54 protein-coding genes are annotated in these 48,638 nt (G+C 61.9%); 29 read left to right on the forward strand and 25 right to left on the reverse strand.

Annotated elements, in window-relative coordinates:
• On the forward strand, positions 1-1,149 hold a 1,149-nt coding region (locus tag ACP16H_RS23370), incomplete at its 5' end, for an IS256 family transposase (protein ID WP_425074639.1).
• A 301-nt stretch (positions 1,150-1,450) separates the two neighbouring features.
• Positions 1,451-2,113 carry a L,D-transpeptidase gene (locus tag ACP16H_RS23375; RefSeq protein ID WP_071167357.1) on the forward strand — a complete coding sequence of 221 codons (663 nt, stop codon included), beginning with the start codon at positions 1,451-1,453 and terminating at the stop codon, positions 2,111-2,113.
• Positions 2,114-2,160: 47 nt separating this feature from the next.
• Here ACP16H_RS23375 and ACP16H_RS23380 read toward each other — a convergent pair whose 3' ends face one another.
• Positions 2,161-2,445, reverse strand: a complete 285-nt coding sequence (locus ACP16H_RS23380) for a hypothetical protein (RefSeq protein WP_010138178.1) — start codon at positions 2,443-2,445, stop codon at positions 2,161-2,163.
• Between the two features lie 182 nt (positions 2,446-2,627).
• Between ACP16H_RS23380 and ACP16H_RS23385 the strand changes: the two genes are divergently transcribed.
• On the forward strand, positions 2,628-4,982 hold the full coding sequence (locus ACP16H_RS23385) for a heavy metal translocating P-type ATPase (RefSeq protein WP_425074640.1): 2,355 nt from the start codon (positions 2,628-2,630) through the stop codon (positions 4,980-4,982).
• A 63-nt stretch (positions 4,983-5,045) separates the two neighbouring features.
• Positions 5,046-5,558, forward strand: coding sequence for a L,D-transpeptidase family protein (locus ACP16H_RS23390; protein ID WP_425074641.1), 513 nt, complete (start codon positions 5,046-5,048; stop codon positions 5,556-5,558).
• Between the two features lie 9 nt (positions 5,559-5,567).
• On the opposite strand, the gene lnt is transcribed toward ACP16H_RS23390, so the two are convergent.
• Genes lnt through ACP16H_RS23440 form a run of 10 tightly spaced genes read right to left on the reverse strand, consistent with a single transcriptional unit; the run spans position 5,568 to position 12,990 of the window.
• The gene (gene lnt / locus ACP16H_RS23395; RefSeq protein WP_076367378.1) at positions 5,568-7,145 is read right to left on the reverse strand and encodes an apolipoprotein N-acyltransferase; all 1,578 of its coding nucleotides are present in this window, start codon (positions 7,143-7,145) and stop codon (positions 5,568-5,570) included.
• Positions 7,112-7,570, reverse strand: a complete 459-nt coding sequence (lspA, locus tag ACP16H_RS23400) for a signal peptidase II (protein WP_076367376.1) — start codon at positions 7,568-7,570, stop codon at positions 7,112-7,114. The genes lnt and lspA overlap by 34 nt, the downstream gene beginning before the upstream one ends.
• A gap of 28 nt (positions 7,571-7,598) precedes the next feature.
• Complete coding sequence (locus ACP16H_RS23405; protein WP_009573592.1) at positions 7,599-8,381, reverse strand: ZIP family metal transporter; 783 nt, start codon at positions 8,379-8,381, stop codon at positions 7,599-7,601.
• Positions 8,382-8,393: 12 nt separating this feature from the next.
• Positions 8,394-8,849 carry a DUF411 domain-containing protein gene (locus ACP16H_RS23410; protein ID WP_425074642.1) on the reverse strand — a complete coding sequence of 152 codons (456 nt, stop codon included), beginning with the start codon at positions 8,847-8,849 and terminating at the stop codon, positions 8,394-8,396.
• 3 nt (positions 8,850-8,852) lie between these two features.
• Complete coding sequence (locus ACP16H_RS23415) at positions 8,853-10,226, reverse strand: M23 family metallopeptidase (protein WP_076367372.1); 1,374 nt, start codon at positions 10,224-10,226, stop codon at positions 8,853-8,855.
• Positions 10,223-10,849, reverse strand: coding sequence for an SCO family protein (locus ACP16H_RS23420; RefSeq protein WP_076367370.1), 627 nt, complete (start codon positions 10,847-10,849; stop codon positions 10,223-10,225). Before ACP16H_RS23420 ends, ACP16H_RS23415 begins: the two co-directional genes overlap by 4 nt.
• Positions 10,849-11,316, reverse strand: a complete 468-nt coding sequence (locus ACP16H_RS23425) for a copper chaperone PCu(A)C (RefSeq protein WP_076367368.1) — start codon at positions 11,314-11,316, stop codon at positions 10,849-10,851. The genes ACP16H_RS23420 and ACP16H_RS23425 overlap by 1 nt, the downstream gene beginning before the upstream one ends.
• Positions 11,317-11,339: 23 nt before the next feature.
• Entirely contained in the window at positions 11,340-11,999 is a 660-nt protein-coding gene (locus tag ACP16H_RS23430) for a DsbA family protein (protein WP_018001721.1), read from the reverse strand.
• Positions 11,996-12,418 (reverse strand): disulfide bond formation protein B, encoded by a 423-nt coding sequence (locus ACP16H_RS23435; RefSeq protein ID WP_043772523.1) that lies wholly within the window; start codon positions 12,416-12,418, stop codon positions 11,996-11,998. The genes ACP16H_RS23430 and ACP16H_RS23435 overlap by 4 nt, the downstream gene beginning before the upstream one ends.
• Before the next feature lie 5 nt (positions 12,419-12,423).
• The gene (locus tag ACP16H_RS23440; RefSeq protein WP_095587676.1) at positions 12,424-12,990 is read right to left on the reverse strand and encodes an SCO family protein; all 567 of its coding nucleotides are present in this window, start codon (positions 12,988-12,990) and stop codon (positions 12,424-12,426) included.
• A gap of 207 nt (positions 12,991-13,197) precedes the next feature.
• Between ACP16H_RS23440 and ACP16H_RS23445 the strand changes: the two genes are divergently transcribed.
• The 5 genes from ACP16H_RS23445 (at position 13,198) to ACP16H_RS23465 (ending at position 16,448) form a co-directional block, all read left to right on the forward strand.
• The gene (locus ACP16H_RS23445) at positions 13,198-13,626 is read left to right on the forward strand and encodes a MerR family transcriptional regulator (RefSeq protein ID WP_013959865.1); all 429 of its coding nucleotides are present in this window, start codon (positions 13,198-13,200) and stop codon (positions 13,624-13,626) included.
• A 103-nt stretch (positions 13,627-13,729) separates the two neighbouring features.
• Entirely contained in the window at positions 13,730-14,308 is a 579-nt protein-coding gene (locus ACP16H_RS23450; RefSeq protein ID WP_043772518.1) for a cation transporter, read from the forward strand.
• A gap of 95 nt (positions 14,309-14,403) precedes the next feature.
• Positions 14,404-15,159, forward strand: a complete 756-nt coding sequence (locus ACP16H_RS23455; protein ID WP_425074651.1) for a transglutaminase-like domain-containing protein — start codon at positions 14,404-14,406, stop codon at positions 15,157-15,159.
• Positions 15,149-16,114, forward strand: a complete 966-nt coding sequence (locus ACP16H_RS23460) for a cation diffusion facilitator family transporter (protein WP_010138164.1) — start codon at positions 15,149-15,151, stop codon at positions 16,112-16,114. Before ACP16H_RS23455 ends, ACP16H_RS23460 begins: the two co-directional genes overlap by 11 nt.
• The gene (locus ACP16H_RS23465; RefSeq protein ID WP_119400696.1) at positions 16,086-16,448 is read left to right on the forward strand and encodes an STAS/SEC14 domain-containing protein; all 363 of its coding nucleotides are present in this window, start codon (positions 16,086-16,088) and stop codon (positions 16,446-16,448) included. Before ACP16H_RS23460 ends, ACP16H_RS23465 begins: the two co-directional genes overlap by 29 nt.
• Before the next feature lie 264 nt (positions 16,449-16,712).
• Here the strand turns inward: ACP16H_RS23465 and ACP16H_RS23470 are convergent, their stop codons facing one another.
• Positions 16,713-17,555 (reverse strand): hypothetical protein, encoded by an 843-nt coding sequence (locus ACP16H_RS23470; RefSeq protein ID WP_149884505.1) that lies wholly within the window; start codon positions 17,553-17,555, stop codon positions 16,713-16,715.
• A gap of 236 nt (positions 17,556-17,791) precedes the next feature.
• Positions 17,792-18,445 carry a hypothetical protein gene (locus ACP16H_RS23475; protein ID WP_321186097.1) on the reverse strand — a complete coding sequence of 218 codons (654 nt, stop codon included), beginning with the start codon at positions 18,443-18,445 and terminating at the stop codon, positions 17,792-17,794.
• Positions 18,446-18,918: 473 nt separating this feature from the next.
• On the opposite strand from ACP16H_RS23475, the gene ACP16H_RS23480 reads away from it, so the two are divergent.
• A complete protein-coding gene (locus ACP16H_RS23480; protein ID WP_149884506.1) occupies positions 18,919-19,161 on the forward strand; it encodes a type II toxin-antitoxin system ParD family antitoxin in 243 nt (80 codons plus the stop codon).
• A gap of 5 nt (positions 19,162-19,166) precedes the next feature.
• Positions 19,167-19,487 carry a type II toxin-antitoxin system RelE/ParE family toxin gene (locus ACP16H_RS23485; RefSeq protein ID WP_149884507.1) on the forward strand — a complete coding sequence of 107 codons (321 nt, stop codon included), beginning with the start codon at positions 19,167-19,169 and terminating at the stop codon, positions 19,485-19,487.
• A gap of 14 nt (positions 19,488-19,501) precedes the next feature.
• Here the strand turns inward: ACP16H_RS23485 and ACP16H_RS23490 are convergent, their stop codons facing one another.
• Positions 19,502-19,729 carry a hypothetical protein gene (locus ACP16H_RS23490; protein ID WP_149884511.1) on the reverse strand — a complete coding sequence of 76 codons (228 nt, stop codon included), beginning with the start codon at positions 19,727-19,729 and terminating at the stop codon, positions 19,502-19,504.
• 245 nt (positions 19,730-19,974) lie between these two features.
• On the opposite strand from ACP16H_RS23490, the gene ACP16H_RS23495 reads away from it, so the two are divergent.
• From ACP16H_RS23495 to ACP16H_RS23560, 14 genes are all read left to right on the forward strand, one after another.
• A complete protein-coding gene (locus ACP16H_RS23495) occupies positions 19,975-20,334 on the forward strand; it encodes a hypothetical protein (protein WP_132952059.1) in 360 nt (119 codons plus the stop codon).
• A 109-nt stretch (positions 20,335-20,443) separates the two neighbouring features.
• A complete protein-coding gene (locus tag ACP16H_RS23500) occupies positions 20,444-21,043 on the forward strand; it encodes a lytic transglycosylase domain-containing protein (RefSeq protein WP_286174050.1) in 600 nt (199 codons plus the stop codon).
• Positions 21,040-21,330: a TrbC/VirB2 family protein gene (locus ACP16H_RS23505; protein WP_054540759.1), complete on the forward strand. Its 291-nt coding sequence runs from the start codon at positions 21,040-21,042 to the stop codon at positions 21,328-21,330. Before ACP16H_RS23500 ends, ACP16H_RS23505 begins: the two co-directional genes overlap by 4 nt.
• 9 nt (positions 21,331-21,339) lie before the next feature.
• A complete protein-coding gene (locus ACP16H_RS23510; protein ID WP_071676063.1) occupies positions 21,340-21,618 on the forward strand; it encodes a type IV secretion system protein VirB3 in 279 nt (92 codons plus the stop codon).
• Positions 21,608-24,004, forward strand: coding sequence for a type IV secretion system protein B4 (locus ACP16H_RS23515; protein ID WP_207013826.1), 2,397 nt, complete (start codon positions 21,608-21,610; stop codon positions 24,002-24,004). The genes ACP16H_RS23510 and ACP16H_RS23515 overlap by 11 nt, the downstream gene beginning before the upstream one ends.
• Positions 24,001-24,216, forward strand: a complete 216-nt coding sequence (locus tag ACP16H_RS23520) for a hypothetical protein (protein ID WP_149884464.1) — start codon at positions 24,001-24,003, stop codon at positions 24,214-24,216. The genes ACP16H_RS23515 and ACP16H_RS23520 overlap by 4 nt, the downstream gene beginning before the upstream one ends.
• Positions 24,217-24,220: 4 nt before the next feature.
• The gene (locus ACP16H_RS23525; RefSeq protein ID WP_425074643.1) at positions 24,221-25,387 is read left to right on the forward strand and encodes a lytic transglycosylase domain-containing protein; all 1,167 of its coding nucleotides are present in this window, start codon (positions 24,221-24,223) and stop codon (positions 25,385-25,387) included.
• On the forward strand, positions 25,384-26,181 hold the full coding sequence (locus ACP16H_RS23530; protein ID WP_425074644.1) for a type IV secretion system protein: 798 nt from the start codon (positions 25,384-25,386) through the stop codon (positions 26,179-26,181). The genes ACP16H_RS23525 and ACP16H_RS23530 overlap by 4 nt, the downstream gene beginning before the upstream one ends.
• Positions 26,182-26,207: 26 nt before the next feature.
• Positions 26,208-26,855 (forward strand): virB8 family protein, encoded by a 648-nt coding sequence (locus tag ACP16H_RS23535; RefSeq protein ID WP_425074652.1) that lies wholly within the window; start codon positions 26,208-26,210, stop codon positions 26,853-26,855.
• Positions 26,856-26,914: 59 nt separating this feature from the next.
• Entirely contained in the window at positions 26,915-27,565 is a 651-nt protein-coding gene (locus ACP16H_RS23540; protein WP_370206265.1) for a TrbG/VirB9 family P-type conjugative transfer protein, read from the forward strand.
• Entirely contained in the window at positions 27,562-28,884 is a 1,323-nt protein-coding gene (locus ACP16H_RS23545; protein ID WP_149884468.1) for a TrbI/VirB10 family protein, read from the forward strand. The genes ACP16H_RS23540 and ACP16H_RS23545 overlap by 4 nt, the downstream gene beginning before the upstream one ends.
• A 1-nt stretch (position 28,885) precedes the next feature.
• Positions 28,886-29,920, forward strand: a complete 1,035-nt coding sequence (locus ACP16H_RS23550; protein WP_425074645.1) for an ATPase, T2SS/T4P/T4SS family — start codon at positions 28,886-28,888, stop codon at positions 29,918-29,920.
• A 17-nt stretch (positions 29,921-29,937) separates the two neighbouring features.
• A complete protein-coding gene (locus ACP16H_RS23555) occupies positions 29,938-30,357 on the forward strand; it encodes a hypothetical protein (RefSeq protein WP_149884470.1) in 420 nt (139 codons plus the stop codon).
• Positions 30,357-31,382, forward strand: coding sequence for a type IV secretion system protein (locus ACP16H_RS23560; protein WP_149884471.1), 1,026 nt, complete (start codon positions 30,357-30,359; stop codon positions 31,380-31,382). The genes ACP16H_RS23555 and ACP16H_RS23560 overlap by 1 nt, the downstream gene beginning before the upstream one ends.
• 83 nt (positions 31,383-31,465) lie before the next feature.
• Here ACP16H_RS23560 and ACP16H_RS23565 read toward each other — a convergent pair whose 3' ends face one another.
• The 6 genes from ACP16H_RS23565 to ACP16H_RS23590 form a co-directional block, all read right to left on the reverse strand.
• Entirely contained in the window at positions 31,466-32,116 is a 651-nt protein-coding gene (locus ACP16H_RS23565) for a hypothetical protein (RefSeq protein WP_149884473.1), read from the reverse strand.
• The gene (locus tag ACP16H_RS23570; RefSeq protein ID WP_425074646.1) at positions 32,097-35,177 is read right to left on the reverse strand and encodes an HsdM family class I SAM-dependent methyltransferase; all 3,081 of its coding nucleotides are present in this window, start codon (positions 35,175-35,177) and stop codon (positions 32,097-32,099) included. The genes ACP16H_RS23565 and ACP16H_RS23570 overlap by 20 nt, the downstream gene beginning before the upstream one ends.
• A complete protein-coding gene (locus ACP16H_RS23575) occupies positions 35,174-35,704 on the reverse strand; it encodes a hypothetical protein (protein WP_321186089.1) in 531 nt (176 codons plus the stop codon). Before ACP16H_RS23575 ends, ACP16H_RS23570 begins: the two co-directional genes overlap by 4 nt.
• A gap of 108 nt (positions 35,705-35,812) precedes the next feature.
• Positions 35,813-37,801 carry a type IV secretory system conjugative DNA transfer family protein gene (locus ACP16H_RS23580; protein WP_425074647.1) on the reverse strand — a complete coding sequence of 663 codons (1,989 nt, stop codon included), beginning with the start codon at positions 37,799-37,801 and terminating at the stop codon, positions 35,813-35,815.
• On the reverse strand, positions 37,794-40,145 hold the full coding sequence (locus ACP16H_RS23585) for a relaxase/mobilization nuclease domain-containing protein (RefSeq protein WP_149884476.1): 2,352 nt from the start codon (positions 40,143-40,145) through the stop codon (positions 37,794-37,796). Before ACP16H_RS23585 ends, ACP16H_RS23580 begins: the two co-directional genes overlap by 8 nt.
• A complete protein-coding gene (locus ACP16H_RS23590; protein ID WP_149884477.1) occupies positions 40,132-40,734 on the reverse strand; it encodes a helix-turn-helix domain-containing protein in 603 nt (200 codons plus the stop codon). The genes ACP16H_RS23585 and ACP16H_RS23590 overlap by 14 nt, the downstream gene beginning before the upstream one ends.
• A 561-nt stretch (positions 40,735-41,295) precedes the next feature.
• On the opposite strand from ACP16H_RS23590, the gene ACP16H_RS23595 reads away from it, so the two are divergent.
• From ACP16H_RS23595 to ACP16H_RS23605, 3 genes are all read left to right on the forward strand, one after another.
• Positions 41,296-42,015 (forward strand): ParA family protein, encoded by a 720-nt coding sequence (locus tag ACP16H_RS23595; protein ID WP_149884478.1) that lies wholly within the window; start codon positions 41,296-41,298, stop codon positions 42,013-42,015.
• 10 nt (positions 42,016-42,025) lie between these two features.
• Positions 42,026-42,682 carry a hypothetical protein gene (locus ACP16H_RS23600; protein WP_149884479.1) on the forward strand — a complete coding sequence of 219 codons (657 nt, stop codon included), beginning with the start codon at positions 42,026-42,028 and terminating at the stop codon, positions 42,680-42,682.
• Positions 42,683-42,833: 151 nt separating this feature from the next.
• Positions 42,834-43,004, forward strand: coding sequence for a hypothetical protein (locus ACP16H_RS23605; protein ID WP_156178428.1), 171 nt, complete (start codon positions 42,834-42,836; stop codon positions 43,002-43,004).
• 559 nt (positions 43,005-43,563) lie between these two features.
• On the opposite strand, the gene ACP16H_RS23610 is transcribed toward ACP16H_RS23605, so the two are convergent.
• Complete coding sequence (locus ACP16H_RS23610; protein WP_149884480.1) at positions 43,564-44,592, reverse strand: hypothetical protein; 1,029 nt, start codon at positions 44,590-44,592, stop codon at positions 43,564-43,566.
• 305 nt (positions 44,593-44,897) lie between these two features.
• Here ACP16H_RS23610 and ACP16H_RS23615 point away from each other — a divergent pair, with 305 nt between their 5' ends.
• Positions 44,898-45,098, forward strand: a complete 201-nt coding sequence (locus ACP16H_RS23615; protein WP_410304696.1) for a hypothetical protein — start codon at positions 44,898-44,900, stop codon at positions 45,096-45,098.
• A 2-nt stretch (positions 45,099-45,100) separates the two neighbouring features.
• Here ACP16H_RS23615 and ACP16H_RS23620 read toward each other — a convergent pair whose 3' ends face one another.
• The 4 genes from ACP16H_RS23620 to tnpA all read right to left on the reverse strand — a co-directional run bounded on the left by ACP16H_RS23620 (position 45,101) and on the right by tnpA (position 48,553).
• On the reverse strand, positions 45,101-45,649 hold the full coding sequence (locus ACP16H_RS23620) for a hypothetical protein (protein ID WP_410304697.1): 549 nt from the start codon (positions 45,647-45,649) through the stop codon (positions 45,101-45,103).
• Between the two features lie 510 nt (positions 45,650-46,159).
• Positions 46,160-47,650, reverse strand: coding sequence for an IS66 family transposase (tnpC, locus tag ACP16H_RS23625; protein WP_425074648.1), 1,491 nt, complete (start codon positions 47,648-47,650; stop codon positions 46,160-46,162).
• A gap of 124 nt (positions 47,651-47,774) precedes the next feature.
• Positions 47,775-48,128: an IS66 family insertion sequence element accessory protein TnpB gene (tnpB, locus tag ACP16H_RS23630; protein WP_425074649.1), complete on the reverse strand. Its 354-nt coding sequence runs from the start codon at positions 48,126-48,128 to the stop codon at positions 47,775-47,777.
• Positions 48,125-48,553, reverse strand: a complete 429-nt coding sequence (gene tnpA, locus ACP16H_RS23635) for an IS66-like element accessory protein TnpA (protein ID WP_425074650.1) — start codon at positions 48,551-48,553, stop codon at positions 48,125-48,127. The genes tnpB and tnpA overlap by 4 nt, the downstream gene beginning before the upstream one ends.
• Positions 48,554-48,638 lie beyond the last annotated feature (85 nt).

The raw sequence follows: 48,638 nt of genomic DNA on the forward strand, positions 1-48,638 counted from the left end.
GCGGTTGAGGCCGAGCTGGCAACGCTCCTCGCCGCGTTCGCTGAGGAAAGGCTCGATGACGGCCGGGCCAGGCTGGTGCGGCACGGACATTTGCCGGAGCGCGAAATCCTGACCGGGATCGGTCCGGTCGCCGTGAAGGTGCCGCGGGTGCGGGATCGCAAGCCGGGAACGGAGAGGATCTCCTTCACGCCCAGCATCCTGCCGCGCTACCTGCGCAAGGCCAAATCGGTCGAGGAACTGCTGCCCTGGCTCTACCTCAAGGGGGTCTCCACCGGCGATTTCGGCGAGGCGCTGGCCGCCCTTCTGGGGCCGGACGCCAAGGGCCTGTCGGCCAAGACCGTCACCCGCCTGAAAGCCAACTGGTGGTCCGAATACGAGGCTTGGGAGAAGCGCGACCTCGGAACCCGGCGGTTCCTCTACATCTGGGCCGACGGTGTCTACTTCAAGCCGCGCATGGCCGAGGAAAAGCAATGCGTTCTGGTCATCGTCGGGGCGGATGAATACGGCCGGAAGGAACTGCTGGCCATGACCGACGGCTTCCGCGAGAGCACCCAGAGCTGGCGCGAGGTGCTGCTCGATCTCAAGCGGCGCGGCCTCACGCAGGATCCCAAGCTCGCGATCGGCGACGGTGCCCTCGGCTTCTGGACGGCCCTGCGCGAAGTCTTCCCCACGACGCAGGAGCAGCGGTGCTGGCTGCACAAGACCATGAACGTGCTGAACGCGCTGCCGAAATCGGCGCAGGCCAGGGCCAAAGGACACCTGCACGACATCTGGCAGGCCGGGACAAAGGCCGAAGCCAACGTCGCCTTCAACTTCTTCGTCGAAACCTACGGTGTGAAATGGGACAAGGCGGTGGCCAAGCTGGTCAAGGACCGGGACGCGCTGCTGACCCTCTACGACTATCCGGCCGAGCACTGGAAACATATCCGGACGTCAAATCCGATCGAGAGCACCTTCGCCACCGTCCGGCACCGCACCCGGCGAACCAAGGGCTGCCTGAGCCGAAAGACCGGGCTCGCCATGGCCTTCCGGCTGATGATGTCGGCGCAGAAGAAATGGCGGAGGCTCGACGGCCGGAACCGCCTGCCAGAGGTCATCAGCGGGGTTGAGTTCCGCGACGGCGTCCGCCACATTCAAGCTGCCGCCTGATCAAGCGTCACCAACTTTCGAGCATATCTCTAGTATCTTTCGACCAAAACCGATCCACCGGGGGACCAATTCGGCAAATCTGTCCTACTCCGCCCCCTGACTCCCGCTTTACCACGCTAATTCGGACCTGACCTAGTTGGCCGTTAACCCGCCCGCAAGGCAAGCATGTGCTACCAGGGTCGCGTGCAAGCGTTCACGAAAATTTACCCTTGAACCTCTAGCCACTAGAAGTCCTATCTAGTCGACGAGAATTTATATCGTTCTTGCCATTGATCGCCGGTGGGAACCGAAAGGGTACGACATGCTGACAAGACGACACTTTATTCAAACGACAACAGCGCTCTTTTCGGCGACTGTGGCCAACCCTGTGTTTGCCGATAGCTGGCCCACCGAGGCGCAGAAGGCTGAATGGGACGCGCAAGTCAGCCCGCCCGGCTTCGATCCGGCCACGTCAAACCCTTGGGGACTACACCCACGTTTCTTGCCTCAGCGTGTGGACGCGAAAAACGGCCTCGTGCCGGGAGACATCCATGTCGATGCGGTCGCGCGGTATCTCTACCACATTGAGGAGGGTGGAACCGCGATGCGCTACGGCGTGGCGATCGCGCGGGGCAACCTCTACGAGCCGGGTGTTTATAACATCAAGCGCAAGGTCAGGTGGCCGCACTGGACGCCAACACAAAACATGATCGAACGCGATCCCGTGAACGCACAATGGGCCGATGGGATGGAACCAGGGCCGGAAAACGCTCTCGGGTCACGGGCGCTCTATCTCTATGTCGGTGATCGCGACACCTATCTTCGGATACACGGCACACCCTATCCGAGAAGCATCGGCGGTCGTGCGAGTTCGGGTTGCGTGCGGATGGTTATGGCACACATCAACGAGCTTTATCCGAACGTCGAGATCGGATCGACAGCACATCTTTATTCGGCTGAGGACAGCGTTACCGCGAGAAGTTGAATGAGGTAATTAACTCTCAGCGCATTGATGTGACGTGCGGGTCGTCGTCACACTTCCCGCGCGACGCAGATAGGGTTGCCGTTCGCCGTGCGCAGCGGCAGCAAGGTCGTTTCAACGGGGCCGCTGTGTTCGTACCAGTAGCACCCGTCCTCGGGCACCAAGCGCGCGGTTGCAACATCCTGATCCGGGGCAGCCATTGCAATCACGGCTTCGGGAACGTTGCCCCGCCGGTCTGCCGAGTCGCCCGGTCCAGTCGGCTGGATTGCGCACCCGGCCGTAAGAGACAGCGCCACTGCAACAATTATTTTTTGCTTCAGCATCAAAACCCGCATCAAGCTTCCTTTCGTGTCTGTTTTTCTTTGCATCGGCTTTTCATGCCTCAAGGCGTGATGGAGCCGATCGCCGCATCCTCTAGCAATAAAACAAACTGAAATACCACCGTATTTTGCTCTTGAAGCTCTAGCTACTGTAGGGGTTATGCCATGGTAAAGCACCCGAATCCAGAGGTCCATTCATGCCGTCCGACACCCATCGTCACGACCACGATCACGCCGAAGATGCCCAGACAAGCGGCGGCAGCTGCTGCGGGGGCGCCGGAACGTGCGGCGACATCGTTCCGACGACGCCCGCGCCATCGGGCGGGCGCAGTTTTCAGGTGTCCGGCCTCGATTGCGCCGAGGAGGTAGCAATCCTGAACAAGGTGGTCGGCCCGAAGATCGGCGGGGCCGAGCATCTCGCGTTCGACGTGATCAATGGGCGGATGACTATTCTCGACAGCGCCAAGAGTTTATCGGACGGCGAAATTGCAGAACTGGTCGCAAGCACCGGCATGACCGCCAAGCCTTGGGATGCCGAGAACGCGTCGGTCGACCAGGCGGCCCATCTTGCAAGACAGCGGCTGTTTACGGCGCTCAGTGGAGGCTTCTGGGCCGCAGGATTTCTGTGGCACATCATCGAGACCGGCATGGGCGGGGCGCTCGGCCTCTTCGCGGGTCACGGCGAAGCGCCGATGCCACTGGTCGAGGCAGGGCTGTTCGCGGTTGCGATCCTGTTCGGTGTCTGGCTCGTGGCACCCAAGGCATGGTCGTCCGCTCGGCGGCTGTCGCCCGACATGAACCTGCTCATGGTGGTCGCCGTGGCCGGTGCCATCGGGCTTGGCGAATTTTTCGAGGCGGCGACAGTCGCGTTCTTCTTTTCGCTCTCGCTCTACCTCGAAAGCTGGAGCGTCGGGCGTGCGAGGAATGCGGTTTCAGCTCTGCTCGACCTCGCGCCGCCGACGGCAAGAGTTCTTCATGATGACGGCTCGGAAGCGGACGTTCCGGCTTCTGCGGTTGCTATCAACGCACGTTTCATCGTGCGCGGCGGAGACCGCATCCCATTGGATGGTGAGGTTGTCGATGGGGCAGGGGCCGTCGATCAGGCGCCGATCACCGGAGAGAGTGCGCTGGTCCCAAAGGAACGGGGCGACGAAGTCTATGCCGGTACGATCAACGGCGAAGGCACACTGACGGTGCGCGCCACGAAGGCCGCCTCGGACACCGTGTTGGCCAAGATTATCCGCATGGTCGGCGACGCCCATGCCCGCCGCGCGCCGGTGGAGCAGTGGGTGGCGAAATTCGCCCGCATCTATACGCCTATCGTCATGGCTCTCGCCATTGCAATTGCCCTGCTGCCGCCGCTCATTTTCGGGGGGGCCTGGGGTTATTGGTTCTACAATGCGCTCGTGCTGCTGGTGATCGCTTGCCCATGCGCTCTGGTCATCTCGACACCGGTCTCCATCGTCGCTGCACTCACCGCCTCAGCGCGGGCCGGGGTGCTGATCAAGGGCGGTGCATATGTTGAGGCACCCGGCAAGACCACTGCACTGGCCATGGACAAGACCGGCACGATCACCATGGGCGAGCCCGAGGTGGCGGCGGTGCATCCGCTGGGCAAAGCATCGGCGCAAGATCTGATGACCCTCGCCGCTGGGCTGGAGGCACGTTCCTCGCATCCCTTGGCGCGCGCCATTCTTGCGCGGGCAGAAGCCGACGGCATCAAGGTATCCGCCGCGGAAGATACCCGAACCGTTCCGGGCAGGGGACTTGAAGGACGCACAGACGGCCGGTCGATCTGGCTGGGGTCGGACCGGTTTGCCGAGGAGAAGGGTTTCGGCGACGCCATTCCGAAGGATTTGCGCGACCGCATCGAAGGGGCTGGCAGCACCCTTGTTGCCGTGGGCGACGACACCGGTGTCACCGGCATCTTGGAATTGCGCGACCGTATCCGCCCGGATGCCAAAGGCATCGTGGCGCAGCTTCACGCGCAGGGTGTGAAGACCATCGTCATGCTGACCGGTGATAACGAGCGGACAGCGCGCGCTGTTGCAGCCGAGGTCGGCATCGACGAGGTCCGTGCCGAGCTTCTGCCCGAAGACAAGGTGACTGCCATCGAAGAACTGGTCGAAACGCATGACATGGTGGCCATGATCGGCGACGGGGTCAACGACGCCCCGGCCATGGCGCGCGCGCATTACGCCATCGCAATGGGTGCCGTTGGTTCGGACGCGGCAATCGAGACGGCGGATATAGCCCTGATGACCGACGATCTCGGCAAGGTGCCTTGGCTGATCGGTCATTCGCGCCGGACAATGTCGATCATTCATCAGAACATCGGTATTTCCTTGGCGACCAAGGGCGTTTTCGTTGTCGCTACCGCGTTCGGACTGGCATCGATGTGGGGCGCGATTGCAGCCGACGTAGGAGTGTCATTGCTGGTGGTGGCCAATGCCCTGCGCCTGCTGAACAGCCAAGAGGCCAAGGCGCCGCCGTCCGGCGGTGAGCAGGTTGGCCCACAGATGGCAAAGGCCGCGCTTGCCCACGGACATTGATCACGCAGCATTTGCAAGGTAACGTAATGTCCATAACAGACCTCACGAAAGAGGCATCGAGCAGTGAAAACCATCCAATTTCCCCGCCGCGCCGTCCTGTTGGGCGGGCTGGTAGCGTTTCTGTCCGGGTGTGCCAGCAAGTTCCGCAGCTATGACGGACCCGAAGTCACCCGTGTTCGGCTTTACAAGGGACAGCGCTTGCTTGTTCTCGACGGAGCCGATCGCGTCTTGCAAACCTATCCGGTCGGGCTGGGTTTCGCTCCTGAGGGTCACAAACAATTCGAGGGGGATGGCCGGACTCCGGAAGGAGTTTACACAATCGACAGGCGAAACCCCAACAGCACCTACCATCTTTCGATTGGCATCTCTTATCCGAACGAGGCCGACATCGCCTTTGCCGAAGCGCAGGGCCTTTCCCCCGGCGGCGACATCTTCATCCATGGTGGCCCACGCCCCGGCATCGACCCGACAAATGTCCGCGACTGGACAGCTGGCTGCATCGCGGTCACGGATCGGGAGATCGAGGACATCTATGCAATGGTGAAGGACGGGACACCTATCCACATCTTTGCATGACGGTCTTTCTCATGCGGCGGTAGTGAGCCGTCGCATTGGCGCCATTGCCCAGCTCCACGAAGCCAAGATGAGCGCCAACAGCATCCAGTCCCCGAAGCTCGCGTAGAGTGTCGGCGGTCGCGCGGAGGGCAGGCTAGCGTCGATGATGCCCGTTTCGCCGGTATCGAGCCGCGCAACGATCTCTCCGCTCGCGTCGATGACCGCAGAGATGCCCGTATTCGCGGCTCGGATGACTGGAAGGCCTTCCTCTACGGCGCGCATACGTGCGGAAGCCAGATGCTGCTCGGGTCCGATGCTGGTGCCAAACCAGGCATCGTTTGTCGCGTTGAAAATCCAGTCCGGCCGGAACAGGTCGTCGACCACATGCCCTGGGAAGATGATCTCATAGCAGATCGCCACGGCGACCAGCGGCACACCCGGAAGCGCAAGCGTTCTCGGGCCCGGTCCGGGCGTAAAATCGCCCAGACCCGCCGTGAGCCGCTCGATGGGCAACCAGCCGCGGAATGGCACATATTCGCCGAAGGGCACGAGATGGTGTTTCGCGTATCCGGTCAGGATCTCGCCGGTCTCGTCAAATGCCTGGACCGTGTTGAAATATCGGGTGCCATCCTCGCTCGGTACACGGTCCGGCACACCGGTAAGCAGCACTCTGCCGTCTGGTAGCGCTGCGGCAATGCGGGCCCGTGCCTCCGTATCCTCATCGAGGAAACCCGGAAAGGCGGTTTCCGGCCAGAGAAGAACGTCGAAATCGCCGGGCTGGGTTGAAAGCTCAAGATAACGCGCGAAGGTTGCCTCGCGGTTCTCGGGCGCCCATTTCTCCTCTTGGGGAACGTTGCCCTGGACGATGCGCAGCTCCACACCGGGTGGCTGTTCTGTATCCGACTGGAGGCGAAGTGTGCCGACGGCCCACATCGTCGCGATGCCGGCCAGCGCCATGAGCGAGATGGTCAGTCGTTGCCGCCCGGACGCCATGACAGCCGCGACGGGAAGTGCCGCGACGAACACGGTGAGAAAGCTTAGCCCATAGCTTCCGACCCACGCGGCGGGCTGGCGCAAAGCGGCGTAATCGACCAGAGCGTAGCTGGCGAGGATCCACGGAAAACCTGTCAGAACGTGACCACGCAACCACTCGGCCACGGTCCAGAAGGTCGCGAACAGGAGGCAGGCCAGGAGATTGCCCAGGGCTCCGCGCCGCGCGATTTCGGCGAAGAGCACAGCGGCAATGGCCGGGAAAATCGCGAGACCTGCGGACAATCCCGCGACGGCCGGGATCGCCATCGCCCCAAACCGCTCGGCCTCGACGTAGAAACTCTCCGCGATCCATGAAATCCCGAAACCGAACTGGCCGAGTCCGAACGCCCAGCCGACGAGAAAAGCACGCCCGAAGGAGAGACCGCGAAGACCGACAAACAACGCGGAATAGACAACGGGAACGAGCAGGAGAATCGAGAAAGGCGGGAAAGTCAGAACGGTCAGCGCCCCGGCGACGAAACCAAGCGTCACCCGCGAAAGCAAACGGTGGCGCAGAGCGATGCGGTTCAGAATTTCCGGCTTCACGACTTGATCGAACGCCGCGCGCTGATCCATGGCGCGGCGAGCAAGAGCCCCACGCCACTGACGACAAATACATCGGCCAAGTTGAAGGCAGGCCAATGTGTTGTGCCAATGTAGAAATCGAGAAAGTCTGTTACAGCCCGATACCGCACACGATCGATGACATTGCCCAGGGCTCCGCCAATGATCGCGCCATAGGCAAGCGTTTCCACCGCATTGTCGGCGCGAAACAGCATAACCCCCAGCCAAACACAGATGGCAAGAGCGAGAGCGATGAGGCTCCACCACGGCGCGCCGCCCAACATCCCGAAAGTCACGCCGTCATTACGATAAAAGACGAGGTTGAATCCCGGAAACACGGGAATCCCGGCGCTTAAAGTGACGGCATTCGCAACGACAATGGCTTTGGTGATCTGATCGATCGCGAACGCAGCAAGTGCTGCGAAGACGCCGATCATCGGAGATACCTTGTTTAGTGACATTGCCTCATCCCAACCAGACATCAAGGAACAGCATTAGAACGAGCCCGACTGCGAGACCGAGCGTCGCCCTGTTCTGATGGCCGCTGCGATGGGTTTCGGGGATGATTTCGTGGCTGATAACGTAGAGCATTGCGCCCGCGGCAAAGGCCAGACCCCATGGAAGCAGCGGTTCCGACAGTGTGATGATCCCGGCCCCGAGCAGGCCGCCAATCGGCTCGACCATGCCCGTCAGCGCCGCGATGCCCCAGGCGCGCAGCTTCGGATATCCCTCGCCCAGCAGAGATACAGCGACGGCCAATCCTTCGGGCGCATTCTGAAGCCCGATTCCGACAGCAAGAGGCAGACCGCCCTCCATACCTCCGGATCCGAAGCCGACCCCAACCGCAAGGCCTTCGGGGAAGTTGTGGATCGTGATTGCGATGATGAACAGCCAGACCCGCCGCAAAGACGCCGCTTCGGGCCCTTCGCGTCCTGTCTTGAAGTGCTCGTGCGGCAGCTTTTCGTTCATCAGGGCGACAGCCCCCATTCCCAGAAGGATCGAGACGCACACGATGGCCGCAGGCATCGCGCCGTTCTCGAACATTGGCTCTGCCGCATTCAATGCCGGGATGATCAGCGAAAAGAACGAGGCTGACAGCATGACACCGGCGGCGAAGCCGAGCGACAGATCGCGCGTGGCCCGGGACGGGATGCGCCCAAACAGCACGGGAACTGCTCCGACTGCCGTGAGCGAACCGGCGGCGAGACTTCCGAGAAAGCCAAGCATTATCGGAGACAGATTTTCCATGGGCGGGCCAGATTATCCTTCGGCGTAGCTCGAAAAGACTTCCGTCGACCCGTCCTTGCGGATGAGGAAGACATCATAGGCCTCGCGGTCGTCTTCTGGCCCCATGCCGGGCGAACCATAGGGCATCGCCGGAACGGCGAGGCCGACGGCGTCCGGGCGCTCATCGAGAAGGCGGCGGATGTCACCGGCCGGGACATGGCCTTCGATCACGTAGCCATCAATGAGCGCGGTGTGGCAGGAGACCATGCGCTGCGGCACGCCGTTGTCGAGCTTGAAGCGAACCAGCGACCCACCGAACATGTTCTCGCCCGTCGGCGCAAACCCGTTTTCTTCGAGATGGTTCATCCAAGACAGGCAACAGCCGCAACCGTTCGTCTTGCGGACCTCGATCGCCGTTGCCTCTGCGAGAACCTGGGCCGCTGGTAACAGGGCGAGGGTGATTGCCAGAGCTTGGGTCATGCGTTTCATGGGTCAGAGCCTTTCGGTTGTCGTTTCGGCAATCTCGCTGCCGAGGTTTTCATTCAGAAGCGCGCGCGCCTCGGCCAGACGCGAGAGCGCGGCGGTATCATCCGCTTCGCTCTCGGCTGCTTCGGCGAGCCGGTCGTCAGTGAGGGGGTCAGTCGGGCGCCCATCCACGAGGACTTCGTAGTGCAGGTTCGGACCTGTCGCCGTGCCAGTCGCGCCGACGCGGCCGATCACATCTCCCGCCGCAACGCGTTGGCCTTGTGCCAGGTCTTCCGGCACGGCGCTCAGATGCGCGTAGCGCGTCATGGTGTCGGAGCCGTGCGAGATTTCGACCACACGGCCATAGCCACCGCGCCAGCCAATGAAACTAACCCGCCCCGGTGCCGTCGATTGAACCGGTGTCCCACGTGCCGCTGCGAAATCGACGCCGGTGTGCATCCGGACGTTGCCAAAGACCGGATGCGTGCGGCGTCCGAACACCGAGCTGAGGCGCGCACCCTCGACCGGCTGTGCGAAGACGCGCAGCACCTCGCCATCGACGTAGATCGTCGCCTGACCGCTGCCGTCGTCCGGCCATACGATCTCGTAAAGCGAACCGCCGATCTCCAGTGCGGCGAAGGCGAGTTCGGGCTGTCCGATCCTGTCCTCTCCGACCCGCGCCTCACGCCAGAGAAGCCTTAGTGTTTCGCCACCGGCCATCTCGCGGCGGAAATCCACGGTCCCACCCAGCATCTGCGCAAGGTCCACGGAAAAACGGGCGGGTATGCCGGCTTCGTCGAGTGCCGCGAAGATCGAGCTGTCGATCACGGCTTCGCCGGCAAGGGTTACGATCTCCGGATCCGGAGCCACGACCTGTGTGGACAACTGCTCGCCGAAAACCACCTCGATCCGAACCCCGTCCTCGACGGCGAGTGAGACGGTGCGGGGGCTGCCGTCCATGGTCGAAGCAACAGTGACCGAGTGCCCCGGCCGCAGCCGTCGCAGATCGTATTCCGCGCCAAGCGCGAGGGCAACTTCGGCTCTGTCAGGTGCCGCAAGACCAGCTTCAGACAGCAAGAAATCGAGCGTTTCGCCAGGTGCAATGTTGCGCGACCATGTCGACAGGGGTGGCTCGATCGCCTGCACGGGCCTGTCGGCAAACGCGACCTGCAGAAGGGGCAGGGGGCCGAGGTCGGGTGCATCTTCTGCCCATGCCGTCGCGGGCAGCGTCACGAGGATGTCAACGTTTTGGGGAGCTTCAGGACCTTGGGGCATCCATTTACCTGCCGAGGCAAGTTCCGGCGGCACGGGTTCTTTCGACATGAAATCAGAGAGGGCGATAGCCGCTCCCAAAACCATCCCCGCAATTGCGACACAAGCCGCCATAGTTCTGAGCCTCATGTCGCCCCCTCCGTTTCTTCTTCCAGCGCGCGGCGAATTTTCGGCACCGCGAATTCTCTGGGTTCGTGATAGTCGATCATGGTGACGAACCGCCCAGAGGCTGCGAACAGGAAGACGCTCGCGCTGTGGTTCATCGTGTAATCGCCGCTCTCCGTCGGCACCCTTTCGTAGGTGGCGCGGAAGCCGTCCGCGACGCGCGCTATCTGCTCTTCCGGTCCCGTCCAGCCGCGGATCGCCGGATGGAAGTAGCCGACATATTCGGCCATCGTTTCGACAGTGTCGCGCTCGGGATCGACCGTGATGAAAACCACGTTCATCTCGTCGGCCTCGTCTCCCAGATCATCGAGCCATCCCGAAATGTCCGAGAGCGTGGTCGGGCAGACATCGGGACAGTAGGTGAAGCCGAAGAACGCCATCGTCGGGCGGCCGATCAGGGTTTCTGGCCCGACCGCGTTGCCCTCATGATCCGTCAGACGGAAATCCATCTCGGTCAGGGCCACAGGCCGCTGCCCGACAGGTTCCGGTCCACCGGGTCCATCGACCTGCCACCAACCGACGAAGAGCATCAGGGCGACCGCCCCGACACCAGCCGCGCCGTACCCCAGGATCGCCCGTCGCCGCATCAGTCCTCTGGCCCCCGCGCGGCGATTCCAAGGATCGGCACCTCGACCGTCACTTCGCCTCCGTCGTCGAAAAGCAGGGTCAGCGGAAAAGTGTCCCCTTCCGTCATTGGTTCTTGCAGCCGCATCAGCATTGCGTGCAGGCCCCCCGGTTCGAGCGCGATGCTCTCGCCCGGGGCGATCACGATCTCCCCCGCCGGGCTCATGGAGCTCACACCTTCGGCATTGGTCTTCGTCTCGTGGATTTCGGGCATCATCGCGAGCGGTGTTGTAAGGCCGATCAGCGTCACCGGCTCGTCGCCAGTGTTGCGGATCGTCATGTAAGCGGCCCCGGGACGGTTCATCCCGATGGAGGCGCGGGACCACGCGTTCTCGACGACAACATCCTCGGGTCCGGCCAGCGCGGGCACCGAGAGCCCTCCAAGGGTCAAAAGCGCGGCCAGTGTGCCAGTCAAAATATACTTTTTCATCGTTCTGATCCTGCCCTTTCCATTCAGCTTTGCGCGGCAGCGACTTCGGCGGCCACCAGACGACGCAACTCTGCCTCCCCGAATGGATCGAGCGGCTTGCCGTTCACAAAGAATGTGGGCGTCTGGCGAATTCCCACGGCCTCGACGTCAGCACGATCCTGGTTAAGGATCGCCACGACACCGGGTGCCAGCATTTGCGTGCGCGCGGCTTCGGCATCGAGTCCGGCCGTGGCGGCGATCTGAAGGATCAGGCCAGGCGCCGGGGCACCGTGCGACGCCCATCTCGGCTGTTCCCGCAGAACGGCCTCGAGCACCGGCACGTAAACGTCCTGCATGCGCGCCGCCTCGAGCACGCGGATGGCTTCCTCGGATGCCGCGCCGTGGAAGGGCGTGTAGCGGATCACGACGCGGACAGCTTCCCCATGCTCGGCCATGATGTCCTTCACGATGGGATGAAAGGCGCGACAGGCCTCGCAGGCCGGATCGAAGAATTCGACGATCGTGACGGGCGCATCCGCAGGCCCGAGGATGGGCGAGTAGGGGCGGATCATCGCCTCCGCAAGTTCCGGAGCAACGGGCTCCGCTTCGGCCACTGGGCCGGGGCGGATTGCAAACCAGGTGGCTCCGCCGAAACCGGCGGCGCCGAGGGCAAGAACGGACAGGATCAGGCCGCGTCGATTCATGTTCGTGTGTCCTTCAATGAAAGGGCCGACAGCGCCCCGATCAGCGCGAAGGCGGCGAGCGCCATCAGCGGGATAGGGATGCCGACGACCAGTTGGTTGTCATCGGTGCAAGAGGGGCCGGTGGCCGTGCAGGGCTGGACGCGTTCGGGAACAAGACCGACGTACAGCCCCATGTGCCAGAGGGCGATTGCGCCGCCGCCAAGCGCCAATGCGATGCCGTAGCGCCCCACGCGGCCGTCCCGCCACCAAAGGCCGAGCCCGAGGACAATGGCCAAGGGGAACATGAAGGCGCGCTGGAACCAGCACAGCACACAGGGCGTCTGCCCCAGCACCTCGCCGATGAAAAGCACGGCAAGCGAGGCGACGAGCGCGATGATCCACGCCAGCCCGAGGGCTGTTTCTCCGGACATACGGTTCATGTCGGTCAGATCCTCTCTTCCAGATCGGCGAGGATCTCTTCGGCGGAGGTGCCGTAGGGCCACGAGTCGGCGAAGCCCGCGTCGGGATCGAAGAGGAACAGATGCGACGTGTGGCCCATCGTGTAACCATCCGGCGCCGCAGCCTCTTCGACGCGTTCGAAGAAGATCGGAAAGGTCTCGGATGTGGCGGCGATCTGTTCCGGCGTGCCGGTCAGCCCGATGAAGCCCGCATCGAACAGCGGGACGTATTCGGCGAGTGCTGCGGGCGTGTCTCGTTCAGGGTCGATTGTTATGAAAATCGGCTGGACCTTGGCGGCATCGTCGCCCAGACCGTCCATCACCGCCGCGACCTCGGATAGGGTCGTCGGGCAGACGTCGGGGCAGTTGGTAAAGCCGAAAAAAACCAGCATCCAGCGCCCCGCAAAGTCCTCCTCGGTTCGAACCATACCCTGGTGGTCCGTCAGTTCGAACTCAGCGAAAAAAGGCGGTTCGGCGTCGGTTCGGGCGCTATCGGCACGATAATCGGACCATAGCAAAAGCCATATGAAGGCAAGCGCTGCCACGCCTGCCAAAACCCAAAGAAACTTCTGTGCCGATGTAAGGGACAATCCTGTTCGCCTGATTTTGATTCTTATTGCCTGTGCGGATACATCCTCTAGCTGCTAGAGGTTCAAGCACGAAATCATGGTATAGCTTGAACTCACGCGTCTGTGAATCCGACACTTGTTTATTCCGACGGCAAAACCTACACAAACTGTATCTTTTTCATGGAGGCGAAAATGCTCACGATCGGTACTCTGTCAAAGAAGACTGGCACAAAAGTGCAGACCATCCGGTACTACGAACAGATCGGACTCATGCCCGAACCTGGCAGGACCGAAGGCGGACAGAGGCGCTACGACAATGCACAGCTTGATCGACTGTCCTTCATCCGCCACTCGCGGCAACTCGGCTTCTCGCTCGATGCGATCCGCGAGCTGCTCGACCTCAGCGACCATCCCAATCGGCCCTGTGATGAAGCTGATGCCATCGCGCGTCGCCAGCTCAAACAGGTGGAGCAGCGCATGGCCCGCCTGAAGGCGCTGCGCACGGAACTGAAACGCATGGTTCACGAATGCAGCGGCGGGCGGACGGGAGATTGCAAGGTGCTTGAGGTGTTGCGGGACCATTCGGAATGCCTGACCGAGCACGAGGAAATCGGGGCCTGAAGGAATTCAGCCAACATTCCGGCTGGAACGCAGATCAGCCGCAGAAGTTAATGTGTCGTACAACACAAGCTGGAACCACAAAATGGCCGCTAGACAAGATTCAATGGAGAGACGGACGCTTTGGATCGTTCTGGCGCTCAATATCGGTTTGGCCGTGGCCTTTTTCGCAACAGGCGCCTTCGGCGACTCAAGTGCCCTGATCGCCAACGGGCTCGATAACCTCTCCGACAGCTTCGTCTACGCGATCAGCCTTTTCGCTTTGTCCCGATCCGCCAAATGGAAACGCGGGGCGGCGAACGTTTCCGGCGGGCTGCTGATCCTGTTCGCTGCAGGCATCCTCTACGATGCGTGGCGCCGCTACATCGGTGGGTCAGATCCGCTCGGGACGATCATGATTGCAATGGCCCTGATCGCGGCGGCTATCAACGCAGTCTGCGTTTGGCTGCTCGCTAAGCTCAAAAATCCGGACGTCAACATCCGCGCGGCCAACACCTTCAGTTACAACGATTTCGCCGCGAACCTCGGTATCGTCGTGGCCGGTGGCCTCGTCGCCTGGCTAGGAACCAACTGGCCGGACCTCGTCGTCGGCGTGATTGTCGCCGGGATCGCGGCCTGGGGCGGTATCGATATTCTACGCGACGCACATGGCGAACACCACAAAGCGGTTCACACGGGCAAATAGTTGCGGGAGATTCTTTCTGAAGAAAGGGTTGAAGCTATAGTGACTATAGCAATTAGGTTTGTTCCAAGACGATTCGAGGAGCGACTCCGTTGCAGATGACCGACCCCCTACTTGCACCCACCAAACTACTGGATTTTGACGCCGCGCCTCTTGCGCATCTAATTGAGACCCGCGGCTGGCGCGGCTTATCCGAATACGATCGGATCGGAGCTGCCTATGATTTCGTTCGGAATGAAATCGCGTTCGGATACAATCGAGCCGACGACATCCCCGCATCCGAAGTGCTTTCCGACGGCTACGGGCAGTGCAATACCAAAGGCACGCTCTTGATGGCGCTGCTGCGTGGTGTCGGCATTCGTTGCCGGTTGCATGGGTTTACTATCCATAAAGGCTTGCAGCGCGGTGTTGTCCCTGAGCTGGTGTATCCGCTTGCTCCGCAGGAAATTCTCCACTCATGGGTCGAGATCGAATTTCAAGGTGCCTGGATCAACCTTGAAGGCTTCATCCTGGATGACGCTTTCCTCAAAGTCCTGCAAACGTCTTTCTCGGACACGGACAGTCTCTGCGGTTATGGCGCGGGCACGGATTGCCTTGGCGCGCCTCCCGTCGCCTGGAACGGAGAAGATACCTACATTCAGAAAACCGGCATCGTGCAGGATTTCGGCGTGTTTGATACGCCGGACGCCTTCTATTTTTCCCATGAGCAATCCTTTGGATGGCTGCGTGGTGCCCTTTACCGTCATATCATACGCCACTGGATGAATGCGCGCGTTCGTGGTTTCCGCAGCGACCGCCTCAAGACTGACCGACGCGCGACACACGCGCATGAGGAGCCTGGCAATGCCACATGACCACGGGCACGCGCATATCGATCCGGATTCTGGCGATCGGCGGGTTGCCATCGCGATCTGGGCGAACGGGCTTCTTACCGTTGCGCAAATCGTCGGGGGCATATTGTCGGGCAGCCTGGCACTGATCGCCGATGCGCTGCACAACTTTTCCGATATGGCCTCGCTTGTCATTGCCTTTGCCGCACGCAAGATCGCGCGCCGCCCGGCCGATGAGCGCATGACCTTCGGCTATGGCCGGGTCGAAATCGTCGCGGCCCTGATCAACTACACCACCCTCATCGTGATCGGCTTCTATCTGATCTACGAAGGTGGCATGCGCATGATTGATCCACCCGAAGTCATGGGGTGGACCGTCGTCATTCTCGGTGGAATCGCGCTTGTGGTCGACACGCTGACCGCAATGCTGACCTATTCGATGCAGAAGGGGAGCGTGAACATCCGTGCGCTTTTTCTCCACAACCTTTCGGATGCGCTTGCTTCGGTCGCGGTTATCGTCGCTGGGTCGCTGATCATCCTTTACGACATGCGTTGGGTCGATCCTGCCATCACCATCGGCATCGCGACCTACATCCTGTATCTGTCTTTCACTGAAATAGGCGGCCCAATCCGAACCCTGATGCTCGGGAGCCCGCCGGACATCGACAACGAGGCCGTCGTCGAAGCGATGCGGAAAGTCGAAGGCGTCGCCGACGTCCACCACGTCCATCTCTGGCAAATGCAAGAGCACGAGGCTGCGCTCGACTGTCATGTCGTCGTGGCAGCCGAGGGATGGTCGAAGATCGAAGAGATCAAGAGCGCGATCAAGGAGCGGCTGAAGGAAGAATTCGGCATCAGCCATTCCAGCCTCGAATTCGAGCACGAGGATCGCGCTCATCAGAACGCCGATCTCTACGGTCACGGCAACGCAAGTGAAAAGGAGAAGACCAATGTTCAAGGAAACGCTGACCGAGCGTGATGATGTCATCGGGCTCGTCTGCGAAGGCAAGTTGACGGAGACAGAATTCAAGCAAATGCACGCGCTGCTTCATGAGCGTCTTGGAACAACCGATAATCCGGGTCTGGTTCTCGACCTTACAAGTTTCGAGGGCTACGAAGAGCCTTCGGCGATGCTAGAAGATCTGAAGGTCGACACCGCCCACGCGAACGATTTCGGTCGCATAGCGGTTGTCGGAGAACGCAGATGGATGGAATGGGGCGCACGGGTGGTCAACCTATTGACGGGCTCCGAGATGCAGTGGTTCGAATCCAGCGATACCGAGTCCGCAATTGCGTGGGCGCGTGACGGGTAGCCAGCGATTCTGCAAGAAAAGGACTCTGGCCTGGAAATTGACATCACATCAGATGCTTCACGATTAATGGAGGAACGGAACGATCTAAATGTAGTCAGCAACATTTGTCTGCTCGGATGAAACAATCCGATGCAGTTTGATGTCGACTTTAGGCTGCATAATAAGTCCCTACGCGCTGAATTCTTCGAAATTTAACATAAACTTCACTATCGGATCTTGACGCCTGTAGCGGGGTTTCCCGCCTCCAACGCCTGCCAAGCGAACCTACCTGGAAATTTCCCCTGCCAACACCGCTCGTCCGTGCACCGCCAACGTTGCTGAAAACCTCTGACACCCAAACTTATGGATCACATCGAGTACACGCGCTTCGTAGGCAGCGTGTCCGATCAAGCGACACAAGTCGGACGCGTGGAACTGGCGGTTCGCAGTTGGTGCGGCTTGCATCTGTCTCAGCAATTCGCGCTCTTTGGGGTCCGTTATTGGTCTCGCGGGCGGCTTGACCGCGGGACGAGTTGGAGTTCCCGACGAATTTCGCCATCGGCGCATGAAGCCAAGCAGGAAGCCGGCTGGCACCTTTCCGTTGCCTCGGGACCGGTTGAAGGCGAGGAAGCGATCCCAGATGATCTGGGTGTCGATGTTCCAGCAGGGCAACGTGGCCTTCGCTGCTTTGATTAGCTCTGCCCAACTGGTCTGGAAAACGTTCGAACTCGCGGTGATTTCGATCAGCCCTGAGAAGATAGTTTTGTTATTATTATCTCTAGATAGTGATGTGTCGCCTTCACCTGACACGAGATCATGGGTTTCACTCTCCTCGTCGAAGGCTGAAAACCGAAAGATCCAGGGCGCGAATTTGCCGTTAGGCTTCGCCCGCTCGAGCTGCAACTCCGACGTCTCAAGTTCGCTCAAAAGAACCGAAAGATATTGTCGTGAGACACCCATCTTCTCCGCCAGGGCAGAGAGGGTGAAGGCTGCCGTTCCGCGCGACAAACCGTTGTAGCCATCCTTCCAGGCGATGGCATCAAGGATGAGGGTGGCCAGCTTGTGCGCTGCAATAGAGAGATTTGTCTGCGTGATCCGTCGCAGGATCAGGCCGGTCGTAGGTTCCATGGTCGAGGTCTCCTTGGAGATCCGACGCCATGTCGTGAGACAACAACATTCTCGCCAGCAAAACAACTTTGCTGGTTGCGGGTGTTTTGGCGGTGCGCTAGGAAACTCTTGTTCACGGAGTTTTCTAGCACGGCGTCAGGCTTCACGGTCTGGCGTCGTCTCCTTTTCAGGGGTTTTGCACAGCCTCCCGTGCGGGGTTGAGATGGCGCGCGCGGCAAAACCGCGCGCAGATATTGTCAGTAGCGAACTTCTTCAGAACCATAGTTCCCGGCGTGATCACGCCAGTCGACGAAGACGGAACGGTAAAAGTAGCTGCCACATCCATTTGGGATGCTCAGGCCTGATGCGGCTGGCACCTGGCCCACGGTGGATCTTGTCCATCGGTAGTCGCCCTGCACGCCGTAGGACCCCAATCGCGTCGAGTCGCTGCGATTGCAGTCGCCATCTCGGTTTTCGTGCTGGCGGTACTGGATGTGATACACGCGAATGCTCCGAACGAAGTCAAAGGCGTCGCCCGAGATGTCGATGTCGGCTTGTTCGTCCGCTTGGACGCGAACAAGGGGTATCGGAGTCGATTCCTGCGGTTCGGGCGGATCGCGGAACGTGATGTCATAAAGGCGTCCCATGGGCGACATGGGGCTGGGATCGTTGAACGACACACCCATCGGACACCGCCAGATTTGTAAGGGTGGCTCGATCGGCCATGGTGTGATCCGCCGAATGAAGACCGCTCTAGCATGTGCGCAGGGCGCGGAGGCAGGCCAGCCGCCCGCAAGGCAGAGGAGGATTGCACAGTCCACCTGATAGGCCTGAGCCGGACCTGACGAGGCCATTAGTCCGGATATGCTTAGTGCCGTGGCTGTTGCCACGCTGTGGATCACGAGCTTCATGATGCCGACTCCATCTATAATGGTGCAGCGATACGAAACAACGTTAATGATAGCAAGGGAATTTGATTGATAGTGACCTGCGATTGTTCGCTTGTGTCGCGTGCCGGCTTCCAAGATCTGACGCCGGTTTGGGCTCTTGTGGCGTCTTGAATGCGGCCAAAATTGCGGCCCCCTTTCACGTCATTTACCGAACAAACACTTGTTACCAAATGTAAATGTAGCGTTCCAATGCGGCCACGAAAGCGGTCACGGAAGAACAGAGCGCATGAGCCCGTCAAACGGCGTGTCGCAGCGCTCATGGTCCCGGGAAGGGCAGTGTCGGAAAACTGTAGGGCCCGGCGCTCCGGCTGGAATCCGGGGCAGAAGGACGGGAGGGGGCTGCGAGCCTATTTTGGGGACTAAGTTGGGATCGAACATGAGCTTGAATAGTTATGTCAGTATCTGATACGATTGAGCATAATGAGGAGAGTCTGATGCCAAACGTCCACCTGACCGAACCGATGCAGAAATATGTGCAGGCGCAGATCGAGTCTGGCGCCTACGCCAATCTGAGCGAAGTCGTGCGCGCCGGCGTAAGGATGCTGATGGAGAAGGATGGCGCAAGGCAGTTCTACGCCCTCAAAGCCGATCTCGAGATGGCAGCCACCCTGGCCGAAAATGGGGACTTCGCCGACTTCGATGCCCAAGCCTTCGAACCGGATGCGTTTGATCGCTGACCCGCATGACGATTCGGCTTTCCGGACAGGCCAAGTCCGACCTCGAAGAGATACGCACCTACACCGTCGAGACATGGGGCAGGGACCAATGGCTCGTCTATTACCGCCAGTTGGTCACCGCCTTCGAGCGGATCACCGGGGATCCCGACGCGGGCCGGGACAGGAGTCTCTTTGTCCCGGGGATGCGGTCCGTCAATTGCCAGCGACACGTGATCTTCTACAAGCGGCTCCATGCGGCGGATGGCGCGGCAGTCATCCTGCGCATCGTGCATCAGCGCCGCAACATGCCCGCGCTCGTCTACTACGAGGATCTCGACGGCGGTTAAGCCCATGCGTTTGCTCAGTCCAATAGCTCGACCAGTCTTCCATAGTCTTCACTGACCTCGCGCGCCTCCTGAAACGCGCGGGCGCGCTCGGCATCAAGACAGCGGAAATACTCCTGAATGTCGGCGATGTAGCCCTCGAAATCAGAACGCAGCAGATCGGCATAGGCACGAATGTCTTCTCGCGACTGAGGCAAGAACGGTCGTTCGGGAGGTACGCAATCCGCAGCCGCGGCTACCGGCATGCTTCCAAGCAGGAGCGCGAACAGCAACGGTGCGTTGCGCGCAATAAACAACCGCAGGGCAAAACTCCTTTGCCGCCTTTAAGATTATCATTCTGTCGGCTATCACCGTTATCGGAGCAAGGCGAACTTCGTCAACACGTTATTATTGTCTTGCTATCGTTCATGTTGTCTTGTATCGCCCGCGGTGTTGCGACCCCGTGGGCCCGAGACTGCACCCAGGCAGAAGAAGGACCCAAGGGAAGGCCATGATAGAAGAAGCACCGAATGTGGTTACAGAAGACGGGCTGCGCGGCCTCTTGGCCCAAGGCTATCTCATCGAGGTGGTCTGCAAGGAAGGCGCCGAGAAGCGCCACAACAGCTGGTACGGCACCTGGGTCATCCGGGCGGTTGCCCCGGATGGAGGGGACGACAAGATGCTCGTCACCAGCCGCAGCGTCCTCAAGCTGCGCGATTTCAAGACCATCGTCGGCCTTGTCAGCTTCCTTGCCGACATGGGCTGCACGACCGCCAGCATCCCGCTTGTCGAGGGTGCCCGCGAGCGCCACGCAGCACCCGGACGCACGTCCGAGCCGCGGACCGGACCGGTTCTGGTCAAGGACAACTGACCGCGCGTTTGCGCTCGTCGTTGCATTGGGTACAGGTGTTTGTTCAGCACCCCCGGCCCTTGCCGACGGTTTCATCTTCCAGTTCAGCCCTGATGGCCGACTGATCGACATGGCCGAGACCACGAGCAGCCTGCGCTCGTTCACCGGCGACGACGATGCCCGGAATGGGCCCCTTCCAGATCGCCTCTTTCTTTTTGCAGCGCCGCAGTCCCGCGGGGGTGATGATCCCCTGAGCGATGTGACGGCTGCAGCAGCGGTCGCCCCGCGCGCCGTCCGCGCCTCCCCCGAAATCCTCCATGCGATCGAGACCACGGCTCTGCGGTATGCCGGGCATGGTGCGCTGCGTCGCGCAGGGCTTTCAGTCACTGATTGGGCGCTCCTTTACCGGGCCAATATCGAAGTCGAGAGCGCATACAATCCCGCAGCACGTAGCCCTGTCGGTGCCATAGGCCTTGGCCAGCTTATGCCGGACACCGCCCGCGACCTCGGCGTCGACCCACATGACATTGCGCAGAACCTCGACGGATCAGCCCGCTACCTGCTGATGATGCTCGACCAGTTCGGCGAGGGCTCTCTGGCCCTTGCGGCCTACAACGCTGGTCCGGAGGCGGTCACACGCCACGGCGGCATCCCCCCTTTTCGAGAAACCCAAGGGCATGTGGCCCGTGTGACTGCCGTGCTTGAGCGGCTCAGAGGAGATCTTTCATGACATCGAGACCTTCGATCGTCGCGCTCGGCGCGATGGCCCTTATCGTGCTGGCGGGTCCAGCGCTTGCACAGAGCATCGACCTCTCGCCGGTACAGACCCTGCTTCAAGGAATTGTCGATGCGATCACCGGTCCCTTGGGGATCGTGATTGGCACGCTCGCACTGATCGGGGTGTTCCTTTCCTGGCTCTTTGGCATCCTCGACTTTCGTCAGGCGCTCTGGGTCGTGGTTGCAATCGCCGGCATCGCCGCAGCACCCACCATCGTCGCCGCCATCTGGACCACCTGAGCTCTATCCATGGCTGACCAGTCCCGCGTGTTCATCGGTCTTCTCAGGCCACCCAAGCTGATGGGCTTACCGATCATGTACGCCATGGTCTGGCTCTTCGGCTCGACCCTTCTGTTCCTCTGGGTGCAGAGCTGGGTGGTGGCTGTGTTCGCGGGGCTGGCGTGGCCGGCGCTTTGGAAAGCCGCAGACTGGGATCCGAACTTTCTCGATGTCCTGGTGATCACCTTGCAGGAAACCCCGCCGACGGCAAACCGCAAGCTGCACGGGGGCGACAGCTATGCCCCGTGATGGAGGTGCCGATGAGGCGATGGACGCGCTCGATCCGCTGACCGCGCTGCCTGCATGGGTCAAGGGCGAGAAGCGGCTCTCAATGATGCTGCCTTACGTCAGCCTTGTCACCGACCGGACGATCCGGACCCGCGGCAACGAGCTGATGCAATGCATCCGGCTCGAGGGGGTAAACAGCACCACGAGCGAGGACGGGCATCTCGACCGGATCGGAGGGTTGCTGGCTGGCATCGTGGCGCAGGTAGGGACCGAGTTCTCCTTCTACCTGCACAAGGTGTCGAAAGCGGTCGATGTGACCCTGCCGCCCATCCCGGGTGAGGGGTTCGCGGCCGCCGTGGACCAACGCTGGCATGCGCATCTGGGTCGGGCAGGCCTGCGCGACAAGACGCTGACCCTGACCGTGCTGAAACGTCCCGAGACCGGCAGCCGTTTGCCCTTCGGCTTGGGCGCGTCTCGTGCCCTGCATGCAGCGGACACGACCCGACGCTTGCGCAAGCTCGACGAGGTCGTTGGGTTTCTGCTGTCGTCTTTCGATGAGCTGAAGCCGCGCCTGCTTGCCGCCAGCAGCGGCGAGCTTCTGGGCTTTCTCGGATCTCTGAACACCGGCGAGGAGCATCCGCTCTTCCCGCGATCGCGCCTCGGGGTGATCGCCGAGGATGTCGCCAATACTCGCGTCACCTTCCGAGGCACGACCATCGCACTTTCCGATGGCGCGGTCGGCGACAAGCTCGGCGCGATCTTCGCGGTGAAGAACTACCCCGCCAAGACCGACAGCCTGATCCTCGACGAGCTGAACCTGCCCGTCGATATGGTAGTCACCCATTCCTTTGTGCCGATCAACGCCAACATCATGGCAGGCCGGATCAAGCGGCAGCTTCGCCTGATGCAGGCCGCCAATGACGGGGCTGTCAGCCTGGCGCAGGAACTGGAACTGGCCCAGGACGATCTGGAATCCAAACGCCTGATCTTCGGCGAGCATCACATGACAGTGGCGGTCTATGCGCGATCTCAGGCCGCCCTCGACGACATCGCAGCCGAAATCCGCAACATCTCCGCCACCTCCGGCATCAACCTGATCTCGGAAGCCTTCGGGGCACGGGCGCATTTCATGGCACAGCATCCCGGCAATACCGGGGCGCGCAGCCGCAAGGCCGCGATCACGAACCACAACTTCGCCGATCTCGCCACCTTCCACCGCACCCCGCTCGGCAAGACGGCCGCGCAAGTGCCCTGGGGCGTGCCGATCACGCTTTTCCCGACGCCAGAGCGCAGCGGGTTTCGCTTCAACTTCCATGAACAGGGCGCGCCGGATCGCGAACCCACGGGAGGCCACACGCTGATCCTCGGCCGCCCCGGCTCGGGCAAATCCGTGCTGGCGGCTTTCCTGATGACCATGGCCCGGCGCGCAGGCGCACGGCTTTTCGTTTTCGACTACCGCGCCGGCATGGAAATGGCCGTCCGCGCGCTTGGGGGTAGCTATTCGACCGTGCGGGCCGGACGTCCCACGGGCCTGAACCCGCTGCAGACGGAAATCGACGCCCGCGGTCAGGCATGGCTGGCCGACTGGCTCGCAAGTCTCCTCGAGCGCCGCGACCGACCACTGACCCCAGTGCAGACCAACCGCCTGCAGGAGGTCGTGCGCCAGAACGCGAGTGCCGGGAATGCGGGGCTCAGGAACTGGTCGGACTTTGCCTCGCTCCTCGTCTCGACCGATGATGAGGGCGATCTGTTTGAGCGGATGCAGGAATGGACGGCTGAGGGCCGCTACGGCTGGATCTTTGGGGCGAACACAGACGACACATTCCAAATCGGGGGCAGCACCGACGCTGACGTCGCGGGCTTTGATCTGACCGGCATCCTCGATTCCGAGAGCGAGCGGGAACGCATGGCGGTCCTGTCCTACCTTTTCCGCCGGGTCGAGCGCGTGATCGAGGACCGCAAGCCCACGATCATCGTGATCGACGAGGCCTGGAAGGCGCTGGACAACGCGTATTTCGCGGAGCGGCTCTCGAACTGGCTGGTGACCGCGCGCAAGCAGAACGCCGTCGTCGTGATGATGACGCAATATGCCAGCCAGCTCGAACGCACCCGGACCGGCAAGACCATCGTGGAAGCGGTGCCGACCCAGGTGCTTCTGCCCAACATCCGCGCCTCGGCCGCTGACTACGCGATGCTTGGCCTCAGCGAGAAAGAACTCGACGTGCTTTTGGGCGTCGGCTCCGCCTCGCGGCTGGCGCTCGTGCGCGATGACCGGGGTTCGGTCGTGATCGACGCCGATCTCAGCGCCCTCGGCCCGCTCGTGACCATCCTTGGCGGCATGGAGAAGGGCGAGGCCCTCGTTGGCCCGGACTACCGTGACCGTCCCGATTTCTGGAGAGTGACATGACCCGTACCATCATCCGCAGCGTCGTGCTGCTTGGCCTTGGCCTGAGCCTGACGGCCTGCGCGCAGCATAACCCTGCGCAGGCCAACTGCTTCAACTTCCGCGAGGCGCCCGCACAAGGCGCAACCGCCACGACCACGATCTCGACGATGGGGGCCGCCGTCACGCGCCGCGACACGGCTTGCGATTTCGTCCTCTTGGGGGCGGGCGGCTGAGCAAATGCGGACCTGGCTTCCTCTCTCGATGGTCAGCCTTGCGCTGGCAGGTCCCAGCGTCGGGCCAGCGGTTGCCCAGGGCGTGCCGACTTTTGATCTACGCCTTTTCGCAGAGCGGCAGGCAATCCTCGAGCAGACCGATCGCGACCTGGCGCTGCAGCAGGACCGGCTGACACGCGAGGAGGAGCTGGCCGAGATCGAACGCCAGCAACTCGCCTCGCTAGAGGGGCTGATGGATGCCATGTCCCTCGGCTCCGGCGATGTCGCAGGCACTGTGGCTGGGCTGGAAGCGGGGCAGGGGGCGGTTGACGACGTCGAAAGCGCGGCCGCCAGTCTTTATGCACCCGAGGACACCAATCCAGCGGCGGCGCGGATGTTCGGCGATGCCCGGGAGGGGATCGAGGAGCTGATCATCCGCGCAGCACGCGACACCCATAGTCTGTCCGGGGTCGGCCGTGCGGGCCTTTCGCTCGTGCAATGGCGCTGCCTTTTGCAGGCGCTGATCTGGCAGGAAAGTCGCTTCCAGATTGGGGCACGCTCACCCGTGGGGGCCTTCGGACTTACCCAGATCATGCCCGGTACCGCGGGCGATCTTGGGATCTACCCGGCCTATTACGACGATCCCTATCTGCAGGTCACCGGCGGTGCGCGATACCTCGCACAAATGCTGAACATGTTCGATGGCAACATCATCCATGCGCTCGCCGCCTATAACGCGGGCCCCGGCAATGTGCAGGATTATGGCGGTGTGCCGCCCTTCGCGGAAACCCAGCACTATGTCGTGGTGATCCCGCAGCAGTACAACAGCTACCTCGCTGCCGTAGGCGGCATCGATGCGCTCGGCACCATCGACCCTGTGCTCCTCGCCAACGCGAGTTTCAGCCTCTCGGCCCACGGCGCAGGGGTCTATGGCGACTATTCGCTGGTCTCGGTCCGTGCCGCCGCCCTGCGGGTTCAGGACATCATCACCCGCATTGGTGAGACCGAGGATCTCCACGAGGCCATCGCGCTCAACACCTATGCCCGGGCCGAACTGGCCCGGCTGGTCGCAATCCGGACCCGGATCAAGGCCGCTCACACCCAACCGCTGAGCGAGGAGCAACTCGCCATGGCCGCGGCCCAAGCCGCCGAGCGACAATATATGGATTTCACCCAGGAGAATTTACGATGATCCGGCGCTTGTCCCGTTCCCTTACCACCACCGCCGCGACGCTCGCGCTGGCCACCGTCCTTGCGGGGCCTGTCACCGCACAGGGCGTGCCCACGGTCGATACCCAGAACATCGCCCAGGAAATCCGCCAGCTTCAGCAGATGCTGCAGGATTTCGGGATCCAGACCGATCTTCTGGACAATGCCCTCGAACAGCTTGAGACCCTGCAAGGCCAGCTCGATCAGCTGAACGAAATGTATGCCTCGCTCACCGGGCCGCGCAGCATTCTCGGTCTCGCCATGGGCGGCGATCTCGACAACCTACTGCAAGCCAATTTCGAAGACATCCCCGGTCTGATCCGCGGCATCCAGGCGGGCGACTGGTCGAGCCTGATCGGCCCCAATGCGGGTCCTCTGCGGACGCAAATGGAACAGGCGCTGGCCAGTGCGGGCTTCGATGAGGATTCACTCCGCGAGATCGCCACCAGCGGCAATCCAGGCGCGGAAGGTGTTGCGACCCGCGCCACGACCGGCGCCGTGATGTCGGCCGCAGCCCAGAACAGCCACGCCGAGGCGGCCCAATCGCTGGAGCGCGTCGAACAGCTCGTCGCGATGATCCCCGACATGGAGGACCTGAAGGCGTCGATGGACCACAACACCCGCGTCACGGCGGAACTCGCCATCGCCATGACGCGGATGTGGGAACTCGAAGCGATCCAAACCCTCGGCGCAGGCAACGCGGGTGTAGTGGATGCCGCCACCGTCGCCGAAGAGCGCCGTTACATGGACTTCACCCTGCCGAGCCTCGCGCCATGAGCAAGGCACCGGATCTGACGGCGGGCATGAGCGCGCGCGAACTGGTCGAGGAGGAACTGATCCACGGCGCACTGCGTCGGGAGCAGCTCTGGCGGATGATCGGCCTTGGCGGGGCGGGCTTTGGCGTTCTGGGCTGCCTTGCGGCTGCGGCCGTCGCCTTGATGTTCGAGACGCCCCTACCGGTCGTTGTGCCCTATGATCCTGAGACGGGTCTGGCCCTGCCGAACGCCACGGTCGAAACGGTCTCGCTTGCCGAGCGGCCCGCCATCATCGAGGCGCAGATCTACCGCTACATTCTGGACCGCGAGGCCTACAACCAGCTCGACAACGATCTGCGCGTGCGCCGCGTGCTGGCGCAATCCACCGGGGCGGCCGAGGCCAGCATGCGCGCCATGTGGACCTCGGGGCAGGAGAGCTATCCGCCGTCTCGCTACGGTCCCGCCGCAGAGATGGCTGTCGAGGTCGCCTCGATCACGCTGATCGGCGACAACCGCGCGCAGGTCCGCCTCAGAAAGCGCCTGACCAGCCCGCAAGGGGCGCAGGACGGATCCTTCACCGCCACGCTCATGTTTGCCTTCCAACCCGAACGGACCCGCTCGATCGACGATGTCTGGCAAAACCCCTTCGGCTTCACCGTCACCCAATATGCCATCCGATCGGACCGTTCCGAATGACCTCTGTTCCAGTTCTCACACCCGTTCACGCCCTTCTGGTCGCCGGAGCGCTGGCGCTCATGGCGCCCGCAGCCTTTGCCGAGACAACGCCACGCCCCGGTCCCCATGACAACCGCGTCCGGATCGCCACCTGGACCGAGGGGCAGGTTTACCGCGTCGTCACCACCCTGACCCGGGTGACCACCGTCGAGTTCGGCGAGGGCGAGACGATCCGCTCGATCATCGCGGGCGATACGGTCGGCTTCCAGTTCGACGGCGTGCCGGGCGGGCGTGCCTTCGCGATCAAGCCGACCGCGTCGGGTGTCGCCACGAACATCACGGTCTACACGAACCGCCGCTCCTACTACTTCCATGTGGTCGAGGCGCGTGAGACCCCGCATTACGTCGTGCAGTTCCGCTATCCCGAGAGTCGCGTTCAACCGGCTCGGGCCGTCGCGGCTGATGCGCCGAATGCCAACTACGCCGTCAGCGCAAGCGAGGAGTTCACGCCGACGGTTATCTGGGATGACGGCACCTTCACGTATTTCCGCTTTGCGCGGAACGCGCCGGTCCCCGCGATTTTCCGCTATGCCAATGGCGGCGAGCGGGCGGTGAACAGCACGGCACTCGAGGACGGCGTCATCCGCGTCTCGGGCGTGAACCGGCAATGGGTGCTGCGCCTCGGCGAAGACGAGGTCTGTGTTCAGGATATGGGTGGGCCCTCGTCATGAGCCAGGACACTGAAGACCTCGCCGCGCGCCTTGCGAACCTTGAAGCGACAGGCGACAAGAAGCGCGGTGCCGCGCGGCCCTCCCCGCTGGCCGCCATCCTCGGTGTGGCCGGGATCGTGGCCGTGGGCGGTCTGGCCTGGGCCGCCCTACAGCCATCGCCGGAAGCCCCACTGCCGACCGCAGCTCCGGAAGAGTTCCAGACCGCGGGATCGGGCTTCGGCGACCTGGCCCCAATGCCAGTGGTCGAGTCTGCGCCTCCGCCCGCCGAAACGGGCCCCTCTGCGTCGGAACTGGCGCTGATGGAAAGCCTCGCGACGCTGCGTGCTGAACTCGAAGACCTGCGCGCGCGGCCTGTCGAGGCATCGGACAGCGGCGCGGAGCAGGCTATCGCCGATCTCACGGCGCAGATCGCGGCGCTGCAGGAGGCCTCGACCGAGGCGCAGCGCGCGCTCGAGCGGCAATTGACCGAACGCGACCGCGAGCTCGACCAGCTGCGCATGGACCTCGAAGTCGCGCGGCTGACCCCGCCTGCCCCCACCGACCTCGGGCCGAACGAGGAAGAGTTGCGGCTCGCCGAACTTGAGCGCCGCCGCATCGCGGAGGCCGAAGCCCGGGCCGAACGCATCGCGTCGCCCATGATCGCGTTTTCCGGGATGGGGGCAGGGACCGACCGGGAGAACAGCCTCGAAGCCGCGCGCCTGAATGAGGACGAAGCTTTCGTGCGCGCGGGCGCCAGACCTGCCGCAGTGACGCGGGCCGAAGTGATCCTGAACCCCCGCAACACCGTCGTGCAGGGCACGATGATCCAGGCCGTGACCGAGACGGCGCTGGACAGCACGCTGCCCGGTGCAATCCGGGCCATCGTCTCGGAAGATGTGCATTCCTTCGACGGCGCGCGGGTCCTGATCCCGCGCGGTGCACGTCTTGTGGGGCGCTATCGCTCCGATGTGGCGCTCGCGCAGTCGCGAGTCATGGTGGCCTGGGACCGCATCATCCTGCCCGACAACCAGACAGTCGAGATCAGCGCCTTTGGTGGCGACGAGCTCGGCCGCACCGGCACAACAGGATTTGTCGATACGCGCTTCGCGCAACGGTTTGGGTCAGCCGCGCTGATCTCGCTGATCGGGGCCTTGCCCGCAGCCGCCGCTGGACAGATCGATGATGAGGCCGCGGCCGACATCGCGAGCGACGTCGGCACGGACCTGCGCGACAGCACCCAAAGCGTCATGCAGGACTATCTGGCGATCCGCCCAGTGATCCATGTCGATCAGGGCACGCGGATCACGGTCATGGTCGACCGCGATCTGGAGATCTTCTGACATGGCCGCAAGCTATCTCGAAGCCTCGCTCGACCGGCTGGGCACGCACGTGCAACGCGACGACACGATCGAGATCTGCATCAACCCCGACGGGAAGGTCTGGGGCGAATTCCAGGGCGATCATTTCATGCGAGGTCTCGGCAACCCGCTTACCCAGACCGAGATCAAGGACCTCGGCAACCAGATCGCCTCGGCCGCCTCAACCACGCTCAGCACCAAGAAGCCCATCGTCTCGGTCTCGATCCTCTATCGGGATCGTCCGATCCGGGCGCAGGTGATCCAGCCTCCCGCCGTTGAAGGCGGGTTTTCCATCTCGCTACGGTTCTTCTCCTCCCTGCCGCTGGAGGCGATCAAGCTCGGGTTTCTCTATGGCAAGGAGCGCAGCCTCGAAGGCCTGCGCCGCGAACGGAATGCCGCCCTGCGCGATGTGGTGGCTTCCGGCGACATCGATGCATCCCTGCGGTTCTGCGTCGAGAACAAGCTCAACATGATCGTCTCGGGTGGTACGTCGACCGGCAAGACCGTCGCGGCGCGAAAAATCCTCTCGCTGATCGTGCCCGAGGAGCGGATCATCACCATCGAGGAGGCAGCCGAGCTGCGCCCTGAGCAACCCAACGGCGTGACGCTGATCGCCGACCGGGACGCGGACGCCCGCAGCGCCGATGTGCTTCTGGCCTCGACCCTGCGGATGCGACCCGACCGGATCGTGCTGGGCGAGGTCCGGGGCCGCGAGGCGATGACCTTCCTCGAAGCGATCAACACCGGGCATGGCGGCTCACTCACCACGCTCCATGCCGAGACCCCGCAACTGGCGGTCCGCCGTCTCGCCATCGCCGCGCTCAAGACCGATGTGCCCATGACCTATGCCGACATGGTCGACTACATCGAGGGCTCCATCGACGTGATCATCCAGGCCGGCCGTCATGACGGCGCCCGCGGCATCACCGAGTTCTTCCTGCCGGGGCAGGCGAGACATCCAGACCAGAACACGGCCGGAACCGGGGACACAAAGCGCCCCACGGTCGCGGCCGAATGAACCGAAAGGAAATCCCCATGCGCCATACCATCCTCGCCGCAGTTGTCACCCTGCTGGCCGCGCCGCTCGCGGCCCAGACCTCGCCTCAGGTCACGAACGATCTCACCGTGACCATCGCGCCCCAGCAATACCGGATCTGCAACGACCGGCCTGCGCGCCCAACATGGATGGATGAGGTCCACCCGCGTGAGGCCTACAAGGCGCTGACGTTGATGCGTCTCTACGAGCTGCGGTCATGGGAGGCGATCCAGGAAACCGGCGATTGCGGCTGTGATGTCCGCTTCCCGTCATGGGATGCAGCCTCCGCCGAGTACGAGGAACGGTTCGCAACAAGCACGCAGGCCGAGCATACTCAAGCGCGGCTGGCCATTCGCAACGAGCAGAACCAGATCGCCCGCGACGTCCAGGATATCTGCGAAGCGCAAGGCAACTGGTAATGAGCATCGTCAGCTGGATGGTCGGAACTGCCGACGGCTTCCTTGCCGATGCCGCCGAGTCCCAGTTCGGGGCTGTGGCGAGCAATACCGGCACGATCGTCCTGCTGATGGTCACGCTTTCGCTGATCGGCGTTTGTATCAACATGGCCTTCCAGTTCCGAAGCATGGATGGGGCCAGCTTCTTCTGGTACCTGATAAAGCTGATGCTGATAGGGCTCTTTGCCTTCAACTGGGCCAACTTCAACGCTGTGGCCAATGCCGTGATCGGCGGGCTCGACTACATCGCCGGGGCTCTGATCTCCTCTGTTGGCGGCGGCGGTGCCGGGGCCACCTACTTCGCAGCAGAGTTCGATGATCTGATCACTGAGTTCAGCCAATACCTGAACGCGATCGGCAACAATCTGAACTGGATGACCGGCGCCATCCTTGGCGGAATAGGCCTTGTCATGTTGAGCCTGCTCGGCTTCATGACTGGCATCGTCCTCATCTTCGCCAAGATGATGCTGACACTCATGCTCGGCCTCGCTCCGATCATGATCGCTTTGTCGCTGTTCGATGCGACCAAGGATTTCTTCCACAGGTGGGTCTCGACGACGATCAGCTACGCCTTCTACCCCATCGTCATCGCCGCCATGTTCTCGACCGTGGTCGGCATGGCGAATTCGCTTCTCGCGCAACTCGGTGACCCAAACTCCGCGACCAATATCGGCTCGCTGGTGCCGTTCTTCGTGATGGTATTCCTGGCCAAAGGGTTCGTCGCGGCAACGCCCCTGATTGTGCGGGGGATCTCGGGGAACCTGATGGTGGCTGCGGCGCCCGCTGTGGTCTCTGGCTCGGCCGGGATCATGCGGGGAGTCTTCAATACGGACGGCGTCAAGGGCCGGGCGAGGATCGGTGCACTCACGACAGGCGAAGCGATCGGGCGGGGTGCTGTGCAGGCCCCCGCAGCTGTGCGGAGCGCAGCAACGGCCGCTAGCGCGCAAGTGATCAGGATGGCGGAGAGGGCGAAGCGGTTGCGGCAGTGAGGTGCCCCGAACGCAAGTACTTCAGTTTGTCGAAGATGTGGCTAGAGCTTCGAACAGGTATTTTTATATATTGATTGGTACCGTCAGGCCGCGCCGAGCATGTCTACAAACACGTGCTTCAATCGGATGGTGTGTTGTCCGCTTTGGACCACTGCACTATTGAAAACTGCTAGGGACGCCGGGTGAGGAGTGTCGAGACCCAAAGCGGCTGGGTCACCATATGCCTTGCGCAAACGTGCGTCAACGAAGGAAACCACGTCCTCGATAGGCACGCCGAGGACATAACCAAGCATAAAGCCCCACTCGTGGCCCGCAGCATATTGTCCGGTAACGAAGCGATGCACGCCGTTTGTCACGTAGCTCCCGTTCAACGTGGCGTCGCCAGCGCGAACGCGCTTGCACTCCACCGCAACGTAGGCGTCCTCGTCGCCGAACTGGTGCAGGAATTGGAGGGTGATATCGATCCTGCCGAGGATGGATGGATCGGACGTGGACATGTCTTCAAGCTCGTGCTCGCCCCGGATCTGCAGATTGGTGAAGCCGAGCGCTTTCTTCAGCCGCCTCATGGCTTTCCTTACAACCATGGTTGTAGGCACTTCGAGCATTCCGGGCATGATGTCGGCGCGAGCATCGGCCGCGCCACGACAGACTAGGTCGAGCACGGTTGCGATCTGATCGTCGGACAACGCAAACGCTGGGCTGCCGTACGGGATGTCAGGCGTCAGTAGCGACATCCAGCCTCCGCAACCAATGATCGGCGAGAATGACGTCGGCATCATTCAAACCGGCCGTACGCGTCCAATAACGAGCCTCTGTCGGCTTAAGGATGAAGAGATCGCCATCGCCGTAAAGGCGCAGTTGTCGGCGCTCATTCAAGTAGGGCGGAACATCGCTTTCGAACTGACCGCGCAGCATTGCTGCGAGAGCGTCAAGTTCCGTTGGGTCACCGTCGCGGATCGTTGCTTCCGCACTTGGGCCGCCCGGTTCCATGACGAAGCGAACCGCGGTCACCCCCGGTACACCGGACGACCAGTCAGCTTGCTTGAGTCGCTTCTGATACACGATCGCTTCGAGATGCCGCTCGCCTCGCGCCCTGAGATAGGCATTCACGGTGTGCGTTACTTGACGCGCGTAAGCCCGCAGGTCTTCGGGGGCCGGCGGCTGCACCAATCCGATACGCTCTTTGCGATTCTCGAAGATCAGATAGCGTGCGCGATCCACGCTGTCCGTAGCGACCACACGTTCTTCGTTCTCTAGATCGTAGAGTTCAAACACAGCCTGATCGAGCTGAGCTAGCCGATCGGCGTCCTCAGGCGCCGCGGCCGCTGCGCGTTCCGCGCGGACAAGGGCGTCAAGTTGCGAGCGGCTGACCGTGCGCAGGGACGGCACTCGCAATGAGAGCAAATCGTGCGGTTCCACCGTCGGGCGTTCGAGGCCCCAGGTGGGCCCGCCAAAAGCGAATTGGAAGGCCGTGATGCTCGAGTTCAGGATTCCCGAAAGCGCGTGCGCGTAGGCGGGATCAACGTTTCGAAAGGACACACCGTAGAAGTTCTGTGTGTAGAGAACATCACCTTCGTACACCGCCGCGCTGTAACGGCCGCGCTCAGCCCCTGAGCTGTTCCCTACTTTCGAGCAGAGCAGCAACGGACCAAGAAAGATTCCCTCCCGACGGGGGCGATGCAAAGTCTTGTGGTTGAAGTGGGGAAGCGCGTTTTCATTGACACGAAAGGCAGTGAAAGCGTCAGGCGTGACTACTCTTAAACGGAAATAATGCTCAGGAGGCTCATTTGAGTCTCCCTGAACTTGAAAGCCTTGACCGCGGTGATCCGTTTCGCTGCGGCCAAGCGCTTCGAGCACGGAACCGAGCGTCGGGAAACCCCGTTCAAGTTTCTCGATCAACCAACCATCTCGAACGGTGCCGAACGTTGCCGCTTTCAGGAAAGTCGGAATGGCCAAGACCCGGTCAAGTGGAACTGAGCGGATTTCTCCAGGTCCGACGTGAAACACGCCCGTGCGCCGAAAGTCCGGAGTCCAAGGAATTGAGCCGACCAGAACGCGAGTTGGGTCTGGCGCAAGCGCGCATCTGGAGAAGAACAGCAGCGCTGGCCCGAGAGCATCAGGGAACAGTTCCTCTCGCCGGAGATAGGACAGGTTAATCAGAGCAGTAGGTGCCAAGCGCTTTAACAGCGCCTTTTTGGATTCGACGGCGTGGACGTCCTTTGAGAAGAATGGTGTCGCCTTCATGATCATCCCGATCCGCCCCGCTTCCCCGGCGAGCTTTGCAGCCAAGGAAAGGAATGCTTGGTCCGGGCTGCGACGGGGCCGGGCCGTCCCCAGGTCGCCTTTGGCACGTTTAGGTGACGCGCCCCGCTGCCCGACAAAGGTCCAAGGCGGGTTGCCCACGACTGCCTCGAAAGGCTGGGTAAGGAGCGCGTCGGGAAGGGGCTCGGCCAAGGAATCGGCTTCAAAGAGGGTCTCGCCGATCAGATGGTCGAACTTAAGATCCTTGACATCGCACACTGGCTCCTCATCTAGCTCAAGTGCTGCGAGGTATAGGCTGAACGCAGTAATTCCGAGGGCTGACCGGTTGATGTCTATCCCGAAAAGCTGGTTGTACAGGATCTCACGGACGAGCTTGCGAGAAGCTGGCTTTCCTCCGCTAGCTCGCCAGACGAGCCTCCGGAACGCTTCGACGAGGAAAGCGCCGGAACCGCACGCAGGGTCAATTATGCGAGCCTTTTCGGGCAATGCTTCGAAAACAGGATCTAGCGTCAGGTGGACGAGCTCGACAGGCGTGTAATGAAGGCCTTGCGAGGCTGCCTCCTCAGCTGCGCTCGACCGCGCAAACTGCTGATAGATCGAGCTAACGAGATCGACCGGAATCGCATTGAAGCGGAACCTGAAGAGCCGTCCTTGGCCATGTCTTTCCGGGATGAGGCTTCGGCCTTCAATAAAGTCGCGCAGGTACGACAAATGCGCGGGCGTGAGGTGTTCGCATTCAGCGCCGGGGTCGTCCATCGGGAAAAGGTCGCCGTTAAACGTCGACCTCAGCCAGTCAAAGAGCTGGGACGCGCTCTCCGGATTGACAAACATAATGCTGAGATCGGGACGCAGGTTCGGCGGCAAGAAGGGCTGAGCCAAGCCCCTGTCGAGAAGATACCAAGTGAAGATGCAGCGTCCAATGAATCGCTGCGCCAGATCGCGCGCGAGCGCACGGGTGCGTGGCTCGCCGTCGTCCGGCGTTAGTTCGACTAAACGCTGCTCCAAGGCGCTGATTTCGGACAAGAGTTCGCGATCAACGCGGTGCCTTCGGTTAATCTTTGAGCCGATCGGGCTCGACCAGAAAGCACCTGTTTCGGTAGCTAATCGCCCACAGGTGGCGTCGAGGGCGCGTAGGCGGTCAGCCGCGTCGATGACAAACCGGTCGAGCACTAGAGGCGTATTAGCTGTCCCGTCGCCACTCGGCGGTGACGAATAGCAATCGTAAAGCCGCACATCTGTGGGTGTGACAATCCATAGAAGCGGGGCTACGCCGATGTTCCAGGCCGCCTCGTGCCAAGCGCGGATATCAGTTTCGTCAGGGTGCTCGTTGCCCGCATCCTTAAATATGCTTGTCGCGGCGCTATGCGCTGAAAAGACGGCGTCCGCATTCAGCCCAACACGGTCGTCTTTAAGAACCGTCCGCAAGTTTGCAGCAACGGACTCACCCGCGAGGGTTAGGCCGGGAGCTGGCTGGCCATTGGGCCCTAGATAGCCGGTAGCTTGAAGAACCTTCTCAAAGGCCGCGCTTCTCAAGCTGACCTCCGCCGTCGTTCTGCACCAACGCCTCTCGAATGGTGCGCAGGCTCACAGACCTCGTGCCCGACAGTAGAGACCGGGAAGAGGTCGAGCTGGCCGACCATACCAACCGGTTTCGGCAGTGCGAAGCCTTCCGAAAGGACAAGAAGGTGGGGATTGAGCCGAATGACGATGGCATCTTGTCTGAGCTGCTCAACACCAGCTTCGACAAAAGTCCACTCGTCGTCACCGTGAAGCGCGACTGCTTTATCCCACAAAGCAATGAAAGATCTGCCGCCGAAGCCTCGTCGTAGATCGACGAAGAGCGAGCTATGCGCCTGAAGTTCAAGGTGGAACCTGTCGCGGAGCGTAACCGCGAGGCGCAGCACAAGGATCGTCTGCCAGCTATACTGGGCAGGCGAGCCCTGCTTCTTCGGCGGAATGTCGGCTGGGATCAAGGCACGTCGGCTTGTCCACTCGCGCAGCGTCGGAGCCGAAAGGCCCGTCAGTTTTAGCGCCTGGCGAGTGGGAATAAGCTGCATCATTCCTCCGATTTTTCGAGCCTCAATCCCGAATTGTGACACAAGTTTGGGTATCAGACTCATTCTTTGGAGTAAATGGTGATCCTTGTAGGAAGGCCTTCATGGATCCGATCACGCATACTCCGCGATGATCGCCCGCGTCGTCTGAACCGCTGCAGCCAGCTCGGTCCTGTCTACCCCATTAAGCCCCAGCCCCCCCAGATCGAGCGACAGTTGACCTGACCCACCGCCACCCGCCGCAGCGCGTGCTGCTCGGCCGCGCGCCCGATCTGATAGCGCTGGCTGCGGATCTTTCGTCTCCGTTGCAGGTGCCTCAACCGTCAGCGACGAGGACGCAGTCCCAGACCCAGACCCCTGCGCCCCTGCAGCCGCCCGCACCTCCTGCAGTTCCAGCTTCAGCTTCTCCACGGTCTCGCGGGTCTCAGTCATCTGCCGATCGCGCCTCAGCCCGTCCTCATCTGGGTACGGGAAACTCCCCGCCTGACTCGCATGCAGCACCTTGAGTATCGGGTCCTCGAAATACTTGATCCGCCGCGCCCGGATCGGCATCTGCGCATCGATCACGAGGATCACCTCATCGAGGTCCATACGCCGGGCCTGGTCTTCGGTCAGGAGTGGGGTGTCCTCGGTCCGCTCGGAGACGCTGCGCCCCTCGAACGGGTTGCGCCCGACCGCGCGGGACCGGGTGACCACGCGCTTGGTGGTTTTCCCGACAGCCTGGCTCAGCTCCTCAATGGTCTTCTGCTCGGACGGGGTCAGGTAGAGCTTCACGCCCGCGCCACCCTGCAGCGACCTGCGGGTGTTCTCACCGTAGATCTCGTCCAGCGCGGGAATCGTCTGGGTCACGATGGCGAGGTTGCCGCCGAAGGAGCGCAGCGTCTTGATGCTCTCGGCGACGATCGGCATTTTCCCGAGGCGGTCGAACTCGTCGAGCATGATCATCACGGGCCAAGGCTCGTCATCCCCCGGCTCCTGCGCCTGCAAGGAGGCGATCAGGTCCGAGAAGAACAATCGGATCAGCGGGGCCAAAGGGCGGATCATTTCGGATTCGACCACGAGATAGATCGCATGCGGCCGCCGCCGAATGTCCCGGAAGGAGAAATCCGAGGTCGCGGTGGCCGCGTCGATCGCACGGTTGTCCCAGGTATCGAGACCCGAAGTCATCAGGAGCGAGAGATAGGAGGTCAGGGTGTCGTTGTTGGTCGAGGCCATGCGCTCGAAGATCAGCTTGGCCGAGGTGTTCTTAACCTCTTGCGCGCGCTTGAGGTATTCCTTCTGCTTGTCGCCACCCGAGGCGGTGATGCGGTAGATCTCGCCGATGGTCGGCACGCCGCGCTCGAAGGCCAGAAGGCCCGCCGCCACAAACAGATCAATGCCGCCTGCCAGTAGCCCGCTCAGCTTTTCGTTGTCGGTCTGCAGGAAGAGCTTGGCGGTCAGCTTCAACTCCATCTGCTGCCGGTCACGGTTGGTCATAGCCGCGATACGCGCCAGCGGATTGTAGCGGTGGGTCGGCCGATCCCAGTCGGTCGGCGCGAACCGGAACACCTTGTCGCCCATGCTGGCGCGGAAGCGCGAGGTCTCGCGGAAGTTCTCGCCCTTTACGTCGAGCACCACGGCCGAGCCTTTGTAGGTCAGCAGGTTCGGAATGACGAAGCCCACGCCCTTGCCTCGGCCCGTCGGCGCCACGATCAGCGCATGCGGGAAAGTTTTTGACACGAGGAAGGGACGCTTCGATTTCGGGCGACCAAGCTTGCCCAACAGGAACCCACCGCCCGGCTTGGCAAAAAAGCCGTTGCGCTTCATCTCGGCCTTGGTCTGCCAATGTGTCGTGCCGAACCGGGTCAGTGCGTCGCCGAGAAGCGTGACGCTCAGCATGAGCGCGGCTATGCCAAAGCCGCCCAGGATCAGGTTCACCCAAAGGAAGTCCTTCGTGGCGGTGGTCCCAAGCCCGCGGTATTCCCGCGCGAGCAATGTGAAATCAATGCGCTCGGTCGACAGCCCAAAACGCAGGATCAGATAGCCTGTGGCCACGACGTAGCCGATGGCGAGGCCGACCAGCGTCAGGCTGAGGATCCCGCCCGCGATCTTGCCCTTATCCATGGGTGATCCCCTTCTCGCCATGGGTCGCCGCGTGACGCGCGCGCTGCGCCTCGATCTGTTCTTCGGCCAAGGCATCCAGCACCCGCTCCATGGCGGGGCCGTGGGCAGTCACCTCGCTGCTTTCCAGATAGGCCTTCGCAAGCTCCAGCTGCCGCAGCGGATGTTCGGTGAACTTGTCCAGCACATCTGCATGGCCGGCGCGCAGGGCGGTGACCGCGTTTGGCGTGAGGTTTCTGTCGACTTGCTCGATCAGGCGCTGCCCAGCTGTTTCGGAGAGAGCTGTGCCATCCTCGGCCTCGCCCCGCTGGAGGAACGTCATCACATCAGGGGCGGTCTCAGCCATGAAGCGCCGCTCGGCATAGTCTTGCCGCGCTTGATCCTCGATGTCGAAACTCCGTTCGCTGATATAGGCGCGCGATGCACCCATGGCGCGGAGGCGGTTGATTTCCTCCTGCACCGCCGTCCCGAATTCTTCATCGGGCATTTCCGCGCGGTAGCGCGCGAGGGTGCGGTCATCTTCGGTGATCGGACCGAGATGTTGCGTCGGATCGCGCAGAGCCAAGTCCATATCGCCCGCGTGGAGCCTGCGATCCTTCTCCTCGACGGCGAACTCCTGTGGCTTGCGGCTGTCGGTGATTTTGTCCCATGCCATCGAGGCCAATTCGGCATGATCGGGCGAACGCTGTGCATAGGCGTTGAAGGCAGTGCGGGCTTCTTCCACTTCGACAGCACCGGCCCTGCGCACGGAAGGGTCGTCTGAGAACGGGTAGGTGAAATCTGTCCGTCGGAACTGGGCGACCAGCTGCTGGAAGTCCTGCCGCTCGGACGGGGCGAAGGCGTCCGGTCCCGCGTCGTCGAGATCGCGGCTCAGTGGCGTCAGACGTTCAGCGAGCGAGACCTCGGCATCCTCCGCCTCATCGACATCGTCGACCGCCCGCAAGATGCGCGCATCGGTCAGAGTATCGCCCAGGCGGACGTGAACGGCTTCCAGCCGGTCCAGCGCTTCCTCGCGATCCTCGCCCTTCTCCAGATCGAGGTCGCCTGCCCTGGCGATGGCGCGCAGATCCTGCGCAAGCCATTGCCGTTCGAGGGCTGCATTGGCGGCACCCTCGCGCATGCGGGCGGCGACGGCCTCAGGATCGATGCCCGTGCCCTGCAGCGCCTCCGTAAGCCGTGCCTTCACATCCCCGTCGTCGAGACGCGCCAATTGGTCTTCGCGCATGTTCGCCCGCGCGTAGACGCCGTCCCGCGATGGTGCGTCGAGCAGCGCGGCCGAGCGGTCCCCAAGCGGATTGAGATGCGCAACGGAGGCCAGCACATCGGTAAGCTTGCGCTCGATTTCTGGCCGCTCGGACGCAGGCGCACGGTCGATCGCAGCCTCGATCTGGCGGATGTTCTGGGAAAACTCAGTGATCAGCGTGTCGAACGCAGTTTCGTCTTGGGACATGTAGATGGCTCCGTCAGATTGGACCTGACCGCCACTGGCAAGGATGGTGCTGGCCCGCTCGAGTGCCTCGGCCACGTCATCGAAGTTCGACCGGGACGCCTCGGCAGCCAGACCCCGATAGGTCAGCGCGTTGCGCGCCACCGTCTCCAGGGCGGCGGCCAGGTCGGCCCCGGTGCGCTGACGCTCGACCGGCGGCCGGCCTTCGTCACGGGCCTTGTAGACCTCATCAATCTCGGCGCGGTAGGTCGTGACCCCCCGGTCAAGACGCCGTGTCGCCTCAAGCCGGATCCCGTGGACCTGTGCCGCCTCGACCATCGCCGCCCGAAAGGCGTCGTAGTTGAAGTGGTGATCCTTCCCGAGAAAGAACATTTCGCCATCCTTGCTGCGGCGGTTCAGAACGATATGCGCATGTGGATGCGCGCGATCTTGGTGTATTGCAGCAATATAGTCGAATTGCGACCCCTCGCCTTGAAAGAACTTCTCGCAGATGGATTCTGTGATCGCGCGCACCTCTTCGCCGCTGGTGCCGACGGGAAAGGCCATCAGAAGATGCGAGGTATGGCCGAGCTTCGGGCTGTGCCGCTCGCCCCACTGGTTTTCAAAGCGGCGCACGACCCGGTCGATCTCCGCCTCGGACAGGGCCTTCTTGCCATCATGTGTGCCACGACTGTCGAGGATGTGGCTCGACTTGGTGGTAAGGTAGGTGAGCTGAGCCTTCAACTGCGCCCCGGTGTGGCACCCACCTTTGGAAATCGGCTTGAAGATGGCCGGCGAATAGCCCCGCGCCGCGCGCACCATCTGCGCGTTCCTGGCCAGTCCCTGCCAGCTGCCCGAGACCCGGCTCCAGTCGCGATCAAAGAGGGCGGGCCCGACGCCGCGCGCCTCACCCCGCGCCATGCTCGGCCACCTGCTCCGCTTCCTGCTGCGCCAGACCAGCGAGGGCCTTGGTCACGTCGAGGTCCAGTTCGCGGCGGCGCGCACGGAACATCTCCTGGATCTGGTCGGCCATGTCGAAGACGAGCACCGCGAGATCGCGGATCTCCGCATGGCTGGCGGGCGTATAGGGCAGCCGCTCGCCCTTGAGCTTCGCCTCGTTCAGGCGGCGCGCGACCTGGTTCACGTTGTTGCCGACCCGGTTCAGCGCCGCGCTCATCCCTCTCAGCTCATCCGTCATACGCTCATCCGGGCGCAGGAGATCGTCTGCGGCCAGCATCAGGGAGCGCATGGCATCCGAGCGATGCGCGATCCCGCGCCGCGCGAGAGCCGCATCGAAGCCGCGAAGGTCGCGGTCGGTGACGCGCATGGTCAGCACGCGGGTGCGGCTGTCGTTGGCGGAGACGGCGGAACGGCCCCGGCCGAGGACGTTGTAGACGGTCTTGGGCGAGACCTTCAGCGCAGCACTGATCGCACTGACCGAGACGCCTTTCGCCCGTTCCCGGACGATCTGACGGCGCTCCTGATCGGTCAGTCTGCGACTGCTGCCCATGTGAAGTATACGTTCCTATTTCTTGCCACCTTCGTACAAGCCCGCCTTCTCCCAGCACAAGCGGAGAAGGCATTAAGGGCTTGTACTCAATGTAGAAAATCGGCCCCAGGGGCCGATTTGACGTCCTTTGTCAAATGCAGCGCGCAACGCGCTCAATGCAACGCGTCCCGCGTTCCCTGCACCGTGCATCACGTCCTATGCACGGTGCCTTTTGCGCTCTGCAGCGCGTCTTCGGGCAAGTGGGCCGTGTCGATTGCAGCACGCATCGCGCATCGCGCTTCATGCACGGCGTTGCGTGCACCCCGCGTCGCGTTCCGCGCTTCACGTGCTTTGGTGGATGCCGAATGCAGCACGTCTTTTGGGAAAAGCATCGCGCAACCGGGATCGCGGCGTCTGTCCCCTGCGCCCCGCTGTCTGGTCGCTGCAAAACGCACAACGGCGAATGCATCCTGCCCACCGCATCATGCATCCCGCCTTCCGCTTGACGCCGATGCACCAAGAGGTTAGCGACATTATTGCATCTTTGTTGCATTACACTATTCTTGTAGGAGGCTACGCCCCATGCCGAACGACAATCTCGTGGTCATCACCGCGATGGCCCGGAAAGGGGGGAGTGGCAAAACCACGCTCTCGCGCGCCCTGATCAGCGCCGCCGTGGCTGCCGGGCGTCGGGTTTTGCTGATCGACACTGATAGCACCGGAGTGCTTGGCGCCTGGCACGAACGAGCCGAAGCGGCGGGTCTGGGGTCGCCTCTGCTGCGGTCAATCTCGGTCGAGAGTGTAGGAGCCGTCGATCGCAAGATCGAGCAGGTCTATGATGCCGACTCGGCGGATTTCGTCTTCATCGACACGGCAGGCGTCGGCGCGGAATGGTCGGACGGAATCGCGGTTCTCGCCGATCACATCGTAACACCGGTCATGCTCTCGACCTCGGATCTTGATGTGGGTGCGCAGACCGCCGACTGGTTCGAGCGGTTGCGCGCGCGCGTCGATGACCCGGCGAGCTTGCCGCGCCACCATGTCGTTCTGAACATGGTTGACCCGAAAGCCACGCGCGCGGATGCCGCCTTGATCGAAGCAGCGATCGCCCGGTTTCCCGTGGTTGAGACGGTGATGATGCGCCGCAACGTCTACAAGGAGATGGACGAGAAAGGCCTGCTCCACGCCATCGCACTGCAAAAGCAGGCCGACCCAAACCCACTCATGCGCCCGCATGTCCGTCATGTCGTCGAGGCCCTTGAGGAGGCCACCGACATCCTCAACAACATCTTGGCCGCGTGAGGACAGGGCGTTGAGAAAGAAGATTCCAACCATCACCCGGCCCGACCCAGCCTATGCCGCGTCCCTTCGGCCCGAAGGGGAGAAAGACCCGGGAAGGGAAGAGACGGATCGGGAAGAGACCGTCCTGATGCCGATGAGCGTGACGGCAGACGTGGCGGATGAAGATCAAGCGCCGGTGCCAAGCAGGCCTTCCGTGCCTTCGCCGCAAGCAAGCCAGGAGACAGCGGCCGAGATCATAACAGCGCCCACGGCGTCGCAGCCTAGGGTCCGACGCATTCCGGCCACCCGCAAGATCGATATCCGGGTGAACGCGCTGGAACGGCAGGAAGAAGCCCTGATCGACTGCGGCGTCGACCCCGCCCATGTCATCCGGGCCGCTCTGCGCCGTGCCGTGAAGACCTGGCAGCTGGGGCCAGAGTTCGTCCCACCTTCCGAAGAGCAGAGAACGCGGATCACCGAATGGCGCGCGCGCACTTCACTGGCTGTCGATGCCAATGCGCTGACTTCCATCCTGCACGCCCATGACCCCCTCGATGTGCTCAGCAAGTGGGCCTTGATCCGCGGCCAGATCGAGCCGCGCGTCTGGGCGGAGATCGACATACTTCTGGACGAGATTGCCGTTCGCGCCGCAGCGCAGAATACAGAAAATGATGCGTCAACAACCTGATTATAAAGACAACTTGTCCTTTTGTCGGTGGGTTTTTGCCGAAGCTACCGCCCACACCTTGCAGTTGCAGAAACCTGTCGTTAACACCGCTGACAAGAAATTTTTGACCTCCCTTTAACCAGTTATGAGGTCCAGATAGCAGGAGCGCGTCATGACCCCAAAACCCCGCCTCACCGGCGAACCGATCATGCGCATCCTCTGCAAGAAGACCGACAATCTGGTGGGTTTCCTCTACCAATGGAACAATGGCGATCTGCAGCCCGCGTGGCTGGACGATGCTTTGGCCGAGGTTCGCTACGAACCAATTAGCGACGCCGCCTGACACACGTGATCTGATTGCGGGCGAGGCGATCAAGGGCGGTGCGGAGTGCGGGCCCACAGCAGGCCGCGCCGAATTCTGCGCATCATGAGGTATAGAATTGAATTCTATACCTCATACGTCGGCACCGAACCCGATCCGACAGGCCCAATTTATTTTCTTTCATCGCCCCTGTCCGACCTACCGAGCTGCGGTACCTGCGACTCCTTTGAAGGCGTAGCTATTCGGCAAGCTTCTCGATGATGGGTTGTGGGAACAGTTTCATAGGGATCGTCTCCTCTTTCGTTTCGAGTTCTCGTCCTCTCGGACACGAAAGAGGCAGACAGGGCGTAAGAGCCAGAAGGCGCACAGGGGTAACACGGTCGGGGCAAGCCCCGAGTGGTGCGGGCACCCCTTGCGACAAGGGCGCGCCCTGTCAGAACAGCGGACTAGACTAGAAGACAGATGCGGTAGCAGGAGACGAAGCCCCGTTCATGAAACGGCCAAACCCCACGAGTGCAAGCGCACGGGCGGACTGGAAGCCGGTGGCCTTCACAGATGGTGGCTGCGCCCTTGCCGATCTTTATAGTGAAGAACTCTGCCCTGAACGGGCACTGCCTGCATCATCCCTAAGCCCCGCAACGAGCTTCTCGACAAGCTCGACGGCCTCGGTGACGCCTTCGGCGCGAAGTACAAGCCGCTGGCCGGGCCGATAGCGGGTGTCGCCGCTCTTGGCGATATACTCCTCATCGACAAGCCCCTGCCGGTGGGCAAGCAGATGGCGCTGCTGGAACGCCCGCACGAGTTGGTCGAGGGAGGGGGCGTCGAGATGGGCGCCATAGCCCTGCCCCGTCGCCTGCTGCCAAAGGGTACTGCCCTCTGCAAGGCTCTGGAAAGCGTTCCGCCTTGCCTTCGGCGGCGCGGGAAGCTCCACAAACAGAGCTTCGACCACACGCTGAAAGGCGGTGACAGCGTTCTGCAAGCCGTTCTCGATCACGACGCGCACGGTGGTTTCGGCGGTGTCGCGATCCGGCATCGCGGCGCGCACCTGGTCGAGCGCACGGAGGGTAGCCTTGATTCCTGCGATGGTCTGCTCGAAGACCTGTTCGGCGGCACTGTGGCCGCAAGCGGGACAGAAATAGGCGGCCCCGATCACGGCATAGCGGCAGGCGCAGGACGGGCAGGTGATCTTCAGCGCCATCGGGTCGGTGGCGGCCGGGGGCAGCATGACATGCTGCGGCCGGGAATCCACCTTCATCGTCATCGAAATGAAGCCGCCGCGCGGCCTGCTCCGGTTGAACCGGGCAGCATCGGTTTTCAGTGCTTGATTGAGGCCGCCTTGAAGCTGCGCTACGGCAGCCGCGTGCATGTGCTCGACCTGTTGCTGTGTCCACCAACGGTCGCTGTGATCGGTATGGCCGCAGGCGGGACAGTGAAGCCGCTCTGCTTCCTTGGCCTTATGCCAATCTTCGCTGAGCATCTTGAACTGGAAAAGGCATTCATCCGATGGGCATTCACGGTCGAAGTAGCCTTCCTCGTCGTCCTCAATGAGGATCGAGACTTCGCCGCCGCCTTCGAGGCTCCGCAAAAATCGTTGTGTCTCTTCAAACATCTCGCAACCTCAGAACATCTTGTAGCGTACCGTTTGCTTAAGCCCCATATATAGCATGATTGCAGGGCAATTCGGAGTCTTCCATTGGACGGGGCTCTTCCCTTGCCCCTGGTGTTCAATTCCTGCTCCTACCGTCTGCCAGATCACCGGACGCTGAAGGTAAAGCGCTTGCGGTGCGCCTCCTGCCATGCTGATTGCGGCCTTGCTCAGGCGAAGCCTGTGGCGCGCGGTGCCTTAAGTGCCGCATGAAGTCTGGCCTGCCCTTCTTCCCGTGAATTGAATCCCACGGGAGAAGGAGACCTGCCATGACCCACGCCATAACCCTCGACAACCTGCACAACCTATCCGACGAAGCCCTCTGGGCGCTGTTCGATGAAACCCAAGCCCTGCTCGAAGAGCTGCCCTGCGGCTGCTGGCAGCGCGGCATCGCGCTCACCAATCAGCGCCTCATTCTTGGCGTGATCGACCGCCGCCGGGTGCAAACCTCTCTGGACGTGCCGCGCTAGGCTTATTTCGCCGCCTCTTCCTGCTTCTCCTCGGGAAGAGGAACATTCATGTCCTCGGCACCGATGGCGATGGCACGCTCGACAAGTGCATTATAGGCGGGGACGGTCAGCCCCGCCGTCTTGGCCGCATGAAGGCGGCGAATGGCGAAATGCGGGTTGAGAATGACGGCATGGGAGAACTCGCCTGCGGTGCCCGCCGCGATGCGGATGAAGCCAAGGTTGGCAAGCTCCCTCATCCGCTCCTTCCAGGAGCGCACCGCCCGCTGGCCGGTGTAGCCCGAATAGAAGGCAAGCTCGTCGGCGTTCTGCAAGCTCACATACATCTCGTCGAACGCCTGCCCCCAGAGGGCAAGATAGGTCATCGAGGTGCGTTTGCTGCCCGGAGCCAGGTCGTCGATAATGTTCATGATCAGCGGCATCGTGCGCGGCACGGACGTGAAGCCGTCATAGACGCTGCGGTGCCAAAGGTCGTCCGGAGACAGATCAGGCCAGAGCTTTGCGCGAAGGTCTGTAATTTTCTTGGCGATTTTCTTCTTGGGTGTCCTGACCATAGGAGCCTCATGTGCTAAAGGGGACGGGCTGAAGTGTGGACCTTCAGCCCTGTCGGCGGTGAGTGCGGCGGCGCGAGGTTTGGACGCTCGCTCCGATGTTCATCCTCTCATCGGCAACAGGGCTAATATGCCTATAAACTTGTTGTTTTTCAAATACTTAGTTTGCGCGACTCGGCATCTGAAGCTGCTCCTCCAGCCAATCTGGAAGGCGCGGATGGAAGACTTTGCGCAAGCTCGACATTTGAGTTGGCGCAAGCCTATCAAGAAATCGCCTGAAAACCAACGTGATAGGCGGTTCTGGCGGTGCTCGGCGTGATCACAGTTCTCGCGCGTCCTCGCGGTGCTCGCTGTGATCGGGGCGAAAACCCCCTCCCCGCGCCGGGAAGAGGGGGGTAAAGCGGCGGCCTATTCGGCCGCCATCGCTTGGGGCTAAAGGTTGGGCATGGGCGCGGGGAGTTTCAGCCCCCTTCAAAGACGAAGGGTAAGCGGTCGCTGGACGGCACGGTCAGTTTAGCTTGACAGCTTGAAGTTCCACGGCAGCAGATCGTCGAGGCGGCTTTGCGGGTGGCCATTGGCGATCGCTGTGAGGGTGGCCTTGAGATAGGCGAAGGGTTCGATGCCGTTGATCTTGCAGGTCTCGATCAGCGAGGCGATGCGGCCCCAGGCGATGCCGCCCTCGTCGTGACCCGCAAAGAGGGCGTTCTTGCGATTTAGAGTGATGGGGCGGATCAGGTTTTCGACGCGGTTGTTGTCGATCTCGACGCGCCCGTCGGTCAGAAAGGTTTGCAAACCGTCCCAGTGATTGTGGATGTAGGTCAGCTTTTCGCCCAGCCGGGATTTAGCGGAGATCTTGCGGCGTTGTGCTTGCAGCCAATCACCGAATGCCACGACCAGTGGAGCACTGCGGCTTTGACGGGCAGACAGACGCTGGCCGGGCGAGACGCCACGGATATCGGCTTCAACGGTATAGATTTCGGCGATGCGGCGCAGGCCTTCGGCGGCGATCTCTGAACCATCGCGGTCAAAGACTTCCTTCAGCTTGCGGCGCGCGTGTGCCCAGCAATGGGCCACCCGAATGGGGGCACCGCCCTTGCGGGTCAGTTTGGTCAGTCGGTTGTAGCCCTGGTATCCGTCGATCTGCAGGATGCCGTCAAAGCCTGTCAGGAATGTTTCGGCATTCTCGCCCGCCCGACCGGGTGCATAGAAGTAGACCACACCGGGCGGATCTTCACCGCCCCATGGCCGGTCATCGCGGGCCAGGGCCCAGAGATAGCCAGTTTTGGTTTTACCGCGACCCGGATCCAGCACCGGGGCCGTGGTTTCGTCCATGAACAGCTTGCCGGATCGTTTCAGATGTTCGGCGAGCCGGTCGACGACGGGCTTGAGGTGGAACGCTGCCTTGCCGACCCAATCCGCCAGCACGGCACGGTGCAGATCAAGGCCTGCGCGCGCCAGGATCTGGCTTTGGCGGTATAATGGCAGGTGGTCAGCGTATTTACTGACCAACACATGGGCGATGCTGGCCTCAGTTGGCAACCCACCCATGATCAGGTGCGCTGGTGCTGGAGCTTGGGTCACACCGTCGGTGCAGGTCCGGCAGGCGTATTTGGGCCGGACGGTGACAATCACACGCAACTGGGCCGGCACGATGTCGAGCCGTTCACTGCGATCTTCGCCGATCTTGTGCATGACGCCGCAGCCACAAGGGCAGATCAGGCTATCGGGTTCGATAACCTCTTCGATGCGCGGCAGTGCGGCGGGCAGGTTGCCGATGGTGCGCTTTGGCGCAGGTTTGGCTGCCGTCTTGTCATCCGTTTTGGCAGCCAGATGTTCCTTCTCTGCCTCGACCTCGGCCAGCGCGATGGACAGGTCCTCGAAGGCCAGTTGCCGCTCATCCTCAGACAGCTTTTCCGACCGTTTGCCACGCAGGGCATGGTTCAGTTCGGCAATCAGATGCTGTTGGCGTTGGGTAATATCCTGAAGCGCTGCGATCGTTTCCATCAATGACGCAACCACTGCACGCTGCGCGGCAGGGATGGTGGAAAGGTCAATGACAGGCGTTTCAATCATGACCCGAGATTATGATAAAAACCCCAGTAAAAACACGCAAAAGAGAATGGTTGTTTCATTCTGTCGCAGTGGGTGGGCGTGTCTCCAGCGCCTTGACACGGCGCCAGTCCAGCCCGGCAAACAGGGCCTCGAACTGGGCGTGGTTCAGCGCCATCATCCCGTCCTTGATCGCAGGCCAAGTGAAGGTTGCCTCCTCCAATCGCTTATACGCCATCACCAGCCCAGACCCATCCCAATACAACAGCTTCAGCCGATCCGCCCTGCGCGAGCGGAAGACAAACACCGTCCCCGTGAACGGATCCTTGCGCAGCACCGATGACACGATTGCCGCCAACCCATCGTGACCTTTGCGAAAGTCCACAGGCTGCGTCGAGACCAGAACCCGCATGCGGTTTGAAGGGAACATCATGGCCGTGCCCCGATTGCACGCACGATCTCGGCTATCCGGTCAGAACGCGTCTCTGCGTCCAATCGGATCGTGACTTGGCCCATCGCAATCTCGATTGGTGCCGAGGGCGGTGCTGCAGGCGTGACTGGCTGCCCCGCAACAGCTGGCACATGCACCCCGCCGTTATCCGACACCATGACCGGCGCAAAACAGAAGCTGTCATCTTCAACCGCAGGCAAAACCAGCCGGCCATCGCGTGCCCGACTGCGCCATTCTGAAAGCTGGTTCGCGCGAAGCCCATAACGCGCAGCAACCGCATTCACCGTCGCACCCGGCTTCAACGTCTCAGCGACGATCAGCGCCTTGACCTCGTCGGGCCAGCGCCGCTGACCATTCCCCCGTATCTCTACGCCATAGTCCCTGAGAAACTCACCCGTAGTTGCCATCGCGAAACTCCCGCACCAATATCCGTCAGGCGCGGCATCGCAGGTCAGGCTATCGGCTGGAAGGTGGGGGCCAGGAAACGCTTAC

This window comes from Sagittula sp. S175 (assembly GCF_049800975.1).
In the GTDB taxonomy this organism is placed as follows: Bacteria; Pseudomonadota; Alphaproteobacteria; order Rhodobacterales; family Rhodobacteraceae; genus Sagittula.

Bases quoted from the DNA above. Each gene is read 5' to 3' on its own strand.
- ACP16H_RS23510 (WP_071676063.1), top strand. From the start codon at position 21,340: ATGGCTGACCAGTCCCGCGTGTTCATCGGTCTTCTCAGGCCACCCAAG.
- tnpC (WP_425074648.1), bottom strand. From the start codon at position 47,650: ATGGAAACGATCGCAGCGCTTCAGGATATTACCCAACGCCAACAGCAT.
- ACP16H_RS23425 (WP_076367368.1), bottom strand. From the start codon at position 11,316: ATGAAAAAGTATATTTTGACTGGCACACTGGCCGCGCTTTTGACCCTT.
- ACP16H_RS23620 (WP_410304697.1), bottom strand. From the start codon at position 45,649: ATGGTCAGGACACCCAAGAAGAAAATCGCCAAGAAAATTACAGACCTT.
- ACP16H_RS23455 (WP_425074651.1), top strand. From the start codon at position 14,404: ATGACCGACCCCCTACTTGCACCCACCAAACTACTGGATTTTGACGCC.
- ACP16H_RS23515 (WP_207013826.1), top strand. From the start codon at position 21,608: ATGCCCCGTGATGGAGGTGCCGATGAGGCGATGGACGCGCTCGATCCG.
- ACP16H_RS23560 (WP_149884471.1), top strand. From the start codon at position 30,357: ATGAGCATCGTCAGCTGGATGGTCGGAACTGCCGACGGCTTCCTTGCC.
- ACP16H_RS23385 (WP_425074640.1), top strand. From the start codon at position 2,628: ATGCCGTCCGACACCCATCGTCACGACCACGATCACGCCGAAGATGCC.
- ACP16H_RS23505 (WP_054540759.1), top strand. From the start codon at position 21,040: ATGACATCGAGACCTTCGATCGTCGCGCTCGGCGCGATGGCCCTTATC.
- ACP16H_RS23415 (WP_076367372.1), bottom strand. From the start codon at position 10,226: ATGAGGCTCAGAACTATGGCGGCTTGTGTCGCAATTGCGGGGATGGTT.
- lnt (WP_076367378.1), bottom strand. From the start codon at position 7,145: ATGGATCAGCGCGCGGCGTTCGATCAAGTCGTGAAGCCGGAAATTCTG.
- ACP16H_RS23575 (WP_321186089.1), bottom strand. From the start codon at position 35,704: ATGATGCAGCTTATTCCCACTCGCCAGGCGCTAAAACTGACGGGCCTT.
- ACP16H_RS23495 (WP_132952059.1), top strand. From the start codon at position 19,975: ATGATAGAAGAAGCACCGAATGTGGTTACAGAAGACGGGCTGCGCGGC.
- ACP16H_RS23480 (WP_149884506.1), top strand. From the start codon at position 18,919: ATGCCAAACGTCCACCTGACCGAACCGATGCAGAAATATGTGCAGGCG.
- ACP16H_RS23500 (WP_286174050.1), top strand. From the start codon at position 20,444: ATGGCCGAGACCACGAGCAGCCTGCGCTCGTTCACCGGCGACGACGAT.
- ACP16H_RS23565 (WP_149884473.1), bottom strand. From the start codon at position 32,116: ATGTCGCTACTGACGCCTGACATCCCGTACGGCAGCCCAGCGTTTGCG.
- ACP16H_RS23550 (WP_425074645.1), top strand. From the start codon at position 28,886: ATGGCCGCAAGCTATCTCGAAGCCTCGCTCGACCGGCTGGGCACGCAC.
- ACP16H_RS23580 (WP_425074647.1), bottom strand. From the start codon at position 37,801: ATGGATAAGGGCAAGATCGCGGGCGGGATCCTCAGCCTGACGCTGGTC.
- ACP16H_RS23485 (WP_149884507.1), top strand. From the start codon at position 19,167: ATGACGATTCGGCTTTCCGGACAGGCCAAGTCCGACCTCGAAGAGATA.
- ACP16H_RS23435 (WP_043772523.1), bottom strand. From the start codon at position 12,418: ATGAACCGTATGTCCGGAGAAACAGCCCTCGGGCTGGCGTGGATCATC.
- tnpA (WP_425074650.1), bottom strand. From the start codon at position 48,553: ATGGCAACTACGGGTGAGTTTCTCAGGGACTATGGCGTAGAGATACGG.
- ACP16H_RS23475 (WP_321186097.1), bottom strand. From the start codon at position 18,445: ATGAAGCTCGTGATCCACAGCGTGGCAACAGCCACGGCACTAAGCATA.
- ACP16H_RS23380 (WP_010138178.1), bottom strand. From the start codon at position 2,445: ATGCGGGTTTTGATGCTGAAGCAAAAAATAATTGTTGCAGTGGCGCTG.
- ACP16H_RS23585 (WP_149884476.1), bottom strand. From the start codon at position 40,145: ATGGCGCGGGGTGAGGCGCGCGGCGTCGGGCCCGCCCTCTTTGATCGC.
- ACP16H_RS23450 (WP_043772518.1), top strand. From the start codon at position 13,730: ATGGAGAGACGGACGCTTTGGATCGTTCTGGCGCTCAATATCGGTTTG.
- tnpB (WP_425074649.1), bottom strand. From the start codon at position 48,128: ATGATGTTCCCTTCAAACCGCATGCGGGTTCTGGTCTCGACGCAGCCT.
- ACP16H_RS23605 (WP_156178428.1), top strand. From the start codon at position 42,834: ATGACCCCAAAACCCCGCCTCACCGGCGAACCGATCATGCGCATCCTC.
- ACP16H_RS23555 (WP_149884470.1), top strand. From the start codon at position 29,938: ATGCGCCATACCATCCTCGCCGCAGTTGTCACCCTGCTGGCCGCGCCG.
- ACP16H_RS23595 (WP_149884478.1), top strand. From the start codon at position 41,296: ATGCCGAACGACAATCTCGTGGTCATCACCGCGATGGCCCGGAAAGGG.
- ACP16H_RS23410 (WP_425074642.1), bottom strand. From the start codon at position 8,849: ATGAAACGCATGACCCAAGCTCTGGCAATCACCCTCGCCCTGTTACCA.
- ACP16H_RS23530 (WP_425074644.1), top strand. From the start codon at position 25,384: ATGATCCGGCGCTTGTCCCGTTCCCTTACCACCACCGCCGCGACGCTC.
- ACP16H_RS23610 (WP_149884480.1), bottom strand. From the start codon at position 44,592: ATGTTTGAAGAGACACAACGATTTTTGCGGAGCCTCGAAGGCGGCGGC.
- ACP16H_RS23405 (WP_009573592.1), bottom strand. From the start codon at position 8,381: ATGGAAAATCTGTCTCCGATAATGCTTGGCTTTCTCGGAAGTCTCGCC.
- ACP16H_RS23615 (WP_410304696.1), top strand. From the start codon at position 44,898: ATGACCCACGCCATAACCCTCGACAACCTGCACAACCTATCCGACGAA.
- ACP16H_RS23535 (WP_425074652.1), top strand. From the start codon at position 26,208: ATGAGCGCGCGCGAACTGGTCGAGGAGGAACTGATCCACGGCGCACTG.
- lspA (WP_076367376.1), bottom strand. From the start codon at position 7,570: ATGATCGGCGTCTTCGCAGCACTTGCTGCGTTCGCGATCGATCAGATC.
- ACP16H_RS23490 (WP_149884511.1), bottom strand. From the start codon at position 19,729: ATGCCGGTAGCCGCGGCTGCGGATTGCGTACCTCCCGAACGACCGTTC.
- ACP16H_RS23430 (WP_018001721.1), bottom strand. From the start codon at position 11,999: ATGAATCGACGCGGCCTGATCCTGTCCGTTCTTGCCCTCGGCGCCGCC.
- ACP16H_RS23545 (WP_149884468.1), top strand. From the start codon at position 27,562: ATGAGCCAGGACACTGAAGACCTCGCCGCGCGCCTTGCGAACCTTGAA.
- ACP16H_RS23520 (WP_149884464.1), top strand. From the start codon at position 24,001: ATGACCCGTACCATCATCCGCAGCGTCGTGCTGCTTGGCCTTGGCCTG.
- ACP16H_RS23590 (WP_149884477.1), bottom strand. From the start codon at position 40,734: ATGGGCAGCAGTCGCAGACTGACCGATCAGGAGCGCCGTCAGATCGTC.
- ACP16H_RS23470 (WP_149884505.1), bottom strand. From the start codon at position 17,555: ATGGAACCTACGACCGGCCTGATCCTGCGACGGATCACGCAGACAAAT.
- ACP16H_RS23445 (WP_013959865.1), top strand. From the start codon at position 13,198: ATGCTCACGATCGGTACTCTGTCAAAGAAGACTGGCACAAAAGTGCAG.
- ACP16H_RS23375 (WP_071167357.1), top strand. From the start codon at position 1,451: ATGCTGACAAGACGACACTTTATTCAAACGACAACAGCGCTCTTTTCG.
- ACP16H_RS23525 (WP_425074643.1), top strand. From the start codon at position 24,221: ATGCGGACCTGGCTTCCTCTCTCGATGGTCAGCCTTGCGCTGGCAGGT.
- ACP16H_RS23465 (WP_119400696.1), top strand. From the start codon at position 16,086: ATGTTCAAGGAAACGCTGACCGAGCGTGATGATGTCATCGGGCTCGTC.
- ACP16H_RS23540 (WP_370206265.1), top strand. From the start codon at position 26,915: ATGGCGCCCGCAGCCTTTGCCGAGACAACGCCACGCCCCGGTCCCCAT.
- ACP16H_RS23460 (WP_010138164.1), top strand. From the start codon at position 15,149: ATGCCACATGACCACGGGCACGCGCATATCGATCCGGATTCTGGCGAT.
- ACP16H_RS23420 (WP_076367370.1), bottom strand. From the start codon at position 10,849: ATGCGGCGACGGGCGATCCTGGGGTACGGCGCGGCTGGTGTCGGGGCG.